General features: G+C 59.8%; 53 protein-coding genes (2 of these 53 only partly in view). 35 read left to right on the forward strand and 18 right to left on the reverse strand.

Going from position 1 to position 57,301, the window contains the following annotated elements:
- Window positions 1-37: the 3' portion of a tRNA cyclic N6-threonylcarbamoyladenosine(37) synthase TcdA gene (gene tcdA, locus ACA046_RS06220; RefSeq protein ID WP_497676109.1), read on the forward strand. 788 nt of this gene lie to the left of the window's left edge; the window shows 37 of its 825 coding nt (coding positions 789-825); its start codon lies off the left edge, out of view; its stop codon occupies window positions 35-37.
- A 102-nt stretch (window positions 38-139) separates the two neighbouring features.
- On the opposite strand, the gene ACA046_RS06225 is transcribed toward tcdA, so the two are convergent.
- The 4 genes from ACA046_RS06225 to ACA046_RS06240 all read right to left on the reverse strand — a co-directional run bounded on the left by ACA046_RS06225 (window position 140) and on the right by ACA046_RS06240 (window position 3,255).
- Window positions 140-553 (reverse strand): SufE family protein, encoded by a 414-nt coding sequence (locus ACA046_RS06225; RefSeq protein ID WP_169387221.1) that lies wholly within the window; start codon window positions 551-553, stop codon window positions 140-142.
- Window positions 550-1,755 carry an aminotransferase class V-fold PLP-dependent enzyme gene (locus ACA046_RS06230; RefSeq protein WP_497676110.1) on the reverse strand — a complete coding sequence of 402 codons (1,206 nt, stop codon included), beginning with the start codon at window positions 1,753-1,755 and terminating at the stop codon, window positions 550-552. Before ACA046_RS06230 ends, ACA046_RS06225 begins: the two co-directional genes overlap by 4 nt.
- Before the next feature lie 69 nt (window positions 1,756-1,824).
- Entirely contained in the window at window positions 1,825-2,859 is a 1,035-nt protein-coding gene (gene dapD / locus ACA046_RS06235; protein ID WP_167665524.1) for a 2,3,4,5-tetrahydropyridine-2,6-dicarboxylate N-succinyltransferase, read from the reverse strand.
- Between the two features lie 33 nt (window positions 2,860-2,892).
- On the reverse strand, window positions 2,893-3,255 hold the full coding sequence (locus ACA046_RS06240; RefSeq protein WP_330208626.1) for an ArsC family reductase: 363 nt from the start codon (window positions 3,253-3,255) through the stop codon (window positions 2,893-2,895).
- Between the two features lie 213 nt (window positions 3,256-3,468).
- Here ACA046_RS06240 and ACA046_RS06245 point away from each other — a divergent pair, with 213 nt between their 5' ends.
- Entirely contained in the window at window positions 3,469-5,112 is a 1,644-nt protein-coding gene (locus ACA046_RS06245) for a Na+/H+ antiporter (RefSeq protein WP_497676111.1), read from the forward strand.
- Window positions 5,113-5,270: 158 nt separating this feature from the next.
- Here the strand turns inward: ACA046_RS06245 and dapC are convergent, their stop codons facing one another.
- The 3 genes from dapC to map all read right to left on the reverse strand — a co-directional run bounded on the left by dapC (window position 5,271) and on the right by map (window position 10,062).
- Window positions 5,271-6,470: a succinyldiaminopimelate transaminase gene (gene dapC / locus ACA046_RS06250; protein WP_497676112.1), complete on the reverse strand. Its 1,200-nt coding sequence runs from the start codon at window positions 6,468-6,470 to the stop codon at window positions 5,271-5,273.
- 45 nt (window positions 6,471-6,515) lie between these two features.
- Window positions 6,516-9,218 (reverse strand): [protein-PII] uridylyltransferase, encoded by a 2,703-nt coding sequence (locus tag ACA046_RS06255; RefSeq protein ID WP_497676113.1) that lies wholly within the window; start codon window positions 9,216-9,218, stop codon window positions 6,516-6,518.
- A 61-nt stretch (window positions 9,219-9,279) separates the two neighbouring features.
- Entirely contained in the window at window positions 9,280-10,062 is a 783-nt protein-coding gene (map, locus tag ACA046_RS06260; protein WP_076015789.1) for a type I methionyl aminopeptidase, read from the reverse strand.
- Between the two features lie 385 nt (window positions 10,063-10,447).
- Here map and rpsB point away from each other — a divergent pair, with 385 nt between their 5' ends.
- The 23 genes from rpsB to ispD all read left to right on the forward strand — a co-directional run bounded on the left by rpsB (window position 10,448) and on the right by ispD (window position 36,608).
- On the forward strand, window positions 10,448-11,185 hold the full coding sequence (rpsB, locus tag ACA046_RS06265; RefSeq protein WP_003219330.1) for a 30S ribosomal protein S2: 738 nt from the start codon (window positions 10,448-10,450) through the stop codon (window positions 11,183-11,185).
- 192 nt (window positions 11,186-11,377) lie between these two features.
- Complete coding sequence (gene tsf, locus ACA046_RS06270) at window positions 11,378-12,241, forward strand: translation elongation factor Ts (protein WP_088423000.1); 864 nt, start codon at window positions 11,378-11,380, stop codon at window positions 12,239-12,241.
- A gap of 211 nt (window positions 12,242-12,452) precedes the next feature.
- Entirely contained in the window at window positions 12,453-13,196 is a 744-nt protein-coding gene (gene pyrH, locus ACA046_RS06275) for a UMP kinase (protein ID WP_003219327.1), read from the forward strand.
- Entirely contained in the window at window positions 13,193-13,750 is a 558-nt protein-coding gene (gene frr, locus ACA046_RS06280; RefSeq protein WP_010176756.1) for a ribosome recycling factor, read from the forward strand. Before pyrH ends, frr begins: the two co-directional genes overlap by 4 nt.
- Before the next feature lie 17 nt (window positions 13,751-13,767).
- Window positions 13,768-14,523: a polyprenyl diphosphate synthase gene (uppS, locus tag ACA046_RS06285; RefSeq protein WP_003219323.1), complete on the forward strand. Its 756-nt coding sequence runs from the start codon at window positions 13,768-13,770 to the stop codon at window positions 14,521-14,523.
- Window positions 14,523-15,329, forward strand: a complete 807-nt coding sequence (locus ACA046_RS06290; RefSeq protein WP_076015787.1) for a phosphatidate cytidylyltransferase — start codon at window positions 14,523-14,525, stop codon at window positions 15,327-15,329. The genes uppS and ACA046_RS06290 overlap by 1 nt, the downstream gene beginning before the upstream one ends.
- Complete coding sequence (ispC, locus tag ACA046_RS06295; RefSeq protein ID WP_459026476.1) at window positions 15,326-16,516, forward strand: 1-deoxy-D-xylulose-5-phosphate reductoisomerase; 1,191 nt, start codon at window positions 15,326-15,328, stop codon at window positions 16,514-16,516. Before ACA046_RS06290 ends, ispC begins: the two co-directional genes overlap by 4 nt.
- A 53-nt stretch (window positions 16,517-16,569) precedes the next feature.
- Window positions 16,570-17,922 carry a sigma E protease regulator RseP gene (gene rseP, locus ACA046_RS06300; protein WP_459026478.1) on the forward strand — a complete coding sequence of 451 codons (1,353 nt, stop codon included), beginning with the start codon at window positions 16,570-16,572 and terminating at the stop codon, window positions 17,920-17,922.
- A 74-nt stretch (window positions 17,923-17,996) separates the two neighbouring features.
- The gene (bamA, locus tag ACA046_RS06305) at window positions 17,997-20,384 is read left to right on the forward strand and encodes an outer membrane protein assembly factor BamA (protein WP_445572833.1); all 2,388 of its coding nucleotides are present in this window, start codon (window positions 17,997-17,999) and stop codon (window positions 20,382-20,384) included.
- Between the two features lie 44 nt (window positions 20,385-20,428).
- Window positions 20,429-20,932, forward strand: coding sequence for an OmpH/Skp family outer membrane protein (locus tag ACA046_RS06310; protein ID WP_033902788.1), 504 nt, complete (start codon window positions 20,429-20,431; stop codon window positions 20,930-20,932).
- Between the two features lie 3 nt (window positions 20,933-20,935).
- A complete protein-coding gene (gene lpxD / locus ACA046_RS06315) occupies window positions 20,936-21,991 on the forward strand; it encodes a UDP-3-O-(3-hydroxymyristoyl)glucosamine N-acyltransferase (protein ID WP_076015783.1) in 1,056 nt (351 codons plus the stop codon).
- Window positions 21,992-22,101: 110 nt separating this feature from the next.
- Window positions 22,102-22,542, forward strand: coding sequence for a 3-hydroxyacyl-ACP dehydratase FabZ (fabZ, locus tag ACA046_RS06320; protein ID WP_003219309.1), 441 nt, complete (start codon window positions 22,102-22,104; stop codon window positions 22,540-22,542).
- Window positions 22,539-23,315, forward strand: coding sequence for an acyl-ACP--UDP-N-acetylglucosamine O-acyltransferase (gene lpxA, locus ACA046_RS06325; protein ID WP_076015782.1), 777 nt, complete (start codon window positions 22,539-22,541; stop codon window positions 23,313-23,315). The genes fabZ and lpxA overlap by 4 nt, the downstream gene beginning before the upstream one ends.
- A 2-nt stretch (window positions 23,316-23,317) precedes the next feature.
- Complete coding sequence (gene lpxB / locus ACA046_RS06330; RefSeq protein ID WP_497676114.1) at window positions 23,318-24,457, forward strand: lipid-A-disaccharide synthase; 1,140 nt, start codon at window positions 23,318-23,320, stop codon at window positions 24,455-24,457.
- Entirely contained in the window at window positions 24,454-25,086 is a 633-nt protein-coding gene (gene rnhB, locus ACA046_RS06335; protein WP_088423009.1) for a ribonuclease HII, read from the forward strand. Before lpxB ends, rnhB begins: the two co-directional genes overlap by 4 nt.
- 76 nt (window positions 25,087-25,162) lie before the next feature.
- Window positions 25,163-28,684 (forward strand): DNA polymerase III subunit alpha, encoded by a 3,522-nt coding sequence (dnaE, locus tag ACA046_RS06340; RefSeq protein WP_459026484.1) that lies wholly within the window; start codon window positions 25,163-25,165, stop codon window positions 28,682-28,684.
- 139 nt (window positions 28,685-28,823) lie between these two features.
- The gene (locus tag ACA046_RS06345; protein WP_010176746.1) at window positions 28,824-29,771 is read left to right on the forward strand and encodes an acetyl-CoA carboxylase carboxyltransferase subunit alpha; all 948 of its coding nucleotides are present in this window, start codon (window positions 28,824-28,826) and stop codon (window positions 29,769-29,771) included.
- Between the two features lie 159 nt (window positions 29,772-29,930).
- Complete coding sequence (gene tilS / locus ACA046_RS06350) at window positions 29,931-31,250, forward strand: tRNA lysidine(34) synthetase TilS (RefSeq protein ID WP_497676115.1); 1,320 nt, start codon at window positions 29,931-29,933, stop codon at window positions 31,248-31,250.
- Between the two features lie 273 nt (window positions 31,251-31,523).
- The gene (gene pyrG, locus ACA046_RS06355) at window positions 31,524-33,155 is read left to right on the forward strand and encodes a CTP synthase (RefSeq protein ID WP_076015820.1); all 1,632 of its coding nucleotides are present in this window, start codon (window positions 31,524-31,526) and stop codon (window positions 33,153-33,155) included.
- 5 nt (window positions 33,156-33,160) lie between these two features.
- On the forward strand, window positions 33,161-34,006 hold the full coding sequence (gene kdsA / locus ACA046_RS06360) for a 3-deoxy-8-phosphooctulonate synthase (RefSeq protein ID WP_003219295.1): 846 nt from the start codon (window positions 33,161-33,163) through the stop codon (window positions 34,004-34,006).
- A 157-nt stretch (window positions 34,007-34,163) separates the two neighbouring features.
- Window positions 34,164-35,453: a phosphopyruvate hydratase gene (gene eno / locus ACA046_RS06365; protein ID WP_177042039.1), complete on the forward strand. Its 1,290-nt coding sequence runs from the start codon at window positions 34,164-34,166 to the stop codon at window positions 35,451-35,453.
- 172 nt (window positions 35,454-35,625) lie between these two features.
- Entirely contained in the window at window positions 35,626-35,904 is a 279-nt protein-coding gene (ftsB, locus tag ACA046_RS06370) for a cell division protein FtsB (RefSeq protein WP_003219292.1), read from the forward strand.
- Window positions 35,901-36,608, forward strand: a complete 708-nt coding sequence (gene ispD / locus ACA046_RS06375) for a 2-C-methyl-D-erythritol 4-phosphate cytidylyltransferase (protein WP_459026491.1) — start codon at window positions 35,901-35,903, stop codon at window positions 36,606-36,608. The genes ftsB and ispD overlap by 4 nt, the downstream gene beginning before the upstream one ends.
- Window positions 36,609-36,614: 6 nt before the next feature.
- Here ispD and ACA046_RS06380 read toward each other — a convergent pair whose 3' ends face one another.
- The 3 genes from ACA046_RS06380 to ACA046_RS06390 form a co-directional block, all read right to left on the reverse strand.
- Window positions 36,615-39,413, reverse strand: a complete 2,799-nt coding sequence (locus tag ACA046_RS06380) for a dermonecrotic toxin domain-containing protein (protein ID WP_497676116.1) — start codon at window positions 39,411-39,413, stop codon at window positions 36,615-36,617.
- Window positions 39,307-39,660, reverse strand: a complete 354-nt coding sequence (locus ACA046_RS06385) for a dermonecrotic toxin domain-containing protein (RefSeq protein ID WP_497676117.1) — start codon at window positions 39,658-39,660, stop codon at window positions 39,307-39,309. Before ACA046_RS06385 ends, ACA046_RS06380 begins: the two co-directional genes overlap by 107 nt.
- 69 nt (window positions 39,661-39,729) lie before the next feature.
- Complete coding sequence (locus ACA046_RS06390; RefSeq protein WP_459026495.1) at window positions 39,730-40,626, reverse strand: LysR substrate-binding domain-containing protein; 897 nt, start codon at window positions 40,624-40,626, stop codon at window positions 39,730-39,732.
- A 109-nt stretch (window positions 40,627-40,735) separates the two neighbouring features.
- Between ACA046_RS06390 and ACA046_RS06395 the strand changes: the two genes are divergently transcribed.
- The 8 genes from ACA046_RS06395 (at window position 40,736) to rpoS (ending at window position 47,857) form a co-directional block, all read left to right on the forward strand.
- Window positions 40,736-41,848 (forward strand): S-(hydroxymethyl)glutathione dehydrogenase/class III alcohol dehydrogenase, encoded by a 1,113-nt coding sequence (locus ACA046_RS06395; RefSeq protein WP_076015815.1) that lies wholly within the window; start codon window positions 40,736-40,738, stop codon window positions 41,846-41,848.
- 8 nt (window positions 41,849-41,856) lie between these two features.
- Entirely contained in the window at window positions 41,857-42,702 is an 846-nt protein-coding gene (fghA, locus tag ACA046_RS06400) for an S-formylglutathione hydrolase (protein WP_497676118.1), read from the forward strand.
- A 54-nt stretch (window positions 42,703-42,756) separates the two neighbouring features.
- Entirely contained in the window at window positions 42,757-43,230 is a 474-nt protein-coding gene (gene ispF / locus ACA046_RS06405; protein ID WP_010176739.1) for a 2-C-methyl-D-erythritol 2,4-cyclodiphosphate synthase, read from the forward strand.
- Window positions 43,227-44,285, forward strand: coding sequence for a tRNA pseudouridine(13) synthase TruD (gene truD / locus ACA046_RS06410; protein ID WP_497676119.1), 1,059 nt, complete (start codon window positions 43,227-43,229; stop codon window positions 44,283-44,285). Before ispF ends, truD begins: the two co-directional genes overlap by 4 nt.
- Window positions 44,273-45,022 (forward strand): 5'/3'-nucleotidase SurE, encoded by a 750-nt coding sequence (gene surE / locus ACA046_RS06415; RefSeq protein WP_459026501.1) that lies wholly within the window; start codon window positions 44,273-44,275, stop codon window positions 45,020-45,022. Before truD ends, surE begins: the two co-directional genes overlap by 13 nt.
- Window positions 45,023-45,063: 41 nt before the next feature.
- Window positions 45,064-45,699, forward strand: a complete 636-nt coding sequence (locus tag ACA046_RS06420; protein ID WP_010176736.1) for a protein-L-isoaspartate(D-aspartate) O-methyltransferase — start codon at window positions 45,064-45,066, stop codon at window positions 45,697-45,699.
- 210 nt (window positions 45,700-45,909) lie between these two features.
- The gene (locus ACA046_RS06425) at window positions 45,910-46,746 is read left to right on the forward strand and encodes a peptidoglycan DD-metalloendopeptidase family protein (protein WP_076015811.1); all 837 of its coding nucleotides are present in this window, start codon (window positions 45,910-45,912) and stop codon (window positions 46,744-46,746) included.
- Window positions 46,747-46,852: 106 nt separating this feature from the next.
- Window positions 46,853-47,857, forward strand: coding sequence for an RNA polymerase sigma factor RpoS (rpoS, locus tag ACA046_RS06430; protein WP_063032880.1), 1,005 nt, complete (start codon window positions 46,853-46,855; stop codon window positions 47,855-47,857).
- 205 nt (window positions 47,858-48,062) lie between these two features.
- On the opposite strand, the gene ACA046_RS06435 is transcribed toward rpoS, so the two are convergent.
- On the reverse strand, window positions 48,063-48,272 hold the full coding sequence (locus tag ACA046_RS06435) for a cold-shock protein (RefSeq protein ID WP_002554837.1): 210 nt from the start codon (window positions 48,270-48,272) through the stop codon (window positions 48,063-48,065).
- A gap of 378 nt (window positions 48,273-48,650) precedes the next feature.
- Here ACA046_RS06435 and dcd point away from each other — a divergent pair, with 378 nt between their 5' ends.
- Both dcd and ACA046_RS06445 read left to right on the forward strand, forming a co-directional pair.
- Window positions 48,651-49,217: a dCTP deaminase gene (gene dcd / locus ACA046_RS06440; RefSeq protein WP_003219273.1), complete on the forward strand. Its 567-nt coding sequence runs from the start codon at window positions 48,651-48,653 to the stop codon at window positions 49,215-49,217.
- A 107-nt stretch (window positions 49,218-49,324) separates the two neighbouring features.
- A complete protein-coding gene (locus ACA046_RS06445) occupies window positions 49,325-49,528 on the forward strand; it encodes a hypothetical protein (protein ID WP_003219272.1) in 204 nt (67 codons plus the stop codon).
- Window positions 49,529-49,559: 31 nt separating this feature from the next.
- On the opposite strand, the gene pdeM is transcribed toward ACA046_RS06445, so the two are convergent.
- From pdeM to ACA046_RS06480, 7 genes are all read right to left on the reverse strand, one after another.
- A complete protein-coding gene (gene pdeM / locus ACA046_RS06450) occupies window positions 49,560-50,216 on the reverse strand; it encodes a ligase-associated DNA damage response endonuclease PdeM (protein ID WP_497676120.1) in 657 nt (218 codons plus the stop codon).
- Window positions 50,216-52,693 (reverse strand): ligase-associated DNA damage response DEXH box helicase, encoded by a 2,478-nt coding sequence (locus tag ACA046_RS06455; RefSeq protein ID WP_497676121.1) that lies wholly within the window; start codon window positions 52,691-52,693, stop codon window positions 50,216-50,218. The genes pdeM and ACA046_RS06455 overlap by 1 nt, the downstream gene beginning before the upstream one ends.
- 951 nt (window positions 52,694-53,644) lie before the next feature.
- Window positions 53,645-54,409 (reverse strand): ABC transporter ATP-binding protein, encoded by a 765-nt coding sequence (locus ACA046_RS06460; RefSeq protein WP_063032874.1) that lies wholly within the window; start codon window positions 54,407-54,409, stop codon window positions 53,645-53,647.
- 13 nt (window positions 54,410-54,422) lie between these two features.
- A complete protein-coding gene (locus ACA046_RS06465; protein ID WP_497676122.1) occupies window positions 54,423-55,541 on the reverse strand; it encodes a succinylglutamate desuccinylase/aspartoacylase family protein in 1,119 nt (372 codons plus the stop codon).
- A gap of 9 nt (window positions 55,542-55,550) precedes the next feature.
- The gene (locus tag ACA046_RS06470) at window positions 55,551-56,261 is read right to left on the reverse strand and encodes an ABC transporter permease (RefSeq protein ID WP_003209532.1); all 711 of its coding nucleotides are present in this window, start codon (window positions 56,259-56,261) and stop codon (window positions 55,551-55,553) included.
- The gene (locus ACA046_RS06475) at window positions 56,258-56,986 is read right to left on the reverse strand and encodes an ABC transporter permease (RefSeq protein ID WP_459026511.1); all 729 of its coding nucleotides are present in this window, start codon (window positions 56,984-56,986) and stop codon (window positions 56,258-56,260) included. The genes ACA046_RS06470 and ACA046_RS06475 overlap by 4 nt, the downstream gene beginning before the upstream one ends.
- 57 nt (window positions 56,987-57,043) lie before the next feature.
- Window positions 57,044-57,301, reverse strand: the 3' portion of a protein-coding gene (locus tag ACA046_RS06480) for a transporter substrate-binding domain-containing protein (RefSeq protein WP_076016569.1). Its footprint extends 522 nt past the window's final position; 258 of the gene's 780 nt are visible here — the last part of the coding sequence; the start codon falls outside the window, past its right edge; its stop codon occupies window positions 57,044-57,046.

Raw genomic sequence — 57,301 nt, forward strand, 5'->3', positions numbered from 1 at the left:
TGACAGAGTTCCGGCAACACCGATCTCTGCACCCTGAAAAGATCAAAATGTGGGAGCGGGCTTGCTCGCGAAAGCGGTGTATCAGTCGACCTATCTGGTGACTGACACTCCGCCTTCGCGAGCAAGCCCGCTCCCACATTTAGTTTTGTGTGAGGCTCAACTTCCGCATGCGCTGAAGCACTGCATTCAGACCATTGCTGCGTGACGGTGATAGCTGCCGCGACAGACCCAGTTGATTGAACCAGTCGGGCAAGTCGACCGCCTGCAACTCAGCGGCAGACAAACCGTTAACCCGTGCCAGCAACAACGCCACCAGCCCGCGTATCAGCCGCGCATCGCTGCTGGCGGCAAACTGCCAGTGGCCATCCTGCAAGCGCCCCACCAGCCACACCAAGCTTTCACAGCCCTGCACCAGGTTGGCGTCGACCTTGTCTTCATCCGGCAACGCGGGAAGACGCTCGCCCCATTGCATGAGCAGGCGGGCGCGTTGCTCCCAACTCCCGACCACCTGAAACGCCTGCAGCGCCACAACGGCCTCCGCCGGCAAGCTCATCGCAACATATCCAGGGCTTGATCCAGCGCTTCAAAAAAGCGTTCCAGGTCATCGGAATCGTTGTACAGCGCCAGCGACACCCGAATCGCCCCCGACAATCCCATCTGCTTGAGCAGCGGCATCGCACAATGATGGCCGGCGCGTACGGCAATCCCTTGTTCAGTCAGCAAGTGGGCGAGGTCGGCATTGTGCACGCCTTCCACCACAAAACTGGCCAGGGCTACTTGCGGCGAACCCAGCAGGCGCACGCCGTTGCGGGCTTGCAGGCCGCGCAACAGGTAGTCGTGCAAAGCGGCTTCGTGGGCCGTCACCGCGTGTTGATCCAGGGAACTCAGGTAATCCAGGGTTGCGCCCAGGCCGATCACGCTGGCGATCGGCGGTGTTCCGGCCTCGAAACCAAGGGGCGCGGGGCGAAAGCTGGCGCTTTGATAGTCGGCCAGTTGCACCATCTCGCCTCCAAACTGCCAATGGCGCAGGTGATGCAGGGCTTCGGTGCGACCGTAAAGCACGCCGACGCCATCCGGACCGTAGAGCTTGTGGCTGGAAAACACGTAGAAGTCGCAGCCCAGGGCCTGCATGTCATGGCGACCATGGACGATGCCCTGGGCGCCATCGACCACCGTCAGTGCGTTGTGGGCCTTGGCCAGGGCCAGCAATTGCGGCAACGGCTGCCAGGCGCCAAGCACATTGGACAGTTGGCTCACCGCCAGCAGGCGGGTGCGCGGGCCGATCATTCTGGCGGCGGCTCGCAGGTCGATCAAGCCGTCATCGTTAAGCGGCAGTACCACCAACTCCAGCCCGCGACGTTTGGCCAGTTGTTGCCACGGCAGCAGGTTGGCGTGGTGCTCCAGGGCGCTGATGACAATCTCGTCGCCCGGGTTGAATAGGTGCTCAAGGCCGTAGGCCAGGAGGTTCAGCGCCGACGTCGCGCCATGGGTGAAGATGATTTGCCCGTTGTCACCGACGTTCAGCCACTGCGCCACTTTACTGCGACTGTCCTCGAACGCCTGGGTCGCATGGGCGCCCGGCAAATGCTGGGCACGGTGCACATTGGCTGCGCCATTGGCGTAGTAATGGCTGATGGCGTCCAACAAGGCTTGAGGCTTTTGCGTGGTGGCAGCGCTGTCCAGATAGGTCTGGTCTTGCCGTAGCAGGGTGGCGACGGCCGGGAAATCGGCGCGCCAGGGAGAGGGCACAAGCATGGTGATCAAGGCTCGTATAAACGGCCCGCACCGGTCAGGTGTGGGCCGTCAGTGGCATCGAGTCGCTGCTTAGTTGTGAGCGTGCAGCGCTGCGTTCAGTTCGATGGCCGATTTGTGGGTTTTGCACTCCACGGCACCGGTCTCGGAGTTGCGGCGGAACAACAGGTCCGGCTGGCCGGCCAGCTCACGGGCCTTGACCACTTTGACCAGTTGGTTTGCTTCATCCAGCAGTGCAACCTTGGTACCGGCGGTGACGTACAGGCCCGATTCCACGGTGTTGCGGTCGCCCAACGGGATACCGATACCGGCGTTGGCGCCGATCAGGCAGCCTTCGCCGACCTTGATCACAATGTTGCCGCCGCCCGACAGGGTGCCCATGGTGGAGCAACCGCCGCCCAGGTCCGAACCCTTGCCGACGAATACGCCAGCCGACACACGGCCTTCGATCATGCCCGGGCCTTCGGTACCGGCGTTGAAGTTGACGAAACCTTCGTGCATCACGGTAGTGCCTTCGCCCACGTAGGCGCCCAGGCGGATGCGCGCGGCATCAGCAATGCGCACGCCGCTCGGTACTACGTAGTCGGTCATTTTCGGGAACTTGTCCACCGAGAACACTTCCAGCAGGTCACCACGCAGGCGCGCTTCCAGTTGACGCTCGGCCAGCTCGGCGATGTCGATCGCGCCCTGGCTGGTCCAGGCCACGTTCGGCAGTTGCGGGAACACACCGGCCAGGCTCAGGCCGTGTGGCTTGACCAAGCGATGGGACAGCAGGTGCAGCTTGAGGTAAGCCTCAGGGGTGGACGTCAGTGCGGCGTCTTCGGCCAGCAGCGTGGCGACCAGTGGCGTGTGGCTTTCAGCCAGGCGGCTCAACAGAGCGGCTTGGGCAGCGTCGACGCCTTTGAGCGCGTCAGCCAGTTGCAGGGCCTGGGTGACGGTGAAGGTGATCGCCTGGTTGCCTTCGGTATAACCGAGGATCGGCGCGATGGCAGCGATGATTTCAGCCGATGGATTGAGCAGCGGTTGTGCGTAAAACACTTCCAGCCAAGCACCTTGGCGGTTCTGAGTGCCGACGCCGAAGCCCAGGCTGAACAGGGAATTGGACATGCTGTTACCTCTACAAAAATGGAGTGGGCAGGCCTACTTGAGGGCCGCCGAATAGCTATCTGGCTTGAAGCCAATCAGGGTTTTGTCACCGAGATCAAGCACAGGTCGCTTGATCATCGAGGGTTGCGCGAGCATCAATTCAATGGCTTTCGCTTGGTCGAGATCGGCTTTGCGTTCGTCTTCGAGTTTGCGAAAGGTGGTGCCCGCACGGTTCAAAACCACCTGCCAACCGTGCTCATTGCACCATTGGGTCAAGTGTTCGCGGTCGATACCGGCCGTTTTGTAGTCATGAAACTCATACTGGATAGCGTGTTCATCGAGCCAGGTGCGCGCCTTTTTCATGGTGTCGCAGGCTTTGATGCCGAAAAGGTGCAACGTTTTGCTTGAATCGGTCAAGGAATTGCCCCCCTTTGGGCTGACGCAAATGAAAGGTCACGGATTATGCCATGGCCAGCGGCTTTCGGCGCCGCTCGTCAAAATTACGTTTTGCTCGCGTGCGACTTTTGTGCAAAGGCCATCGCGCAGCATAGGCGGCTAATATGGCACTTCAACGGCGAGTTGTTGCCTGATGTGTGTTGTTGCAAGTTGATTGTCTGGGAATCCCGCGTTATGCAAACCGCCTACACCGTACTTATCCTGCTGATGCTGGTCAGCGTTTCGCGCCTTGTCGGGCGTATCATCCCACTGCCGTTGCCACTGGTGCAGATCGCCGCCGGTGCCTTGCTGGCCTGGCCGACCCTCGGGCTGCACGTGGCCCTGGACCCTGAGTTGTTTCTGTTCCTGTTTCTGCCGCCGCTGCTGTTCTCCGATGGCTGGCGCATGCCCAAGCGAGAATTGTGGCGCCTGCGCGGGCCGATCCTGACGCTGGCGGTGGGCCTGGTGCTGTTCACCGTGGTCGGTGCCGGGTACTTCATTCATTGGTTGTTGCCGAGTATCCCACTGCCGGTGGCCTTCGCCCTGGCGGCCGTGCTGTCGCCGACGGATGCCGTGGCGGTGTCAGCCATTTCCCAGAACCGCTTGCCGACGCCTTTGATGCATATGCTTCAGGGCGAGGCGCTGATGAATGACGCGTCGGGCCTGGTGACCTTCAAGTTTGCCCTGGTGGCGGCGGTGACCGGGGTGTTCTCCCTGGCCAATGCCAGCCTGACATTTGTGCTGGTAGCCGTCGGTGGCCTGGCCATTGGCGTGGCGTTGAGCTGGCTGGTGGGCCGCCTGCGGTCCTGGATGATTGCCCGGGGTTGGGACGACCCGGCGACGCACGTGGTGTTCATGTTGCTGCTGCCGTTCGCTGCCTACGTGCTGGCCGAACGCCTTGGCGCCTCGGGGATCTTGTCGGCGGTGGCCGCGGGGATGATGCAAAGCTGGCTCGACCTGCTGCCGCGCCAGACCAGCACCCGGTTGCTCAACCGCAGTGTCTGGTCGCTGCTGGAGTTTGCCTTCAACGGTCTGATCTTCCTGCTGCTGGGCCTGCAATTGCCGGACATCATCAAGGCGGTGGTCAGCCATGAACCTACCCTATGGCCGACGTTGCTGTATCGCTGCCTGGACGTTATCGCGATTTTCCTGGTGCTGGTGGTGTTGCGGTTTATCTGGGTGCAAAGCATCTGGCGCCTGTCGGGATTGCTGCGCTGCCTGCGTGGGAAAAGTGAGCTGACGCTGGTACCAACGGCCCGTTCCTGCTGGCTGTTGACCGTGGGTGGGGTGCGTGGTGCGGTGACCCTGGCGGGTGTGATGTCGGTGCCGTTGCTGCTGGCTCCCGGTGAAGCGTTTCCGGAGCGCGACCTGCTGATCTTCATCGCCGCCGGTGTGATCCTGCTGTCGCTCGTCGCGGCCTGCATCGCTTTGCCGCTGCTGTTGCGCGGCATCGAGAAGAGCCCGGATGAGAAACGCCACAATGAAGTGCGCGAGGCCTGGAAGAAGACCGCCGTGGCGGCTATCCATGCGCTCGAAACCGAAGAGCCCGCTGAAGCTGCACCTCTGGATGCCGCCCAGGCAGCCTTGGCCACCGAGCTCAAGGCGCGGTTGATGTCGGAGTATCGTCATCAATTGGAGGTGTTCAATGATTCGGCCGAAGCCCAGGCGCTGGCGTTTCAGATGGACCAACTGGAGCGCAAGTTGCGGCTCAACGCCCTGCGGGCGCAGCGTCTGGAGCTGTATAGCCTGAGCCGTCACCACCAGATTGGTGATGACGTGCTACGGGAGGTGTTGGCGGATCTGGATATGAGCGAGGAGAATCTGGGTCACGTCAAATAACACCGCGGTGCTTACTTGTGGCGAGGGAGCTTGCTCCCGCTGGGTGACGAAGTCGCCCCAACGCTGGCGACTTCATTCATGCAGGGCAACAGCGTCAGCCGGTTTACGGCTGCTGCGCAGCCGAGCGGGAGCAAGCTCCCTCGCCACATTCAGAGCAATTATTTATTGCGAGTGATGAAGTCGCGAATCCGCGTCGCTGCTTCCACACACTCGGCCAACGGCGCAACCAGCGCCAGGCGCACACGCCCGGCGCCCGGGTTGACCCCGTCCACTTCCCGCGACAGGTACGAGCCCGGTACCACGGTCACGTGTTCTTCCACGAACAAGTCCCGGCAGAACGCCGCATCGTCGCCACTCACGTTCGGCCACAGGTAGAACCCGCCGTCCGGGTTTTGCACGTCCAGCACCGGCTTCAGGATCGCCAGCACGGCATCGAACTTCTCCCGGTACAGATCACGGTTGGCCTGCACGTGGGCTTCGTCCTGCCAGGCGGCGATGCTCGCCAGTTGGGTTTGCACCGGCATCGCGCAACCGTGGTAGGTGCGGTACAGCAGGAAACCCTTGAGGATTTCGGCATCGCCGGCCACAAAGCCCGAACGCAGGCCCGGCAGGTTGGAGCGCTTGGACAGGCTGTGGAACACCACGCAACGCTTGAAGTCCTGGCGACCCAGTTCAACGCAGGCACTGAGCAGGCCCGGCGGCGGGGTTTGTTCGTCGAAGTACAACTCGCTGTAGCACTCGTCGGCGGCGATCACGAAGTCGTATTCGTCGGCCAGGGCGATCAGTTTTTTCAGGGTGTCGACGGGAATCAGTGCGCCGGTCGGGTTGCCTGGCGAGCACAGGAACAGGATCTGGCAGCGTTTCCAGATGTCCGGCGACACGGCGTCGAAATCCGGGTTGAAGCCGTTTTCATCCAGGCACGGCAGGTAATGCGGCTTGGCCCCGGCGAGGAACGCCGCGCCTTCGTAGATCTGATAGAACGGGTTCGGGCTGACCACCAGCGCGTCGTCGCCACGGTTGACCACGGTCTGGGTGAAGGCGAACAGCGCTTCACGGGTGCCGTTCACCGGCAGGATGTTGCGCGCCGGATCCAGCCAGCCCTTGGGCACGCTGAAACGACGTTCGCACCAGGCGCCAATGGCTTCGCGCAGGGCGGGAATGCCCAGGGTGGTCGGGTACACCGCCATCTGGTCCAGGTTGTTGGCCAGCGCGTCGGCGACGAACTGCGGGGATGTATGCTTCGGCTCGCCGATGGAGAGGGCGATCGGACGCTTGTCCGGGTTCGGCGTGACGCTGCCCAGCAGGACGCGCAATTTCTCGAACGGGTAGGGCTGCAACTGGTTCAGGGCATTGTTCATCGATAAATCTCGTTCAATTCATTGGAAGCTGAAAATGGCGGTCGGTCAGATGCTCAAGCGTGACATCTCGACGCCGCTCTCCTGATTGACGCTCAACTGCTGGACGATGGCTTCCTGCAAGCGTCGGCACAGTTCAGGGTCGGAAAGCGGCTGGTTGTCGGCATCGGTAATAAAGAACACGTCTTCCACCCGTTCGCCCAGGGTCGCAATCTTGGCGTTCTGCAACGACAGGTCGAACTCCAGGAAGATCGTGCCGATCCGCGCCAACAGGCCCGGGCGGTCCGGTGCGCTGAGTTCCAGCACCGTCACCGGGCGCTGGGCGTCGTTGTGGATGGTGACTTCGGGGGCAAACGCAAAGTGCTTGAGCTGGCGCGGTACCCGGCGTTGGATGATGGTCGGGTAGTCGTCAGGATTACGCAGCGCGTCGGTGAGGCCTTTGCGGATCTTTTTCACCCGCTCCGGGTTGTCGCCGATGGACTCGCCTTCCGTGTCGAGCACGATGTAGGTGTCGAGGGTGAACTGGCTGCTGGAGGTGATCACCCGGGCGTCGTGAATGTTCAGGTTGAGCTGGTCCATCGCGGCCACCGTCACGGCGAAGAAGTCGTGCTGGTCGGGGGCGTAGATGAAGATCTGCGTGCCGCCCTCGAACTCGCGCTGGGTGGTTTCCTTGATCAGCACCAGCGGCCCGCCATCGGCCGGCTGCTGCAGGATCGCGTCGCTGTGCCAGGCTACATCGCCGGCGGTGTGGCGCAGGAAGTAGTCGTCGCCCAGCTGCGACCAGAGTTGCTCGACGTCGTCCGGGTCGTTGCCGCCACGCACCAAAATATCCAGGGCCGCGCTTTGGGTGCGGCGGATCTGCTCTTCGCGGTCCACCGGGTTCTCCAGGCCGCGACGCAGCGCGCGCTTGGTCTCGGTGTAGAGCTGGCGCAACAGGCTGGCGCGCCAGGAATTCCACAGCGTCGGGTTGGTGGCATTGATGTCGGAGACGGTGAGCACGTAGAGGTAGTCGAGGCGGGTTTCGTCGCCGACGGCCAGGGCGAAGTCATGGATCACCTGCGGGTCGGACAAGTCCTTGCGCTGGGCGGTGGTGGACATCACCAGGTGGTTTTGCACCAGCCATACAATCAGGCGGCTGTCCCACAGCGGCAACTGGTGGAGCTGGCAGAACGCCTCGGCGTCCACGGCACCGATTTCCGAGTGGTCGCCGTGACGGCCCTTGCCGATGTCGTGGTACAGGCCCGCGAGGTAGATCAATTCAGGCTTCGGCAGCCGCGCCATGAGCTTGCTGGCCAGCGGGAATTTCTCTGACACCTGGGTGTACTGCAACTTACGCAGGTGCTTGATCAGGTTCAGGGTATGGGCGTCCACCGTATAGATGTGGAACAGGTCGTGCTGCATCTGCCCGACGATAAAGCCGAACTCCGGCAGGTAACGCCCGAGGATCCCGTAGCGGTTCATGCGCCGCAGGTTGCGGTGGATGCCGATCTTGCACTTGAACAGCTCGATAAACAGGCTGGTGTTGCGAATGTCGTTACGGAAGTCGTCGTCGATCAGGTGACGGTTTTCCCGCAGCAAGCGAATGGTGTCGGCGCGTACGCCTTTGATTTCCGGCTGCTGGGCCATCAATACGAAGATTTCCAGCATGGCGAACGGCGTGCGTTTGAACACGTTGTCGTTGCGAGCCTCGATGTAGCCATCGTGGAGCTGGAAGCGCGAGTTGATCTGCTGCGGCGGTGCTTCGTCTTCCGGGGCCAGGATCACTTCTTCGAAATGCTGGATGATCAGGTCGCTGAGCTGGGCAATGCTCATCACCACCCGGTAGTACTGCTGCATGAAGCTTTCGATGCTGGTCTTTGCGTCTTCGCCTTCAAACCCCAGCAAGGTGGCGATGGAGCGCTGGTGATCGAACAGCAGGCGGTCTTCGGAGCGGCCGGCCAGCATGTGCAACGCGTAGCGCACTTTCCACAGGAATTCCTGGGAGGAGGCCAGCAGGGCGTTTTCGCTCTCTACCAGGAAGCCTTCCCCGGCCAGGGCGCGCAGGTTCAGGGTGCCGTATTGACGGCGGGCGACCCACAAAATCGTCTGGATATCCCGCAGTCCACCGGGGGAGCCTTTGACGTTGGGCTCCAGGTTGTATTCGGTGTCGTTGTATTTGTGGTGCCGGGCTTTCTGTTCGGCACGCTTGGCTAGGAAGAAATCCTTGCTCGGCCACATGCGCGCGGTGCTGGTGACTTCCAGCATGCGCTGGCGCAGGCGCTCGGGGCCGGCGATGGTGCGGCTTTCCATCAGGTTGGTGATCACCGTCAGGTCGGCGCGGGCTTCCTGGGCGCATTCGTCCACTGAACGTACGCTTTGGCCGACCTCGAGGCCGATGTCCCACAACAGGGTCAGAAAACGCTCGATGGAATCGCGAAAAATCTCGTGATCGGCGCTGTCCAGCAAAATCAGCAGGTCGATATCGGAGTAGGGGTGCAGTTCGCCACGGCCGTAGCCGCCGACCGCCACCAGGGCGATATCGGCGTCTTCACTCCAGTTGAACTGTTCCCAGGCCTTTTGCAGGATATTGTCGACGAACCAGGCGCGGTCCTCGATCAACCGCCGGATGTCCCGGCCCGTGCGGAAGCGCTCGTCGAGCACCTCGCGGGCCTGACGAATGGCCTTCTTGAAGGCGGCGATGGGGCTGGCCTTCAGCGCCAGTTCCGCCTGGAACTGGCCACGGTCGAAGAGTTCGGGATCCACCTGGGGCATCGATCGGTTTTCCTTTCTATCTATGGGTCACAGCGTTGCTATTAGAAAACCGGTGCAAACATTACGCCGAAACGCGAGGAATCGTGTCGTCGGCACGCAGGGTGAAAATCTCGTAGCCGGTGTCGGTCACCAGCAGGGTGTGTTCCCATTGGGCCGAGAGCTTGCGGTCCTTGGTGATGGCGGTCCAGCCGTCGCCCAGTACCTTGGTGTCGGCCTTGCCCTGATTGATCATCGGCTCGATGGTGAAGGTCATGCCTGCCTTCAGTTCCATGCCGGTGCCGGCACGGCCGTAGTGCAGGATCTGCGGCTCTTCGTGGAACACTTTGCCGATGCCGTGGCCGCAGAATTCACGCACCACCGAGAAGCCGTTCTTTTCAGCGTGCTTCTGGATGATTTCACCGATGTCGCCCAGGCGGCAGCCAGGCTTGACGATCTCGATGGCCTTGTACATGCATTCCTGGGTCACTTGCGACAGGCGCTCGGCCCAGACCGGCACGGAGCCGACGTGGAACATGCGGCTGGTGTCGCCGTGGTAGCCGTCCTTGATGACGGTGACGTCGATGTTCAGGGTGTCACCGTCTTTCAGCGGCTTGTCGCCGGGAATCCCGTGGCACACCACGTGGTTGATCGAGGTGCAGATCGACTTGGGGAAACCCTTGTAGTTCAGCGGCGCAGGGATGGCCTTTTGCACGTCGACGATATAGTCGTGGCAAATGCGGTCCAGCGCTTCGGTGGTGACGCCGGGCTTGACGTGTTCGGCGATCATTTCCAGCACGTCGGCAGCCAGTTTGCCGGCAACGCGCATGCCAGCGATGTCTTCGGCGGTTTTGAGGGTTACGGTCATACAGGCTCTCTCTAGCGCGACGCGCTGAAATCAATACGGTTTACGGGTGTGCGACAAAAGGTTGCAGAATTCGCACAAGCCCAAAAAACGCGATTCTAGCAGACGCAGGGGTGAAACCATGCGCGTCTGGCGATCGCTTCTGTCTATAAGGATGGGGGCATTCTTGCTCTATTCAAAGGCTTAGGCAAAAGCGACTGACGGCAAATGTGATTGCGGGTTTCGTTTTTGCAAGCTCTATGGTATAAAATGCGCCGCTTTCCGGGGATACCCCGCAAAGCTTAAATCCACACACGTGTCGACACGATGACCTGGGTGCCGGAGGCGAATGCCGCTGGTTGGTCATTGGGATACGTGGAGGCCAAACCCGACTTATTAAGGAACTATCATGTCCCAAGTCAACATGCGCGATATGCTGAAGGCCGGTGTGCACTTCGGTCACCAGACCCGTTACTGGAACCCGAAAATGGGTAAGTACATTTTCGGCGCGCGTAACAAGATCCACATCATCAACCTTGAAAAAACCCTGCCAATGTTCAACGAAGCTCTGACTTTCGTAGAGCGCCTGGCCCAGGGCAAAAACAAGATTCTGTTCGTCGGCACCAAGCGTTCCGCTGGCAAGATCGTTGCTGAAGAAGCAGCACGTTGCGGTTCGCCGTACGTCGATCATCGCTGGTTGGGCGGCATGCTGACCAACTTCAAAACCATCCGTGCTTCCATCAAGCGTCTGCGTGACCTTGAAGTGCAAGCCGAAGACGGTACTTTCGCCAAGCTGACCAAGAAAGAGGCGCTGATGCGCACTCGCGATCTGGAAAAGCTCGATCGTTCCCTGGGTGGTATCAAGGACATGGGCGGTCTGCCTGACGCACTGTTCGTTATCGACGTTGATCACGAGCGCATCGCGATCACCGAAGCCAACAAGCTGGGCATCCCGGTTATCGGCGTAGTCGATACCAACAGCAGCCCGGAAGGCGTTGACTACATCATCCCAGGCAACGATGACGCAATCCGCGCTATCCAGCTGTACATGGGTTCGATGGCTGACGCTGTAATCCGTGGCCGCAACCACGTTGCTGGCGGCACCGAGCAGTTCGTTGAAGAAGCTCCGGTAGCAGCAGCTGAGTAACTGACGCCTTGGCGTTGACTCAGTAAGCAAAAAGGGGGCTTGGCCCCCTTTTTGCCACCTCGAAAACCATTTGTCGGCAGCGCAGCTACAACATCTGTAACGTGCAGCGGCCTACAAGGGTGATTCGGGAAGAATTGATCGCCCGTTCAATCGGGTGGAATGGTTGAAAACCTATCCAAGAGGATTTTGAAAATGGCAGAGATTACTGCAGCGTTGGTTAAAGAACTGCGTGAGCGTACCGGCGAAGGCATGATGGATTGCAAAAAGGCCTTGACCAAGGCCGGCGGCGACATCGAAAAAGCCATTGATGACATGCGTGCTTCGGGCGCCATCAAGGCTGCCAAGAAAGCAGGCAACGTAGCTGCTGAAGGCGCTATCGCTCTTAAAGAAGACGGTAAAACCGCCGTTCTGCTGGAAGTGAACTCGCAGACCGACTTCCTGGCTCTGCAGGACGACTTCAAGGCATTTGTTGCTGCAAGCGTTGAAAAAGCGTTCGCTGACAAGCTGACTGACGTCGCTCCGTTGATCGAAGCTCAAGAAGCTGCTCGCCTGGTACTGGTCGGCAAAGTTGGCGAAAACGTCAACATCCGTCGCCTGGCTCGCGTTGAAGGTGATGTTGTCGGTGGTTACCTGCACGGTAACAAGATCGGCGTTGTGGTTGCCCTTAAAGGCGGCAACGTTGAACTGGCCAAAGACATCGCTATGCACGTAGCGGCCAGCAACCCTGAATTCCTGCTGCCATCGGAAGTGTCCGCTGAAGCAATCGAACGCGAAAAAGCCGTGTTCCTGAGCCTCAACGCTGACAAAATCGCCGGCAAGCCGGAAAACATCGTTGAAAACATGATCAAAGGCCGCATCAGCAAGTTCCTGGCTGAGGCTTCCCTGGTTGAGCAGGCGTTCGTCAAGAACCCTGAAATCAAGGTTGGCGAACTGGCCAAGAAAGCCGGTGCTGAAATCGTTTCCTTCACTTACTACAAAGTAGGCGACGGTATCGAGAAGCCGGTCGACAACTTCGCTGAAGAAGTTGCTGCCCAGCTGGCTGCCGCCAAGCAGTAAGACAGTTTTCAACTGTCGCCCAAAAGAGGCTGCCCGCTCACGCGCGCAGCCTCTTTTCAAATGGGGTGATCGATTTTTATTGGTTTCCCTTTGGAACTGGCTTACAAAGCCGTGTTCCGATGGCGCTGTGACAGCGTCAAGCTAGAGTGAACGCAGGCCGTAAACGGCTTGCCAAGAATTTTCAAAAAATACGCCGCAGGAGAGATTCGCAATGGCTCAGCAGGGCAGTGGTCATCAGGCTCGCTATAAACGCATTCTACTCAAGCTTAGCGGCGAGGCCCTGATGGGCTCGGAAGAGTTTGGGATCGATCCCAAAGTGCTCGATCGCATGGCGCTGGAAGTCGGCCAACTGGTCGGTATCGGTGTTCAGGTCGGTCTGGTGATCGGCGGCGGCAACCTGTTCCGCGGTGCGGCACTGAGCGCTGCTGGCATGGATCGGGTGACAGGCGACCACATGGGCATGCTGGCCACTGTGATGAACGCCCTGGCGATGCGTGACGCCCTCGAGCGCGCCAACATCACCGCCATCGTCATGTCGGCTATTTCCATGGTTGGCGTAACGGATCACTATGATCGTCGCAAAGCCATGCGTCACCTGGATGCCAAAGAGGTAGTGATTTTTGCTGCCGGTACCGGCAACCCGTTCTTTACCACCGATTCGGCAGCTTGCCTGCGTGGTATCGAGATCAACGCGGACGTGGTGCTCAAAGCCACCAAGGTTGACGGTGTTTACACTGCAGACCCATTCAAAGACCCGCATGCCGAGAAGTTCGATCATCTGACTTATGATGAAGTGCTGGATCGCAAGCTGGGCGTGATGGACCTGACGGCAATCTGCTTGTGCCGCGACCACAAGATGCCGCTGCGCGTATTTAACATGAACAAGCCCGGCGCCCTGCTGAACATCGTACACGGCGGCGCGGAAGGGACTCTGATCGAGGAAATCGAACAATGATCAACGAAATCAAAAAAGACGCTCAAGAGCGCATGCAGAAATCCCTGGACTCTCTGAACCATGCATTTGGCCAGATTCGTACCGGCAAGGCTCACCCAAGCATTCTGGGCAGCGTGATGGTGCCGTACTACGGCGCTGATACCTCCATCACCCAAGTGGCCAACATCACTGTTAAAGATTCGCGCACCCTGCAAGTCGTAGCCTTTGAGCGCAACATGCTCGGCGCCGTCGACAAGGCCATCCAGAGCGCCGGCCTGAACCTCAATCCGACCAACCTGGGCGAATTGCTGCTGATCTCCATGCCGGCCCTGACCGAGGAAACCCGCAAGGGCTTCACCAAGCAGGCGCGCAGCGCAGCTGAAGATGCACGTGTTGCCGTGCGCAACATTCGTCGTGATGCCTTGGGTGACCTGAAGAAGCTGGTCAAGGACAAGGAAATCAGTGAAGACGAAGAGCGCCGTGCCGTCGCCGATATCGATAAGCTGACTAAAGATGCCGAGGCCCAGATCACCAAGGCCACGGAAGATAAAGAAAAGGACCTGATGGCCGTATAAGGGGTCAGGACGCCTTCATGGAAAAGACCAAGCAGACTGTGCCCTCCGTGGTGCCGCGCCATGTCGCGATCATCATGGACGGGAATAATCGCTGGGCGAAGAAGCGCTTTATGCCTGGCGTTGCCGGGCATAAGGCGGGTGTCGATGCGGTGCGTGCCGTGATCGAGGTGTGCGCCGAGGCCAAGGTCGAAGTATTGACCTTGTTCGCGTTCTCCAGTGAAAACTGGCAGCGCCCGGCCGAGGAAGTCAGTGCCTTGATGGACCTGTTCTTCAAGGCCCTGCGTCGTGAGGCCAAGCGCCTGAACGAGAACAACATCAGCCTGCGCATCATCGGTGACCGTTCGCGGTTCCATCCGGAGCTGCAAGCAGCGATGCGCGAAGCCGAGGCGATCACTGCCGGCAGCAACCGTTTTGTGCTGCAGATCGCAGCCAATTACGGCGGCCAGTGGGATATTGCCCAGGCAGCGCAGCGTCTTGCGCGGGAAGTGCAAGCCGGTCATTTGCGCCCCGAAGACATCACCCCCGAACTGTTGCAAACCTGTCTGGTAACCGGCGACCTGCCGCTGCCGGACCTGTGCATTCGTACCGGTGGCGACCATCGCATCAGCAACTTCCTGTTGTGGCAGTTGGCCTATACCGAACTGTACTTCTCCGACCTGTTCTGGCCGGACTTCAAACACGATGCCATGCGCAATGCGCTGGCCGATTTCGCTTCCCGTCAGCGTCGCTTCGGTAAAACGAGCGAGCAGATCGAAGCTGGAGCCCGGGTTTAATGCTTAAACAACGAATCATCACGGCGCTGATCCTGCTGCCTATTGCCCTGTGCGGGTTTTTCCTGCTTGAAGGTGCAAATTTCGCGCTGTTCATTGGCCTGGTGGTGACACTGGGTGCCTGGGAATGGGCGCGGCTCGCTGGTTTCGCTGCGCAGTTGCCGCGTGTGGTGTATGCCGCTGTCGTGGCGCTGTTGATGTTCCTGATGTACATCCTGCCGGACGTGGCGCCTTGGGTGCTGGGTGCGGCGGTGCTGTGGTGGGCGTTGGCGACCTATCTGGTGCTGACTTATCCAGGCACCAGCAGCCATTGGTCGAGTGTCGCCTGCAAGCTGGTAATCGGTCTTTTGATCCTGCTGCCGGCTTGGCAAGGGCTGGTCTATATCAAGCACATGCAGTTGGGTAACTGGCTGATCATGGCGGTGATGGTGCTGGTGTGGGGTGCTGATATCGGCGCCTACTTCTCCGGTCGTGCCTTCGGCAAGCGCAAGCTGGCACCGGCTGTCAGCCCGGGTAAAAGCTGGGAAGGCGTGTATGGCGGCCTGGCCCTGACCCTGGTGATTACCCTGGTGGTCGGTGTAGTGCGTGGCTGGACCGTCAAGGAAATGCTTCTGTCCCTGGTGGGGGCGGCCGTGGTCGTGTTCATCTCGGTGGTCGGTGACCTGACTGAAAGCATGTTCAAGCGCCAGGCCGGGATCAAGGACAGCAGTAACCTGCTGCCGGGTCACGGTGGCGTGCTGGACCGCATCGACAGCCTGACGGCCGCGATCCCGATCTTTGCCGTACTGCTGTGGATGGCTGCGTCGTGAGCCGCCTGCAACAGGTGACCGTGCTGGGCGCTACCGGCTCGGTGGGGCTAAGCACTTTGGATGTGATTGCCCGTCATCCCGAGCGTTATCAAGTATTCGCATTGACCGGCTTCAGCCGCCTGAGCGAACTGCTGGCGCTGTGTGTGCGACACGCGCCGCAATACGCCGTCGTACCCGAAGCGGCAGCCGCACGTGGCTTGCAGGATGACCTGCGCGCTGCGGGCCTGGCGACTCAGGTATTGGTGGGGGAGGAGGGGTTGTGCCAGGTTTCGGCTGACCCCGATGTCGATACCGTCGTCGCGGCGATTGTCGGTGCTGCCGGCTTGCGTCCGACCTTGGCGGCCGTTGATGCAGGCAAGAAGATTCTGCTGGCCAATAAAGAAGCCCTGGTGATGTCCGGTGCGCTCTTTATGCAGGCGGTGCGCAAAAGCGGCGCCGTGCTGTTGCCGCTGGACAGCGAACACAACGCGATTTTCCAGTGCATGCCCGGTGATTTCGCCCGCGGGTTGAGCCAGGTTGGTGTGCGCCGGATTCTGCTGACGGCCTCTGGCGGCCCGTTCCGACAGACGCCGCTGGCCGATCTGGAGCATGTTTCTCCTGATCAGGCGTGTGCTCATCCGAACTGGTCCATGGGTCGCAAGATCTCGGTGGACTCAGCGAGCATGATGAACAAAGGCCTGGAGCTTATCGAGGCCTGCTGGCTGTTCGATGCCCGGCCGGATCAGGTCGAGGTGGTGATCCACCCGCAAAGTGTGATTCATTCCCTGGTGGATTACGTGGATGGCTCGGTATTGGCCCAGTTGGGCAATCCGGACATGCGCACGCCGATCGCCAATGCCCTGGCGTGGCCGGAGCGGATTGATTCGGGTGTTGCGCCGTTGGATCTGTTTGCCATTGCCCGTCTGGACTTCGAAGCGCCCGACGAGCAACGCTTCCCTTGCCTGCGTCTTGCGCGGCAAGCTGCCGAGGCAGGTAACAGTGCCCCGGCGATGCTGAATGCGGCCAATGAAGTGGCTGTGGCGGCGTTTCTTGACCGACGCATCCGCTTTCCGCAGATCGCGAGTATCATCGAGGACGTTTTAAACCTTGAGCCCGTCGTCGCCGTGAATGACCTGGGTGCAGTGTTCGAGGCAGATACCAAGGCTCGGACCTTGACCGAGCAGTGGTTGAACCGCAATACGCGTTAGTCTTTGGGCGTTTTCGAGCCTTCAGGCACTGGATTGAAATGCGGAGAAATTAGATGAGTGCGCTTTACATGATTGTCGGCACCCTGGTTGCTCTGGGTGTGCTGGTTACCTTCCACGAGTTCGGCCATTTCTGGGTCGCGCGTCGTTGCGGCGTCAAGGTACTGCGCTTTTCCGTAGGCTTCGGCATGCCCTTGGTGCGTTGGCATGATCGTCGCGGCACCGAGTTTGTGATTGCGGCCATTCCGTTGGGCGGCTACGTCAAGATGCTCGATGAGCGCGAAGGCGAAGTGCCAGCTGATCAATTGGACCAATCCTTTAATCGCAAGACCGTTCGTCAGCGTATCGCCATTGTTGCAGCAGGCCCGATCGCCAACTTTTTATTGGCCATGGTGTTCTTCTGGGTCCTGGCGATGCTGGGCAGCCAGCAGGTACGGCCGGTCATTGGTGCGGTCGAGGCGGACAGCATGGCAGCCAAGGCTGGCCTGACCGCCGGGCAAGAAATTGTTGCAGTTGATGGCGAACCAACCACCGGCTGGGGTGCGGTCAATCTGCAGTTGGTGCGTCGCCTGGGTGAAAGCGGCATCGTGAAGTTGGTGGTGCGCGAGCAGGACTCCACCACGGAAACGCCGCGGGAGCTGACCCTGGACCACTGGCTGAAGGGCTCCGATGAGCCTGATCCGATCAAGTCCCTGGGTATCCGTCCGTGGCGTCCGGCCTTGCCGCCGGTGCTGGCAGAGCTGGATCCGAAAGGGCCGGCCCAGGCCGCAGGTCTGAAAACCGGCGATCGCCTGTTGGCCCTTGATGGCCAGGCGCTGGGTGACTGGCAGCAAGTGGTGGATCTGGTGCGTGTTCGGCCTGATACCAAAATTGTGCTGAAAGTTGAGCGCGATGGTGCTCAAATCGACGTCCCTGTAACCCTGGCGGTTCGCGGGGAAGCCAAGGCGGCCGGGGGTTACCTGGGTGCCGGTGTTAAAGGTGTCGAGTGGCCACCGTCGATGGTGCGAGAGGTCAGTTTCGGGCCGTTGGCGGCAATTGGCGAGGGTGCGAGACGCACCTGGACCATGAGTGTGCTGACCCTCGATTCCCTCAAGAAAATGTTGTTCGGCGAGCTCTCGGTAAAAAACTTGAGTGGACCGATAACCATTGCTAAAGTGGCGGGCGCTTCTGCCCAGTCGGGCGTTGTAGATTTCCTGAATTTCCTGGCTTATCTGAGTATTAGCCTTGGGGTTCTGAATTTGTTGCCCATTCCAGTATTGGATGGGGGGCATCTGTTGTTTTATCTGGTCGAGTGGGCGCGTGGTCGCCCCTTGTCGGATCGGGTGCAGGGTTGGGGGATACAGATCGGTATCAGTTTGGTGGTCGGGGTGATGTTGTTAGCTCTGGTCAACGATCTGGGACGTCTGTAACGCTTCGCTGAATTGCGAATCTGCCGCATTTTGCGGCAGTTTGTTTATTGCCAGTTGGAATAAGAAAGGACTTCATGAAACGTCTGCTGCTAACTGCGGTTCTCACCGTATTGATGATCGCCGAAGTTCACGCCGAGTCCTTCACCATCTCCGATATTCGCGTCAACGGCCTCCAGCGGGTTTCCGCGGGTAGCGTCTTTGGTGCCTTGCCGTTGAACGTCGGGGAACAGGCTGATGACCGTCGCCTGGTGGAATCCACTCGTGCGCTGTTCAAAACCGGGTTCTTTCAAGATATCCAACTGGGTCGCGAAGGTAACGTCCTCGTCATCACCGTCGTCGAGCGGCCTTCTGTCGCCAGTATCGAGATCGAAGGCAACAAGGCGATCTCCACTGAAGACCTGATGAAAGGCCTTAAGCAATCTGGCCTTGCCGAAGGCGAGATCTTCCAGCGTGCCACCCTCGAAGGCGTGCGTAACGAGCTGCAACGCCAGTACGTTGCCCAGGGCCGTTACTCGGCTACCGTCGAGACTGAAGTGGTGCCGCAGCCGCGTAACCGCGTCGGCCTGAAGGTCAACATCAACGAAGGCACCGTGGCGGCGATCCAGCACATCAACGTGGTGGGTAACACCAAGTTCTCTGATGACGACCTGGTCGACCTGTTCGAACTCAAGACCACCAACTGGCTGTCGTTCTTCAAGAACGATGACAAGTACGCTCGCGAAAAACTGTCCGGTGACCTGGAGCGCCTGCGTTCCTACTACCTGGACCGTGGCTATATCAACATGGATATCGCTTCGACCCAGGTGTCCATCACCCCGGACAAAAAGCACGTCTATATCACGGTCAACGTCAACGAAGGCGAGAAGTACAAGGTTCGTGACGTCAAGCTCAGCGGTGACTTGAAAGTGCCTGAAGACCAGGTCAAGTCCCTGTTGCTGGTGCAGAAAGACCAGGTGTTCTCGCGCAAGCTGATGACCACCACGTCCGAACTGATCACCCGTCGCCTGGGTAACGAAGGCTATACCTTCGCCAACGTCAACGGCGTACCGACCCCGCACGACGAAGACCACACGGTAGACATCACCTTCGTTGTAGACCCGGGCAAGCGTGCCTACGTGAATCGCATCAACTTCCGTGGCAACACCAAGTCTGCTGACGAAGTACTGCGTCGCGAAATGCGTCAGATGGAAGGTGGCTGGGCGTCGACTTACCTGATCGACCAGTCCAAGGTTCGCCTTGAGCGCCTGGGCTTCTTTAAAGAAGTCAACGTTGAAACCCCGGCTGTACCGGGTGTGGATGACCAGGTTGACGTGAACTACGCCGTAGAAGAACAAGCCTCCGGTTCGATTACCGCCAGTGTCGGTTTCGCCCAGAGTGCCGGTCTGATCCTCGGTGGTTCGATTACCCAGAACAACTTCCTCGGTACCGGTAACAAGGTTTCCATCGGCCTGACCCGAAGCGAATACCAGAGCCGCTATAACTTCGGTTATGTCGACCCCTACTGGACTGCTGACGGTGTGAGCCTGGGCTACAACGCCTTCTACCGCACAACCGACTACAAAGACCTCGACGTTGACGTTGCAAGCTATGCAATCGACAGCCTGGGTGTTGGCGCCAACATTGGTTACCCGATCAGTGAGACCTCGCGTCTGACCTTCGGCCTGACCGCGCAACAGGACAAGATCAAGACCGGTGTGTACACCGTGGATGAGATCTTCAACTTCGTGCGTAAAGAAGGCGACCAGTTCCTGAACTTCAAGGCTTCGGCCGGCTGGTCGGAATCGACCCTGAACAAAGGCGTACTGGCGACCCGTGGCCATTCCCAGAGCCTGACTCTGGAAGCAACCACGCCGGGCAGCGACCTGTCGTTCTTCAAGCTTGATTACCGTGGCCAGTTGTTCCAGCCATTGAGCGAAAACTACACCATGCGCCTGCACACCGAACTGGGTTATGGCGATGGTTACGGTTCGACCAGCGGCTTGCCGTTCTATGAGAACTACTATGCGGGTGGTTTCAACTCGGTACGTGGTTTCAAAGACAGCACCTTGGGCCCTCGTGGTACCCCAAGCCGTGGCGTGGGTGTGACCGGTAACCAGGGGACTGTGGCTGACTCGGACAACGACCCGCTGCCATTCGGTGGTAACGTGCTGATCCAGGGTGGTGCGGAAATCCTGTTCCCGCTGCCATTCGTGAAAGATCAACGTTCCCTGCGTACTTCGGTCTTCTGGGATGTGGGTAACGTGTTCGACTCCAAGTGCGAACAGGTCACCAACCCGAATGGCTCGAAGTCCAACACGCAGTGCAACGACGTCAGTCTGAGCAACCTGGCAAGCTCTGTCGGTGTGGGCGTGACCTGGGTGACGGCGCTGGGCCCATTGAGCTTTGCTCTGGCCATGCCGATCAAGAAACCGGATAACGCTGAAACCCAGATTTTCCAATTCTCCCTCGGCCAGACGTTCTAAGCGTCTGACCCAAGATAACGACAACGGATTTGTAGGAGTGCATCGTGCGTAAGTTGACTCAATTGGTTCTCCTGGCGACTGTCCTGGTAGCGACCCCGGCCTTTGCCGAAATGAAGATTGCTGTTCTGAACTATCAGATGGCCCTGCTGGAATCCGACGCGGCCAAGAGATACGCCGTGGATGCAGAGAAGAAATTCGGTCCGCAACTGACCAAGCTGAAGACGCTGGAAAGCAGCGCCAAGGGTATCCAGGATCGTCTGGTAGCCGGTGGCGACAAGATGCAGCAAGGCGAGCGCGAGCGTCTGGAGCTTGAATTCAAGCAAAAGGCCCGTGACTACCAGTTCCAGTCCAAGGAGCTGAACGAAGCCAAGGCTGTTGCCGACCGCGAAATGCTCAAGCAACTCAAGCCGAAACTCGACAGCGCTGTGGAAGAAGTCATCAAGAAAGGTGCCTTTGACCTGGTATTCGAACGCGGTGCAGTCATCGACGTTAAACCTCAGTACGACATCACCCGCCAGGTGATCGAGCGCATGAATCAGCTGAAGTAAGCCATGACTGCGACTATCAAACTCGGCCAATTGGCCGAGTTCCTGGGGGCCACCTTACGTGGCTCTCCGGAGAAGGAAATTACTGGGCTAGCCACCTTGCAGGAGGCTGGCCCAGCTCAGTTGAGCTTCCTGGCAAACCCCCAATACCGTAAATACCTGGGCGAAAGCCGTGCCGCAGCCGTGTTGCTGAAGGCCGCTGACGCCGAAGAGTTTGCCGGGGATGCGCTGGTTGTCGCCGACCCGTACCTGGCGTATGCCCGGGCATCGCACCTGTTCGATCCAAAACCCAAGGCTGCCGCAGGTATCCATCCTTCGGCGGTAATCGCGGATGACGCGCAGGTTGACCCTGCCGCGAGCATCGGTGCTTTTGTGGTGATCGAAAGCGGCGCACGTATCGGCGCGGGTGTGACGATAGGCGCCCAGTGCTTTATCGGCGCCCGCAGTGAGATTGGTGCCGGTGGCTGGCTGGCTCCTCGCGTGACCCTGTACCACGACGTGCGTATCGGTGAGCGTGTAGTGATTCAGTCAGGTGCCGTGATCGGCGGCGAGGGCTTCGGCTTCGCCAACGCGAAAGGTATTTGGCACAAGATTGCCCAAGTCGGCGGCGTATTGATCGGCGATGACGTGGAAATTGGCGTCAATACTGCTGTTGATCGCGGCGCCTTGGCCGATACCGTCATTGGTAACGGCGTGAAACTGGATAACCAGATTCAGATTGCCCACAACGTGCAGATTGGCGATCACACCGCCATGGCGGCGTGCGTGGGGATTTCCGGCAGCACCAAGATTGGCAAGCATTGCATGCTCGCCGGCGGTGTAGGCCTGGTGGGCCATATCGAAGTGTGCGACAACGTATTCATCACCGGCATGACCATGGTGACCCATTCGATTACCGAACCTGGGTCCTATTCATCCGGTACGGCCATGCAGCCTGCGGCCGAATGGCGCAAGAGCGCGGCGCGTCTGAGGCAGCTCGACGATATCGCTCGGCGCCTGAAACATCTGGAAAAGCGTGTTGGGGACGTGACCCCTGGCGGTAATGCTTCATCAGATGGCTGATACCATTTCCATATCAAGTGTGCACAGCCGCTAGACTGCCTCCTTGATTTGCTAGAGGGGCGTGCCTTAGTCCGCACGCTCCCAATCTTTATTACAGGCTTCCCCCCGAAATGATGGACATCAACGAGATTCGCGAATACCTGCCTCACCGTTACCCGTTCCTGCTGGTGGACCGAGTAACGGACCTCAATGTTGAGGAAAAGCGCATTCGTGCCTACAAGAATGTCAGCATCAACGAACCGTTCTTCAATGGTCACTTCCCTGCGCATCCCATCATGCCAGGCGTTTTGATCATCGAAGCGATGGCCCAGGCTGCCGGTATCCTTGGTTTCAAAATGCTCGACCTGAAGCCTGCCGATGGCACGCTCTACTATTTCGTAGGCTCCGACAAACTGCGCTTCCGCAACCCGGTGACCCCGGGTGACCAGTTGATCCTGGAAGCCAAGTTCATCAGCTGCAAGCGCCAGATCTGGAAGTTCGAATGCCAGGCGTCGGTCGACGGCAAACCGGTGTGCTCGGCTGAAATCATCTGTGCGGAACGCAAACTATGAGTTTGATTGACCCTCGCGCAATCATCGATCCGACGGCCGTACTGGCCGCCGACGTTGAGGTCGGCCCTTGGTCGATCGTCGGCGCAGGTGTGGAAATCGGCGAGGGGACAGTCATCGGGCCGCATGTAATCCTCAAAGGCCCGACGCGGATTGGCAAACACAATCGCATCTATCAGTTTTCATCGATAGGCGAAGACACTCCGGACATGAAGTACAAGGGTGAAGAGACGCGCCTGGTAATCGGTGATCACAACATCATCCGTGAAGGCGTGACCATTCACCGCGGTACCGTTCAGGACCGCGCAGAGACCACCCTGGGTGATCACAACCTGGTGATGGCCTACGCGCACATCGGCCATGACAGCGTCATCGGCAACCACTGCATCCTGGTCAACAACACAGCGTTGGCCGGCCACGTGCATGTGGACGATTGGGCGATCCTGTCCGGCTTCACCCTGGTGCATCAGTACTGCCATATCGGCGCCCACAGCTTTTCCGGCATGGGTACCGCCATCGGCAAGGACGTTCCGGCGTTCGTCACGGTATTCGGCAACCCGGCCGAAGCCCGCAGCATGAACTTCGAAGGCATGCGTCGTCGGGGTTTCAGCGAAGACGCGATCCATGCCCTGCGCCGCGCCTACAAGGTGGTTTACCGCCAGGGACTGACGGTCGACCAGGCTTTGACCGAACTGACGGAACCCGCAACATTGTTTCCGGAAGTCGCAATATTCCGTGACTCGATCCAGTCGTCGACTCGCGGCATCACTCGCTGATCATGGCCAAGCTGCGCATAGCGTTGGTGGCCGGAGAAGCTTCCGGCGATATTCTCGGTGCAGGCCTGATGCGGGCCCTCAAGGTCCAGCATCCGGCGGTTGAATTCATCGGTGTCGGCGGTCCGCTGATGCAGGCTGAAGGCCTCACGTCCTACTTTCCCATGGAGCGCTTGTCCGTCATGGGGCTGGTGGAAGTGCTGGGTCGGTTGCGTGAGCTGCTGGCTCGCCGCAAAAAGCTGATCCAGACCCTGATCGAAGAAAAGCCCGACGTCTTTATCGGAATCGACGCTCCGGACTTCACCCTCAATATCGAACTCAAGTTGCGTCAGGCCGGGATCAAGACCGTGCATTACGTCAGCCCGTCCGTGTGGGCGTGGCGGCAAAAGCGCGTGCTGAAGATTCGCGAAGGCTGCGACCTGATGCTCACCCTGCTGCCGTTCGAGGCCAGACTCTACGAAGAGAAGGGCGTGCCTGTGCGGTTTGTTGGCCACACCCTGGCCGATACCATCCCGCTCCAGGCGGATCGTGCTGCGGCGCGTGCCGAACTGGGCTTGCCCGACGGACCGTTGGTCGCCTTGATGCCGGGTAGCCGTGGTGGCGAAGTCGGTCGTCTCGGCGCACTGTTTTTTGATGCTGCCGAACGTCTGCAAGCGCTGAAGCCGGGCGTGCGCTTCGTATTGCCGTGCGCCAGCCCTCAGCGTCGCGCGCAAGTTGAAGAATTGCTGGTAGGCCGCAACTTGCCGTTGACCCTGCTTGACGGTGGCTCGCATCTGGCGCTGGCTGCATGCGATGCGGTGCTGATCGCCTCCGGCACCGCGACCCTGGAGGCCTTGCTCTACAAGCGCCCTATGGTCGTGGCCTATCGCCTGGCGCCGCTGACCTACTGGATTCTCAAACGTATGGTCAAAAGCCCTTACATCTCCCTGCCCAATTTGCTGGCCCAGCGTTTGTTGGTGCCCGAATTGCTGCAGGACGACGCGACGCCTGAAGCCTTGGCGCACACCATGCTCCCGTTGATCGACGGTGGCGAAGAACAAACCCGTGGTTTCGACGAAATCCATCGTACCTTGCGCCGTGATGCCTCGAACCAGGCGGCAGATGCCGTGCTGACCTTGATCGGCCATAAACAGGAAGCCCTATGAAGACGCAAATGGGCCTGGATTTCAGCTTGGTCGCCGATGCTCTTGATCTGGTGGCCGGCGTCGACGAAGTCGGTCGTGGCCCGCTGTGCGGCGCAGTCGTCACCGCCGCGGTGATTCTCGACCCGAACCGTCCGATCCTTGGCCTCAACGATTCGAAGAAACTCACCGAAGCCCGTCGTGAAAAACTCTATGACGAGATCTGTGAGAAAGCCCTGAGCTGGCACATCGCCCGGGCTGAAGTCGAGGAAATCGACGAACTGAATATCCTGCACGCCACCATGCTGGCCATGCAGCGCGCCATCGAAGGCCTGCACATCACGCCAAAAATGGCGATGATCGACGGCAACCGCTGCCCGAAGCTGACAATGCCGGCGGAAGCAGTGGTCAAGGGCGACAGCAAGGTGCCGGCGATTGCCGCTGCCTCGATCCTGGCCAAGGTTAGTCGTGACCGTGAAATGGCGGCTTTCGAATTGATCTACCCCGGCTACGGGATCGGTGGACACAAAGGTTATCCAACGCCCGTTCATCTGGAAGCTTTGGCGCGCCTGGGCCCGACCCCGATCCACCGCCGCTCGTTCGCCCCGGTTCGCCAGGCTTACGAGGCTCGGGAGAGTCTCAGCGAGGTTTAGTCGCGAGGCTGATGTTTTGCTCAAGGCCCGGTACAATCCGGGCCTTGTTGTCTCCACGTTTTTAGACAGGATCACTATGCCGGCTTCATTCGTTCACCTGCGCCTGCACACTGAATACTCCCTGGTCGACGGCCTGGTACGGATCAAACCCCTGGTCAAAACCCTGGTGGGCATGAACATGCCTGCCGTGGCGGTGACCGACCAGAACAACATGTGTTCCCTGGTCAAGTTCTACAAGGCCGCCATGGGCGCCGGCATCAAGCCGATCTGCGGCGCCGACCTGTGGCTGTCTAACAAAGACCCGGATAACCCACTGAGCCGCATCAGCCTGCTGGCGATGAACGGCGTGGGTTATCGCAACCTCACCGAACTGATTTCCCGTGGTTTTATCGACGGCCAGCGCAACGGCTCGATCATCATCGAGCGCGAGTGGGTGGCCGAGGCCAGCGAAGGGCTGATCATGCTCTCGGCGGCCAAAGAGGGTGAAATCGGTATCGCGTTGTTGGGCGGCAATCCTCAGGAGGCGGAAGTGCTCGCCCGTGAGTGGATGGACGTGTTCCCCAACCGTTTCTACCTGGAAATCCAGCGCACCAACCGCCCCAACGATGAAGAGCAGTTGCACGCCGCCGTGGCCCTGGCTGAAAAGCTCGGTGCGCCGCTGGTCGCGACCAACGATGTGCGCTTTATCAAGAAAGAAGACTTCGAGGCCCACGAAACCCGCGTATGCATCGGTGAAGGCCGGGCGCTGGACGATCCGCGCCGCTCGAAAAACTACAGCGAAGAGCAGTACCTCAAAAGCGCCGATGAAATGGCCGAGCTATTCAGCGACCTGCCCGAGGCCCTGGAAAACTCCGTAGAAATCGCCAAGCGCTGCAACATTGAAGTGAAGCTGGGCAAGCACTTCCTGCCCAACTTCCCGATTCCCGATGGCATGACCATCGATGAATATTTCCGCAAGGTGTCGTTCGACGGCCTGGAAGATCGTTTGAGTGTCCTGCTGCCCAAGGACACCACTGAAGATTACGAAGCCAAGCGCCAGGTCTACGTCGATCGGCTGAATTTCGAGCTGGATATCATTATCCAGATGGGGTTCCCCGGTTACTTCCTGATCGTAATGGACTTTATCCAGTGGGCAAAAAGCAACGGCGTGCCGGTAGGCCCTGGCCGTGGATCGGGTGCCGGGTCCCTGGTGGCCTATGTGCAGAAGATCACCGACCTCGACCCGCTGGAATATGACCTGCTGTTCGAACGGTTCCTTAACCCGGAACGGGTATCGATGCCCGACTTTGACGTCGACTTCTGCATGGATGGTCGCGACCGGGTTATCGAATACGTGGCCGAGAAATACGGCCGCAATGCGGTAAGCCAGATCATCACCTTCGGTTCCATGGCGGCGAAAGCGGTAATCCGCGACGTGGCCCGGGTGCAAGGCAAGTCCTACGGCTTGGCGGACCGCCTGTCGAAGATGATTCCGTTTGAAGTCGGCATGACCCTGGAAAAAGCCTACGAGCAGGAAGAAATCCTGCGGGACTTCATCAAGGTCGATGAAGAAGCGGCCGAAATCTGGGACATGGCGCGCAAGCTCGAAGGTGTAGTGCGTAACGTCGGTAAACACGCCGGTGGTGTAGTTATCGCGCCCACCAAGCTGACCGACTTTTCGCCGATCTATTGCGACGAAGAAGGCGACGGCCTGGTAACCCAGTTCGACAAGGATGACGTGGAGGCGGCCGGCCTGGTGAAGTTCGACTTCCTCGGCCTGCGTACCCTGACGATCATCGACTGGGCGCTGAAGACCATCAACCGCGAGCGGGCGAAGATCGACGAGCCGCCGCTGGACATCGCCTTTATCCCGCTGGACGACAAACCGACGTACCAGTTGCTGCAAAAAGCCGAAACCACGGCGGTCTTCCAGCTTGAATCCCGCGGCATGAAAGAGCTGATCAAAAAGCTCAAGCCCGACTGCCTGGAAGACTTGATCGCACTGGTGGCCCTGTTCCGTCCGGGCCCGCTGCAATCGGGCATGGTGGACGACTTCATCAACCGTAAGCACGGGCGTGCCGAACTGGCTTACCCGCACTCCGACTACCAGTACGAAGGCCTCAAGCCGGTACTGGCACCGACTTACGGCATCATCCTGTATCAAGAACAGGTGATGCAGATTGCCCAGGTCATGGCCGGCTACACCCTCGGCGGTGCGGACATGCTGCGTCGAGCCATGGGTAAGAAAAAGCCCGAGGAAATGGCCAAGCAGCGTGGCGGTTTCATTGAAGGTTGCGCCACTAACAACATCGACGCCGACCTGGCCGGTAACATTTTCGACCTGGTAGAGAAGTTCGCCGGTTACGGCTTCAACAAATCCCACTCCGCCGCCTATGGACTGGTGTCGTACCAGACTGCCTGGCTGAAAGCTCACTACCCGGCGCCGTTCATGGCCGCGGTACTGTCTGCGGATATGCACAACACCGACAAGGTCGTGACCTTGATCGAAGAAGTGCGCACCATGAAGCTGCGCCTCGACGCGCCGGACGTGAACACTTCCGAGTTCAAGTTCACGGTGAACGACGAAGGCCGCATCATCTATGGTCTTGGCGCGATCAAGGGCGTGGGCGAAGGCCCGGTGGAGGCGATTACCGAAGCGCGCCAGGACGGGCCGTTCAAGGACCTGTTCGACTTCTGCGCCCGGGTCGACCTCAAGCGCATCAACAAACGTACCCTTGACGGCTTGATCCGCAGCGGCGCCCTGGATCGCCTGGGCCCGTACTTTCATGATGAGCCGAAGGCTTACCAGGCCAACATTGATCGCAACCGTGCAGTGTTGCTGACCGCCATGGAAGAAGCGATCAAGGCCGCCGAGCAGACCGCGCGCACCCACGACAGCGGCCACGCCGACCTGTTTGGCGGGCTGTTCGTCGAAGCAGACGCCGACGTCTACGCCAACCACCGCAAAGCCAAGGACCTGACCCTCAAGGAACGCCTCAAGGGTGAGAAAGACACCCTGGGCCTGTACCTCACCGGTCACCCGATTGACGAATACGAAGGTGAAATCCGGCGTTTCGCCCGTCAGCGCATCATCGACCTGAAGCCGGCGCGGGATACCCAGACCGTTGCGGGCATGATCATCGCCCTGCGGGTGATGAAGAACAAAAAGGGCGACAAGATGGGCTTTATCACCCTCGACGACCGCTCGGGCCGGATTGAAGCGTCGCTGTTTGCCGATGCCTTCCATTCCGCCCAGTCACTGTTGCAGACTGACGCGATGGTGGTGGTGGAAGGGGAGGTCAGCAACGACGACTTCTCCGGTGGCCTGCGCCTGCGGATCAAGCGCGTGATGAGCATGGAAGATGCCCGCACCAACCTGGCCGAAAGCCTGCGCCTGAAAGTGCGCACCGAGGCGCTTAAAGGTGATCAGCTACGCTGGTTGGGTGACCTGCTCAAGCGGCATCGCGGCGCGTGCCCGGTGACCATGGAATACACCGGCAACGATGCCAAGGCCATGCTGCAGTTCGGCGAGACCTGGAGAATCGACCCGGCGGACGGCTTGATTCAAGCATTGCGTGACCAGTTCGGGCGTGACAACGTCTTCCTCCAATACCGTTGACGGTCCGGCCTTACAAAGAACGCCTGATCTCGACCGAACATTTAATCTCGACCTAACCGCGCCTCTCCCTTAAGGTAGGGCGCGAATAGACAACCGGCTGGCCAGGCACTCCTTGGCCGTCGACCCAAGACGGACGCTTATGAACCCGAATTTTCTTGATTTTGAACAGCCGATCGCTGACCTGCAAGCCAAGATCGAAGAGCTGCGCCTGGTCGGCAATGACAATTCGCTGAATATCGGCGATGAAATCGCTCGCCTGCAAGACAAGAGCAGCACGCTTACCGAAGACATCTTCGGCAAGCTGACCAGCTGGCAGATCGCGCGCCTGGCCCGCCACCCGCGCCGTCCGTACACCCTGGACTACATCGAGCACATCTTTACCGAGTTCGACGAACTGCACGGCGACCGTCACTTCTCCGACGACGCAGCCATCGTGGGCGGTATCGCTCGCCTGGACGACCAGCCAGTGATGGTGATCGGTCACCAGAAAGGCCGTGAAGTTCGCGAGAAAGTCCGTCGCAACTTCGGCATGCCGCGTCCGGAAGGCTACCGCAAGGCTTGCCGCCTGATGGAAATGGCCGAGCGCTTCAAGATGCCGATCCTGACCTTCATCGACACCCCGGGCGCCTACCCGGGTATCGACGCTGAAGAGCGCAACCAGAGCGAAGCAATTGCCTGGAACCTGCGGGTGATGGCTCGCCTGAAGACCCCAATCATCGCTACCGTGATCGGCGAAGGCGGTTCCGGCGGTGCACTGGCCATTGGCGTCTGCGACCAACTGAACATGCTGCAATATTCGACCTACGCAGTGATCTCGCCGGAAGGTTGCGCCTCGATCCTGTGGAAAACCGCCGAGAAAGCGCCGGATGCCGCTGAAGCCATGGGGATCACGGCTGATCGCCTGAAAGGCCTGGGTATCGTGGACAAAGTGATCGCCGAGCCATTGGGCGGCGCCCACCGTGACCCGGCTGCCGCTGCCGCGACCATTCGTGCTGAACTCAGCTCGCAACTGGCGATGCTTAAGAAGTTCGATAACGAGGCGCTGCTGGCCCGTCGTTACGAGCGTCTGATGAGCTACGGTCTCTAAGCCGACGCGTTACTCAATGTGGGAGCGGGCTTGCTCGCGAAAGCGTTATATCAGTCAACATCTCGCTGACTGACACCACGCTTTCGCGAGCAAGCCCGCTCCCACATTTGCTTTGTGTATGCTGGGTTATCGCATTCCAGATTGATGGCGTACTTTGCTATGAAGCCCACCTTCACCGCCAAACTTCTGCAAACCCTCGCCCCCTGGCGCAATGCCCCGGCCTGGCACATCGCCTTTTCTGGCGGCCTCGACTCCACCGTCCTGCTGCACCTCCTGGCCACTCTGGCCAAAACCGAAAAGCTTCCGCCACTCAGTGCGCTTCATGTTCATCATGGGCTGCAGGCTGCAGCTGACGTGTGGCCGGCGCATTGCCAGGCCGTGTGCGACGCCCTGGGCGTTCCCCTGCAAGTGATCCGCGTGCAGGTGCAACCTGGTGCAAGTCTGGAGCGCGCGGCCCGTGAGGCGCGGTATCAGGCGTTTGCCGAGGTCAACGGGGCAGGGGAGTTGGTCCTCACGGGCCAGCACCGCGACGATCAGGCTGAAACCTTGCTGTTTCGCTTGTTGCGTGGGGCCGGCGTGCGTGGGCTGGCGGCGATGCCTGTGCAGCGTTCATTGGCGGGTGGCTACCTGGTGCGGCCCTTGCTGGATGTATCCCGCGCCGATCTGGAAGCCTACGCCCGCGAGCATCAATTGGACTGGATCGAAGACCCGTCCAACGCTGACCCGCGTTTCTCCCGCAATTACCTGCGCCACCATGTTTTCCCGCGCCTGACCGAACGTTGGCCCCAAGCCGTCAGCACCATGGCCCGCAGCGCCGAACATTTGGGCGAAGCCCAGGGCTTGCTCGACGAACTGGCGCAAATGGACCTGCTGGCCGCCAGTCAGCCTCCGGCATTTCCCTGGCTGGCATTGCCGTCGCTGACTCTTGAGCCGCTTGCCGCGCTCTCCGAGGCCCGCCAGCGCAACGCACTCATGCACTGGCTGACACCGCTGACACGCTTGCCCGACAGCGAGCACTGGGCCGGCTGGGCGACCTTACGCGACGCCAAACACGATGCACAGCCGCTGTGGCGTCTGGCCGACGGTGAATTGCACCGTTGCGGTGGGCATCTCTGGTGGTTGCCCGCCAGTTGGTCGGAATTTTCTGACGCATCGGTGAGCTGGCCACAGCCGCAAAACCCACTACAGTTACCCGGTAACGGCCAACTGTATTTCAGTGGCAGCGCGCCCGAAGGCCCCCTGAGCATCCGTTATCGCCAAGGCGGCGAAATCATGGAATTGCCAGGCCGGGGCCGGCGCGACCTGAAGCGGTTGCTTAATGAAAGTGCGGTGCCAGGCTTCATCCGTGGCAGATTGCCGCTGCTGTATCAGGGCCAACAATTGCTGGCTGCGGCCAACCTGCCGGGCCTTGCGGCAGGTGACGGTACCGGCTGGCAATTACATTGGATGCCACCAACCTGCGATCAAGGTTTGAGCTGATAGAGCCTTTCCGGTAGACTACGCTCCCTTCTTGATACAACTTCTGTGGATTCGCCTGAATCGCAGCAGTTGCCGATTACCAAGCAGTCTTTGCTGGGCGATTCCAAAAAATGTGTAGCGATCAACGTACCGGTGTTTCATTGCTGGTCTGTCACAACGCGGCGGTTTTTTTGAAAGGTGCACTGTGATTAATGCAGGTGATCGGGGGCTTCGGCCTTCCTTCGCTTTCCCCGGCGGCTCGGACCGCTTTAACGCAGACTTCTAGGGTTTTTCATGACGCGCTACATATTCGTCACGGGCGGTGTTGTTTCTTCATTGGGGAAAGGCATTGCCTCCGCTTCATTGGCGGCCATCCTGGAGGCGCGGGGACTTAAGGTCACCATGCTCAAGCTGGACCCGTACATCAACGTTGACCCGGGCACCATGAGCCCGTTCCAGCACGGTGAAGTGTTCGTCACTCACGACGGCGCCGAGACCGACCTGGACCTGGGACACTACGAGCGGTTCATCCGCACGACCATGACCCAGAACAACAACTTCACCACTGGCCGTGTCTACGAGCACGTGCTGCGCAAGGAGCGCCGTGGTGACTACCTGGGTGCAACCATCCAGGTGATCCCGCACATCACCGACGAAATCAAGCGCCGCATCATCAAGGGTGCAGGCGATGCCGACGTGGCGATGGTCGAGATCGGTGGCACCGTAGGTGACATCGAGTCCCAACCGTTCCTCGAAGCCATCCGCCAGTTGCGTTTCGAAGTCGGCGCCAAGCGCGCGATGCTGATGCACCTGACACTGGTGCCCTACATCGCCACCGCTGGCGAAACCAAAACCAAGCCTACCCAGCACTCGGTCAAGGAACTGCGTTCCATCGGCCTGCAGCCGGACGTGCTGGTGTGCCGCTCCGACCACGCGATCGACATCGCGTCCCGTCGCAAGATCGCCCAGTTCACCAACGTTGAAGAACGTGCGGTGATTGCCCTGGAAGACGCCGACACCATCTACAAGATCCCGGGCATCCTGCATTCCCAGGGCCTGGATGATTTTGTCGTCGAGCGTTTCGGCCTGCAGTGTGGCGGCGCCGATCTGTCCGAGTGGGAAGCCGTGGTCGACGCCAAGCTCAACCCTGAGCATGAAGTCACCATCGCCATGGTCGGCAAGTACATGGAACTGCTGGACGCCTACAAGTCGCTGATCGAAGCGATGAGCCACGCGGGCATCAGCAACCGTACCAAGGTTAACCTGCGCTACATCGACTCCGAAGACATCGAGAACCAGGGCACTGCGCTGCTGGAAGGCGTTGACGCCATCCTGGTTCCGGGCGGCTTCGGTCTGCGTGGCGTGGAAGGCAAGATCACTGCCGTCCAGTACGCTCGTGAGAACAAGGTGCCGTACCTGGGTATCTGCCTGGGCATGCAAGTGGCGGTCATCGAGTTCGCCCGTAACGTGATGGGCTGGAAAGACGCCAACTCCACCGAGTTCGATCGCACCAGCGGCCACCCGGTCGTGGGCCTGATCACCGAGTGGGAAGATGCCACCGGCGCCGTCGAAACCCGTACCGAAACCTCCGACCTGGGCGGCACCATGCGCCTCGGCGCGCAGGATTGCCTGCTGGAGCCGGGGTCCTTGGTTCACGATTGCTACGGCAAGGACGTGATCGTCGAGCGTCACCGTCACCGCTACGAAGTGAACAACAACCTGCTGCCGAAAATCATGGAAGCCGGCCTGAAGATCTCCGGTCGTTCCGGTGATGGCGCACTGGTTGAAGTGGTTGAAGCACCGGATCATCCATGGTTCGTGGCTTGCCAGTTCCACCCGGAGTTCACATCGACCCCGCGCGACGGTCACCCGTTGTTCAGCGGCTTCGTTAAAGCAGCACTGACGCAACATCAGAAGAAGGCGTAAACCTGATGGCCCAGAAGATCATTCGCGTAGGCGACATCGAGATTGCCAACGACAAGCCCATGGTGCTGTTCGGCGGCATGAACGTGCTGGAAAGCCGCGATATGGCGATGCAGGTCTGTGAAGAGTACGTGAAGGTGACCGAGAAACTCGGTATCCCTTACGTGTTCAAGGCCAGCTTCGACAAGGCCAACCGTTCGTCCGTGACCTCCTATCGCGGCCCGGGCCTTGAAGAAGGCATGCGGATCTTCCAGGACATCAAGCAAGCCTTCGGCGTGCCGATCATCACCGACGTCCACGAGCCGGAACAGGCTGCCGTGGTCGCCGAGGTGTGCGACATCATCCAGTTGCCGGCCTTCCTGTCGCGCCAGACCGACCTCGTGGTCGCCATGGCCAAGACCGGCGCTGTGATCAATATCAAGAAAGCCCAGTTCCTCGCACCCCAGGAAATGAAACACATCCTGAACAAGTGCGTGGAAGCGGGTAACGACCAGTTGATCCTCTGCGAGCGTGGTTCTAGCTTCGGCTACAACAACCTCGTGGTGGACATGCTCGGTTTTGGCATCATGAAGCAGTTCGAATACCCGGTGTTCTTCGACGTGACCCACGCGCTGCAAATGCCCGGTGGTCGCGCCGATTCCGCTGGCGGGCGCCGTGCCCAGGTATTGGACCTGGCCAAGGCCGGCATCAGCCAGTCCCTGGCAGGCCTGTTTCTGGAAGCTCACCCAGACCCGGATAACGCCAAGTGCGACGGTCCATGCGCCCTGCGCCTGGACAAGCTGGAGCCATTCCTGGCCCAGTTGAAGCAGTTGGATGACCTGGTCAAGAGTTTTCCGACGGTAGAGACCGCGTAAGCGTCGTTTCTCCGGTAGACTTTCCCTCGTTTTACGCTCAGGCCTGCGGGCCTGAGCCTTGTCGCCTGCAAGCCTGCCCTGTTGTTCCACCCTTGCGGTCGGTCAAAAGATTTCCTTCAGCTGCGTCGTTTTCGTCAACTTTGGAGTGTTTACAACAATGGCAAAAATCGTCGACATCAAAGGTCGTGAAGTTCTCGACTCCCGTGGCAACCCTACCGTCGAAGCCGACGTGCTTCTCGATAACGGCATCATCGGTAGCGCCTGCGCGCCGTCCGGTGCTTCCACAGGTTCCCGCGAAGCACTGGAACTGCGTGATGGCGACAAGAGCCGTTACCTGGGCAAGGGCGTACTCAAGGCAGTCGCCAACATCAATGGCCCGATCCGCGACCTGCTGCTGGGCAAGGATCCGCTGGACCAGAAAGCCCTCGATCACGCAATGATCAAGCTCGACGGTACCGAAAACAAAGGCAGCCTCGGCGCCAACGCCATCCTCGCTGTGTCCCTGGCTGCTGCCAAAGCCGCTGCACAGGACCAGGACCTGCCGCTGTACGCCCACATCGCCAACCTGAACGGCACCCCGGGTGTTTACTCGATGCCGGTTCCGATGATGAACATCATCAACGGTGGCGAGCACGCTGATAACAACGTCGACATCCAGGAATTCATGGTGCAGCCGGTTGGCGCCAAGACCTTCTCCGAAGGCCTGCGCATGGGCACCGAGATTTTCCACCACCTCAAGGCTGTACTGAAGGCCCGTGGCCTGAGCACTGCCGTGGGTGACGAAGGCGGTTTCGCACCGAACCTGGCGTCCAACGAAGATGCACTGAAAGTGATCTCCGAAGCCGTGGCCAACGCTGGCTACAAGCTGGGCACCGACGTGACCCTGGCCCTGGACTGCGCGGCCAGCGAATTCTACGAAGACGGCAAGTACAACCTGTCCGGTGAAGGCCACGTATTCACCTCCGAAGGTTTCGCCGACTACCTTAAAGGCCTGACCGAACGCTACCCGATCATCTCCGTTGAAGATGGCCTGGACGAGTCCGATTGGGCTGGCTGGAAAATCCTCACCGACAAGATCGGCGAGAAGATCCAACTGGTAGGCGACGACCTGTTCGTGACCAACACCAAGATCCTGAAAGAAGGCATCGACAAGAAGATCGCCAACTCGATCCTGATCAAGTTCAACCAGATCGGCACCCTGACCGAAACCCTGGAAGCCATCCAGATGGCCAAGGCTGCGGGCTACACCGCTGTGATCTCCCACCGCTCCGGCGAAACCGAAGACTCGACCATTGCCGACCTGGCCGTGGGCACTTCGGCAGGGCAGATCAAGACCGGTTCCCTGTGCCGTTCCGACCGCGTTTCCAAGTACAACCAATTGCTGCGTATCGAAGAGCAACTGGGCGGTAAAGCCAAGTACAACGGTCGTAGCGAGTTTCGCGGCTGATTGTTAAATGGTAAAAGGTCAGCGGATTACGTCGGAAAAATCACGGCAGCGTGAATTTCGGCGCTAATCTCATGGCTATCAAGCACAAGCCTGGTTATTCCAGGCTTCGTGCTATCAGTTGCTTCAAAAGTTTTTGCATGGCTGTCTTTTTTCACTGGATACCCGATATTCGATGCGCAGTCCCAATTGGTTGTTCCTCGTCTTGCTCTTGCTGCTGGCTGGCCTGCAGTACCGCCTATGGGTGGGGAATGGCAGCTTGGCGCAGGTCACCGAACTGACCCAGCAAATTGCCGCACAGCACGCCGAAAACGAGGTGTTGCTGGAGCGCAATCGCGTGCTCGATGCCGAAGTGCTTGAACTGAAAAAAGGCATGGAGACCGTTGAAGAGCGGGCTCGCCATGAATTGGGCATGGTCAAGGAGGGCGAGACCCTCTACCAGTTGGCCCAATGAGCCTTTCGTCACCGGCCTTCTGGGCCGTGATTCCTGCCGCGGGCGTGGGTGCCCGTATGGCCGCGGACCGTCCCAAGCAATACTTGCAGCTGGGCGGGCGCACTATTCTCGAACACAGCCTTGGCTGTTTCCTTGATCATCCGGGCCTCAAGGGGCTGGTGGTCAGTCTTGCTGTCGATGACCCTTACTGGCCGAACCTGGCTTGCGCCACCGACCCACGCATTGCGCGGGTGGACGGCGGCGAAGAGCGCTCGGGCTCGGTACTCAATGCCTTGCTTTACCTGCACAGCCAAGGCGCCAGCGATGGCGACTGGGTGTTGGTGCACGACGCCGCCCGGCCCAACCTCAGTCGCGACGACCTGGACAAGTTGCTGTTTGAACTGGCCGACGACTCCGTGGGCGGGTTGCTGGCAGTGCCGGCGCGGGACACCCTCAAGCGTGCCGACAAGCACGGGCGCGTGCTGGAAACGGTCGATCGCACGCCGATCTGGCAGGCCTACACCCCGCAGATGTTCCACCTGGGCGCGCTGCACCGGGCCTTGGCCGACAGCCTGGTCTCGGACGTGGTCATCACCGACGAAGCCTCGGCCATGGAGTGGGCCGGGCATGCTCCCCGCCTGATCGAAGGCCGCAGCGACAACCTCAAGGTCACCCGCCCGGAAGACCTTGAATGGCTGCGCCAGCGCAGGGCTTTTCAAGCTTAGTGACGTTCAGCCAGTCACCTGTTCAAGCCCGATCGGGGCTTTGAACTCATCCACCAGCGCCTGAATGCTGTCGAACGGTTTACCGTCCACGGCCCAGCCGGGCGCGCTGATGGAGTACCGGCTGCCCTGCTGATCGATCCTGAAATGGCGTACGTCTCCTCTGCGTGAACGGTAGTGAAGGTGTGTCTGAGTTGTGGCGGTGGCCGAGGTGAGCATGAATTGGCCCGGCTTGGTCAACTGCGTCTGCGGCGTTTTGGCCTGGGGCTGGACGGGGGCGGGCACCGGATGCGACGAGTGCTGCAAGGTGGCGCGGTCAACACGCAGTACCAGATTGGCCTTGACCGTTCCCTCGCCTTTGCCAATGCCCAGGCTCGCGGTACGCCCGGTGTCCACTTCGATGCCCAGGTGCCCGCCAGCGGCTGCGTCTTCGATGCGCAGGCCGATGCTGCCGGTGAGTTCGGCAATGCCGGGAATGCCTTTGTAGGCATTGGTGTGGCTGTCACCCACCAACGCGACCCATTTGCCTGGGCGCGGTTCGGTGGTTTGCACCCATTGAATCACCTCGGTGGCATAGTAGTTCAACATCCGCTGGCGCAAGTTGTCGGCGGTGTCCGGCAGGTCGCGGAGCATGTAGCTGACGGTGCAGTCGATGGGCTGGATCTTGATCCCGGCGTCACGGGCCTTGGTGACGATATTGACGAAAGAGTAATGCCGGTGGCGCAAGGACGGGTAAATGTTGTTGAGAAAACCTTTGAGCTCCTCGGGCATCAACGCACTTCGGGAGCGGTAGAACGCCTTGAGCAAGGGTATGTGTACATCCGTCAGCAGATGCTCGAAATAAATACGTTTGACGCCTTGGCTGGCCAGCAACTGCATGTTGTCGATCAGGAATGCCTTGCTTGACAGCGCTCCGTGGTTTTCGCCGATCACCAGGCCATCGCTGGCGTGCAGCAGCTTTTGAATAATGCTCGGCTGCGACTCGTTAAGGCTAAGCCGTGGAAGCATCGGTTGCATGGGTGAAAACGGCATGTTGGCAAAGAACACCTTGGCGTCTTCGGACAGCTTGGTTCTTTTCTCGAAAAACACCTTGCGGGTGTCTTTCATCGGCTGGGCGCCATGGCCCATCGGCTCAAGGTTTTCCGAAAACGAACTGGTATCGCTGAGCATCTCCGAAACGGTCTCGCGCGCCGGCGCCGGCATTTCGTAGGCACTGTATAACGTCGAGCGTTCCGGGCCGCCGAACAGTTTGTAGACGCGTTGCCAGGCATTGCGAAACGCGCCTCCGCCTGCCAGCCCCGCGTGGCGCCATTTCAAGTCAGCACTCTGAATGGCATACAGGCCGGTGGATTGCAGGGTGGCCGGTGCGTTGGGGGCTGCCAAGAACAGCTCGAAGAAGCCTGACTGATTGGGCGCCGTGTAGGTCAGGAACGGGTCTCCGTGAATCCTGATGGTCTGCAACCCGCCGGGAGTCGTCCGAGGGTTCAGGATGCGGCTCTCGGTGGTGCCTGAAGCAGATGTCTGGTTGACGGCGGTGACGCTGATCCGACCCTTATCCTGACGGGCTGCCAAGCCCAGCTTGGGGCGCAGGCTTTCGAGGCTCTTGAGGTCTTTGGCAGCGCCATGAATGACCACCGGCAACGCGTTGAGTGCGCCAAAGACAATGCGCTCCACCGCGTGAGGCTTGCCGCGGAGCAGGTCGTCGGCACCCACCACCATTTCAGTCGCGCCGGAGGTCAAAAAGCAAAACTCCGCCAGCAGCACGTTGCCCATTGCCAGTGACACGGGAATCGCCAGGATGCAGGCTTTTTCCAGGGTGTCCAGGGTGTCGGTCTTGAGCGTATCGAGGGGCGAAGTAATGCTTCGCGCCGCCATCTTTGCGAGACGCACCCTGATTTGCCGGGCGATAAACTCAAACGGGTTACTGCCCAGCGCCGGGTACATCGGGTTATTGATGTACTGTTCGGGATCCCAATAGCCATTGACGAGCAGGCTGTTGAAAAAGCCCGGGGAGATTGCCGGCTTTGGAAACATCACCATGCCCACCAAGGCTTCTTCCACGCCGCTGTAGATCAGGCCCGAGTCGACGACGTCCTCGTCGAAGTGGTTGGTCAGCGCCTTGCGTTGCGTTGCATCCTTTGCCGTTTCCACCAGCCACTTGCACATGTCTGCCGGGTTGTTGAAACCATGGAAGGGCGAGGAGTTGCCCGGTATATAGAGCAGGGTCACCTGGCTTCGGGTATCAGTGATGCTCAGGATGTCGGTGGCTTCGCTGTTGTGGATGCGCAATAACCGCAGGGACAGGTTTGGATCGGGCCGGTAGGGCGACTGGAAGTCCTCCAGAGTCAGGTTGTCATGGTCCTTGTTGATGCCGATCCCCGCCGCCCGTGCCGCCAGTTGTCTCTCTGTCACGGTCAGGGTGAATTCCTGGAACTGTTCCAGATAGGCTTTAGTGAACGCGATGCGCATCAGCGTGTTGTAATTTTCCCGATGGCTATTCCAGAACTGCGTGATCGCCTCGTCGTAGACCTGTTCGAAATCGCTTGCGTGAACGATCTGCCGAAAGGCTTTCGGTGGGATCTCCAGTTGTGTGCTGGGGCTGTAAACCTGAGGCTGGCTTTGCACGTACAGCGCCTCATAGCGCTTGGGCGGAATCCAGCCCGAGACGATGAACTCTTCGTTGAACATTGCCGGAATCCGGTTATCCATCAGGCGCGGCAGCTCGCTGACTATATTGAAATAGGGCGCCGTGGTGGAAAAATCGGTGGTATTGACCATGCCGCCAGGGGGCAGGGGGCAGGGGCGCATTGCAGATCATGGCTTCGGTCAGCGACATGGACTGGACCACAACGGCGGTGAAGGCCGTGTTGGGGTTGTCGGTGTTGTATTCGAGTGTGGCCAGGAGGGTGGTGTCCGGGTCGAACTCTACCTGGCTGAGGGGTTGTACATGCTTACGGATCAATTGGGCGGCGATTTGCGAAGGTAACGGAAAATCCGCCAGGACCTTGCGAACGAAGTGATTGATACGCTGAAGTTGCGGTCCGTTGGTTGTCATGGGCGTGCCTGGTTACTCAGTGAAAGCGGCTATTTACCGGCATCCAGGCGCTGCACGGGCGGTAGCTGTCTATCGCAGATAGACGGGATGGTTACCCAGGCCCTCCTTGAGAAAGTCCACCAGCTTTCGCACTTTTGGCGAAAGGTGGCGTTGTTGCGGGTATAGCGCCCAGACCGCGGTGTTGGGCGGTTGATGGGTTTCGAGTAACGACACCAGTGCGCCGCTGTGCAAATGCTCCAGCACGTAATAGTCCGGCAATTGGCAAAGGCCGACACCTTGCAGGGCGGCATCCAGTACTGCTTGCCCACTGTTGCAGCGCCAGTTTCCCTGCACACGCTGGGAAAATTCGCGCCCATCCTGGGCCAGTTGCCAAATATCCGAGCTGCCGATCAGGCAGTTATGCCGACTTAATTCCGACAAGCTATGTGGCCGGCCGTACCTGGCCAGGTAGGACGGTGACGCGCACAGGTACATCCGCCGTGGCGCGAGGCGGCTGGCAACCATGCGCGAATCCGATAGGCGCCCGAGGCGAATCGCCAGGTCCAGGCCTTCGTGGACGAGGTCCAATGGACGATTCGTGAGTTCGACATCCACGCGCAATTGCGGATAAACCCCCATGAAGCGCGTGACCAGCGGCACGATAAACCGCTCGCCATAAGCCACCGCGCACGTCATGCGCAACATCCCCTTGGGCTCGCTGGCCAGGTCGCCCACGGCGCGCAAGGCTTCTTCGCGACCGTCCTGCAAACGCTGGCAATGTTGCAGGAAGGTCTGGCCGGCTTCGGTCAGCGTCACCTTGCGCGTGCTGCGATACAGCAACCGCGTTTGCAGCCGCTCTTCCAGCCGCGCCACCTGACGGCTGATATGGGACGACGACACGCCCAGGCGTTCGGCGGCCGCGGTGAATTGGCTGCACTCGGCCACGGCGACGAACTCGTCGATGCCTTCCCAACGGTTTTCCAGCATGCTGATTATCCCTGTACGGCAATAATGTTTTGCTTTTGTCTGGATTATTCATCAGATGAGCATGTTTTACACTGTCGGTCTTACGTTTTTAACCCGATGGAGAAACCGGATGATCAAGTCCCGCGCGGCCGTAGCCTTCGAAGCCAAGAAACCCCTCGAGATCGTTGAAGTGGATGTGGCCATGCCCAAGGCCGGCGAGGTGCTGTTGCGGGTGGTTGCTTCCGGCGTGTGCCATACCGATGCCTATACCCTGTCGGGTGCGGACCCGGAAGGCATCTTCCCGTCGATCCTCGGCCACGAAGGCGGCGCTGTGGTTGAAGCCATCGGCGAAGGCGTGACCTCGGTGGCGGTGGGCGACCACGTGATCCCGCTGTACACCCCGGAGTGCGGCAAGTGCAAATTCTGCCTGTCGGGCAAGACCAATCTCTGCCAGGCGATTCGCGCCACCCAGGGCAAAGGCCTGATGCCCGACGGTACTTCGCGCTTTTCCTACAAGGGCCAGCCGATTTTCCACTACATGGGTACCTCCACCTTCTCCGAATACACCGTGCTGCCGGAAATCTCCGTAGCGAAGATTCCTAAAGAAGCGCCGCTGGAAAAAGTCTGCCTGCTGGGCTGTGGCGTCACCACCGGTATCGGTGCAGTGATCAACACCGCCAAGGTCAAGCCGGGCGACACCGTGGCCATCTTCGGCCTGGGCGGCATCGGCCTGTCGGCGGTGATTGGTGCGGTGAAAGCCAAGGCCGGTCGCATCATTGCCGTCGACATCAACCCGGCCAAGTTTGAAATCGCCAAGCAACTGGGCGCTACCGACTGCATCAACCCGAAAGACTACGACCGCCCGATTCAGGACGTGATCGTCGATTTGACCGATGGCGGCGTCGACTTTTCCTTCGAGTGCATTGGCAATGTCCAACTGATGCGTGCGGCCCTTGAGTGCTGCCACAAAGGTTGGGGCGAGTCGGTGATCATCGGCGTGGCCGGTGCCGGCCAGGAAATTGCTACCCGTCCGTTCCAACTGGTCACCGGCCGCGTCTGGCGCGGTTCGGCATTTGGTGGGGTGCGGGGTCGCAGCGAATTGCCAAGCTACGTGGAAATGGCCCAGACCGGCGAAATCCCGCTGGATACCTTCATCACCCACACCATGGGCCTGGAAGATATCAACAAGGCGTTTGACCTGATGCATGAAGGCAAGAGCATCCGCACCGTCATTCACTTCTGAGGTCGGCCATGAGTCTGGAAAACCTGTCGTGCCAGAAAAGCTTCGGCGGCTGGCATAAACGCTACAAGCATCATTCCGACGTGCTGGGTTGCGACATGACCTTCGCCGTGTACCTGCCGCCGCAAGCGGAGCTGGGCGGCAAGTTGCCGGTGCTTTACTGGCTGTCGGGGCTGACCTGTACCGATGAGAACTTCATGCAGAAGGCCGGCGCCCAGCGCATGGCGGCCGAGCTGGGGTTGATCATCGTTGCGCCGGACACCAGCCCACGCGGCCCCGGTGTGCCGGGTGACCCGGACAACGCCTGGGACTTTGGCCTGGGCGCCGGCTTCTACCTGAACGCTACGCAGGAACCCTGGGCCCAGCACTATCGGATGCATGACTACGTGGTGCAGGAATTGCCGGCATTGGTCGAGGCGCATTTCCCGGCGTCGGCCAAGCGCGGGATCAGCGGCCACTCCATGGGTGGTCACGGCGCACTGGTGTGTGCCTTGCGCAACCCGGGGCGTTATCATTCGGTGTCGGCGTTCTCGCCGATCAACAATCCGATGGATTGCCCTTGGGGCCAGAAGGCGTTCTCCCGCTACCTCGGGGAAGAACGCTCGAAGTGGCGCGAATGGGATGCCTGCGTGTTGATCAGCGAAGCCTCGGAAAAGCTGCCGCTGCTGGTGGACCAGGGCGATCGCGATGATTTCCTGGCCGTGCAGCTCAAGCCTGAAGCCTTGCAGCAAGCGGCCAAGGCGGCCAACCATCCGCTGGAGCTGCGCCTGCAACCGGGCTATGACCACAGCTACTTCTTTATCGCCAGCTTCATCGAAGACCATTTACGCCATCACGCGAGCGCTTTGCTCGGTTAATGTGAAGCAAAAGTAGGTAGAATCACGCCCTGAATTAAATCGGGGCGTTTTTTTATGCGTATTGGCCACGGCTATGATGTGCACCGTTTCGCCGAAGGCGATTTCATCACCCTGGGCGGCGTGCGGATCGCGCACCACCATGGGTTGCTGGCTCACTCTGACGGCGACGTTGTGCTGCATGCCTTGAGCGATGCCTTGCTCGGCGCCGCGGCATTGGGCGACATCGGCAAGCACTTTCCGGACACCGACCCTACCTTCAAGGGCGCGGACAGCCGCGTGCTGTTGCGTCACGTGGTCGGTTTGATCCACGCCAAGGGCTGGAAGGTCGGCAACGTCGACAACACCATCGTCGCCCAGGCGCCAAAGATGGCCCCGCATATCGAATCGATGCGCGCGCTGATTGCCGCGGATCTTCAAGTTGAGTTGGATCAAGTGAACGTAAAAGCCACCACCACCGAAAAGCTCGGGTTTACCGGTCGCGAAGAGGGCATTGCGGTGCACTCCGTTGCCTTGTTGCTGCGCGCATGAATGATCTGCAACTGCTGGGTCCGCGTGCCTATGGAGAAGCCTTGGGCAGCGCTGTTCTGAAGGCCACCGCTGAAGATTTCCAGGTGGATGAAGTGCTGGATATCCCGCTGACCGGCGAGGGTGAACACCTGTGGTTGTGGGTGGAAAAGCGCGGTCTGAATACCGAAGAAGCGGCACGCCGGATTGCCAAGGCGGCGGGCGTACCGTTGCGCACCGTCAGCTACGCCGGGCTCAAGGACCGCCAGGCGCTGACGCGCCAGTGGTTCAGCGTGCAGTTGCCGGGCAAGGCTGATCCGGACCTCAGCGGGGCGGAAAACGAAACCCTGAAGATCCTCAAGGTCGGCCGCCACAAGCGCAAGCTGCAGCGCGGCGCGCATTCGGCCAACGGCTTTACCTTGCGCCTGACCCAGTTTGCCGGCGATGCGGCGGCCATCGACGCGCGCCTGCAACTGATCGCCAAGCAAGGCATCCCCAACTATTTCGGCGCCCAGCGTTTCGGTCATAACGGCGGCAACGTCGTCGATGCCCGCGACTGGGCCGCGCGCAAGGCCTTGCCGGAGCAACGCAACGTGCGTTCGCGGCTGCTCTCCACGGCGCGTAGCTTCTTGTTCAATAAAGTGCTGGCGGCGCGGGTGGCCGACGGTTCCTGGCAGCGCGCCCAGGTCGGCGATTTGTTGGCGTTTACCGACAGTCGCAGTTTTTTTCCGGCGGGGGAGGCTGAATGCAGCGACCCACGCCTGGCGATTCTCGACTTGCATCCCACCGGCCCACAGTGGGGCGAAGGTGATTCGCCGGCGTCTGGGGCAACCTTCGCTCTGGAACAGGCGATCGCCGAGGGTGAACCCGACCTGCGGGATTGGCTGGTGAATGCCGGCATGAGCCAGGAACGTCGCATTCTTCGACTGCCCATTGGCGGGTTGACGTGGCATTATCCCGAACCTGACATTCTGCAATTGGAATTCGTCCTGCCGGCTGGATGCTTCGCCACTGTCTTGGTGCGCGAGCTTGTAGATCTGGTGCCGGTGGGGCAGACGGACAGCCCATGCGTATTCTGATATCTAACGACGACGGGGTCACCGCACCCGGCCTTGCCGCGCTTCATGCTGCGCTGGCAGATTACGCCGAGTGCGTGGTGGTTGCCCCGGACCAGGACAAAAGCGGCGCCAGCAGTTCGCTGACGCTCGACCGTCCGTTGCACACACAGACGTTGCCCAACGGCTTTATCAGCGTGAACGGCACGCCGACCGACTGCGTGCACCTGGCGATCAACAGCTTGCTTGTCGAGGAGCCGGACCTGGTGGTTTCCGGGATCAACCTGGGGGCCAACCTGGGCGATGACGTGTTGTATTCCGGTACCGTGGCGGCGGCCCTTGAGGGGCGCTTCCTGGGCCGGACCTCGTTCGCGTTTTCGCTGGCGTCGCGTCAGTTGGACAACCTGGAGACAGCGGCCTTTTTCGCCCGCAAGCTGGTGGAGGCCCATCACAGCCTGGATTTGCCGCCGCGTACGGTGCTGAACGTCAATTTCCCGAACCTGCCTTTTGAGCATATTCGCGGCTTCAAGCTGACCCGCCTGGGCCATCGCTCGCGCGCCGCGTCACCGCTGAAGGTAGTGGACCCGCGTGGCAAGGAAGGTTACTGGATTGCCGCTGCCGGCGATGCCGAAGACGGCGGCGAAGGCACGGACTTTCATGCGGTGATGCAAGGTTATATTTCGATTACTCCGTTGCAGCTTGATCGCACCTTCAGTGATGCCTTCAGTAGTCTCGATGGCTGGCTGGAGGGTGTGCTCTGATGGCGCGCGAACAAGACGACCTGCTGCGCCGGGGCATCGGGATGACCTCCCAGCGCACCCGCGAGCGATTGATCCAGCGGCTGTATGAAGAAGGGCTGTCCAACGCCCAGGTCCTGGAAGTCATCCGGCGTACCCCGCGGCATCTGTTTGTCGATGAAGCCTTGGCGCACCGTGCCTATGAAGACACGGCGCTGCCCATCGGTCACAACCAGACCATCTCCCAGCCTTATATGGTGGCGCGGATGAGTGAGTTGCTGTTGGCGGCGGGCCCGTTGGACAAGGTGCTGGAAATCGGCACCGGCTCCGGCTACCAGACGGCCGTGTTGTCGCAGCTGGTTGAACGGGTGTTTTCCGTCGAGCGCATCAAGGTGTTGCAAGACCGGGCCAAGGAACGCCTGGTGGAGTTGAATCTGCGCAACGTGGTGTTCCGTTGGGGCGATGGTTGGGAAGGTTGGCCGGCGCTGGCGCCGTACAACGGCATTATCGTCACTGCGGTGGCGACCGACGTGCCCCAGGCGTTGCTTGACCAACTGGCTCCGGGCGGGCGCCTGGTGATCCCGGTGGGCTCCGGCGAAGTGCAACAATTGATGTTGATCATTCGCGAGGAAGAAGGCTTTTCCCGGCATGTGCTCGGCGCCGTGCGTTTTGTCCCGTTGCTTAACGGCCCGCTGGCCTGATCAATTATTCCTGGGTACTGAATTCTATTGCCGGGTATGTGTCTTACAGCGGGGTCTATTGAGTCAACGTGATCCGCCGTGGGAATTAAACATGATGAAAATTTCTTTAGAATCGTGTTTCCAGTAAAAACCCAACGGCCAGTTATACTTGCGTCATATTTCAAGCCTGATACAGGCGTTCATAGTCAGCCACCACAAAGGGAGCGGCGGGTGAGTCTCACGGTCATTGCACAGCGTATGAGTCAAACAAGCTTTCAGCGACTGGTGATTGGCCTTGTCTTGAGTTCCTTGCTGGCGGCTTGTTCAAGCACGCCATCCGGTGGTGCACGGGTGGTCGACCGCAATAATGCGGTGCCGCAAAAACCTACCGTTACTACCGGGCAATATGTCGTTCGCAAGGGCGATACGATGTTCTCGATCGCTTTCCGTTATGGATGGGATTACAAGGCGCTTGCAGCCCGTAACAATATTCCTGTGCCCTATACGATACATCCAGGTCAGACCATTCGTTTCGATGGGCGTACCGGTTCAACACCGACCGCTGTCGTCACAAACACGGCTTCTTCGCCATCGTCGTCGAGCAGAACCACAATCATCACCCGGCCTGCAGGCACCGCCGCGCCTGGCGTTGCGAGCAAGCCGGCCCCTGCGCCGATGCCGCCTGCAGGGCCTGCGCCTACCGGTTGGGGATGGCCGTCAAATGGCATTCTTATTGGAAAATTCTCTTCAAACGGTAGTTTGAATAAAGGCATTGATATCGCCGGAGATTTGGGACAGCCTGTTTTAGCTGCGTCTGATGGGACAGTGGTGTACGCCGGGAGTGGTTTACGGGGCTACGGCGAGCTGGTCATCATCAAACACAGCGATACCTACGTCAGTGCTTACGGTCACAACCGCAGGCTGTTGGTTCGGGAGGGGCAGCAGGTCAAGGTCGGACAGACAATTGCCGAGATGGGGTCAACTGGTACAGACCGGGTGAAACTGCACTTTGAGATTCGCCGCCAAGGGAAGCCTGTTGATCCGCTGCAATTCCTTCCCCGTCGTTGATGTGTTGCACAGCCTGTTCCCTCGCGTAGAAGGAACAGGCTCCAGCGTTGCCAAGGATAAAGGCGTCGCTTGAGCTTGAGGTCGAACTCACCAAAGGACTATAACAATGGCTCTCAGTAAAGAAGCGCCGGAGTTTGACATCGACGATGAGGTTCTCCTTATGGAGACCGGCATTGCTACGGAATCGATGTCGAATGAGGGACCTGCTGTACCTTCAGTTCGCACCAAATCCAAGAACTCCACCGCGTTAAAGCAACACAAGTACATTGATTACACACGGGCGCTCGACGCGACCCAGCTGTACCTCAATGAAATCGGCTTTTCCCCTCTGCTCACTCCCGAAGAAGAAGTCTTTTTTGCGCGCTTGTCGCAAAAGGGCGATCCGGCTGGGCGCAAGCGCATGATTGAAAGCAACCTGCGGCTGGTGGTGAAAATCGCCCGACGCTACGTCAATCGCGGGCTGTCCCTGTTGGACTTGATCGAGGAAGGCAATCTCGGCTTGATCCGGGCGGTGGAGAAGTTTGACCCTGAGCGGGGTTTTCGCTTTTCAACCTACGCCACCTGGTGGATTCGTCAGACCATCGAACGGGCGATCATGAATCAAACCCGCACGATCCGGTTGCCGATCCATGTGGTCAAAGAGCTCAACGTCTACCTTCGGGCAGCGCGTGAGCTGACACAAAAACTCGATCATGAACCTTCGCCTGAAGAAATCGCCAACCTGCTGGAGAAACCGGTGGGAGAGGTCAAGCGCATGCTCGGTCTCAATGAGCGGGTGTCTTCAGTCGATGTCTCGCTGGGTCCGGATTCGGATAAAACCCTGCTGGACACCCTGACTGATGATCGTCCTACGGACCCTTGTGAGCTGCTGCAGGACGACGATCTGTCGCAAAGCATCGACCAGTGGCTTTCGGAGCTGACGGACAAACAGCGTGAGGTGGTAATTCGCCGCTTCGGGCTGCGCGGCCACGAAAGCAGCACCCTGGAGGATGTTGGCCTGGAGATCGGCTTGACCCGTGAGCGGGTGCGGCAGATCCAGGTAGAGGGTCTCAAGCGCTTGCGCGAGATCCTGGAGAAGAATGGCTTGTCGAGTGAGTCGTTGTTCCAGTAAACGACGCAGGACGAAATGTGGGAGCGGGCTTGCTCGCGAATATGGTGTTTCAGTCAGCTTATCTGGCGACTGATTCACCGCTTTCGCGAGCAAGCCCGCTCCCACATTTTTTTGTGCATGGAGTTACATCGTGTGATTGGCAAATCCCGGGCACAAAAAAAGCCCCGCTTTTAAGGGCGGGGCTTTTCGACTAAATCAGTACAAGTTAGATAACTTGAACTTCTTCAGCTTGCATGCCTTTCTGACCGCGGGTAGCGATGAAAGAGACCTGTTGGCCTTCTTTCAGGCTTTTGAAGCCGTCGGATTGGATAGCTTTGAAGTGAACGAACAGGTCGTCACCGGATTGTGGAGTGATGAAGCCGAAGCCTTTTTCATCGTTGAACCACTTAACGGTACCAGTTTGGCGATTAGACATGGTGTATCTCCTTGGACAAAGTTAACTGCGACTCAGGAAAAGCCCTGGCCGAGACTGAGTGCAAAGAGCAGGAAAAATTCTTGGAGATGGTTGGATCGAAATTCAACATATCGTGTAGAGATTCTCAGTGACACAAGCAGCACAGTGGCGCCACCTTAACCCTTTTTCAGGAACGTGCCAATGGTATTTCCGAAGGTTTCTCTATTTTCGTGACTGGCGGCAGCCGGATACCGCACCAATACCCCGCAATTGAAGGTGCGTCCCGCCCAGCAGGGACGGCGCGGCAGCAAGAAAAACAGCCGGCCCTTTGAACCACGGAGCCAGCCCCGGTAAGATGCCCAACAGAATTTTTTCACCTCGCTATTCAGGACACCCGCCATGAGCATCAAATCGGACAAGTGGATTCGCCGCATGGCGCAAGAGCACGGCATGATCGAGCCCTTCGTGGAGCGCCAGATGCGCGGCGAAGGCGCTGAGCGGCTGATTTCGTTCGGGGTTTCCAGCTACGGCTACGACGTACGCTGCGCCGATGAGTTCAAGGTGTTCACCAACATCAACTCTGCGACCGTCGATCCAAAAAACTTCGACGAAAAAAGCTTCGTCGACGTCAAGAGCGACGTTTGCATCATCCCGCCAAACTCCTTTGCTCTGGCGCGCACTGTCGAGTTCTTCCGTATCCCGCGTAACGTCCTGACTATCTGCCTGGGCAAAAGCACCTACGCGCGCTGCGGCATCATCGTCAACGTGACGCCGCTGGAGCCGGAATGGGAAGGGCACGTGACCCTGGAGTTCTCCAACACCACCACGCTGCCGGCAAAAATCTACGCCAACGAAGGTGTGGCACAGATGCTGTTCTTTGAATCCGACGAAGAGTGCGAAGTGTCCTATAAGGACCGTGGCGGCAAGTATCAGGGCCAGCGCGGCGTCACTCTCCCACGCACCTGATCGAATCGTCTTACAGGCTAAGGGAATTTGTCAGCGGGCATGCACTCTATTGAGTGTACTGCCCCGACGCGTGCACAACGCGCCGGACCACGCTTGAGGAGTCCCCTATGAAGCTCGATCCGCGAATCAGCGCCGAACTCGCCCGGCTTGAACCCAACCAGATTGGTGTCATGGCCTGGTCTTTGATGGCCGATCCCGCCGCAGGCGGCATTCCAGGCCAGCCCGGCCCGGATGATCCCTGGCCCAACCAGCCTGAAGAGCCTGGTGAACCCACTCTCCCTGACGAACCGCCTCCCGCCCCTGTGGCCTGATTTCCCGCACTTGTCGCCAATGGTCAGTTGCTCAACGCACTGGCCATACTTCATGGTCTCCGATCACAAAGATCCGGCTCTCTTCATCCTGCGTCACTGGATACCCACCGGTAAACGCGCCGAAGGCCGGTAACAGGCTGACTTGAGTGCCGAGCCGAAAGCACGGCAGGCGCAAGCTTTGCCGGCCTTTGCCCCGCAGGCGATACACCGGATGCACGTGCCCCGCTAAAACATGGTGGCTGGCATGGGCGTCGGGCTCGTGCTGTAACGCAAACGGGCCCATCAGCAGGGGTTCGGTCACCACCTCAATGTTCAGATCAACCGGTGGGTCGCCAGCGCGCTTGTCGTGGTTGCCGCGAATCAGTGTGAGCGCTAGAGCTGGATGGCGCTCGCGCCAGGCTCTCAGAGCGTTCAGGGTGCCGCTGGCGTGGGAGCCGGGCCCGTGGAGAAAGTCGCCGAGAAAGATCACCTGCGAGCATGGGAAAGCCGCCAGCAGCCGGTCCAGGCGCTGAAGGTTGTCCGTCGTCGTGCCCTGGGGCACCGGCTGGCCCAGGCTGCGATAGGCCGACGCCTTGCCAAAATGCGCATCGGCGATCAGCAGGCAGCGCTTGACTGGCCAGTACACGGCCTTGTCCGCCATCAACCACAGCTCCTCCTCTGCCAGATGTATCGGATAATGAGCGGGCATCAGGGCTTCCCGTTATCGGCGACTTTTTCCAGATCCTTGACGATCCGCGCAATCCGCTCCGAGAGTTTTTCCGAGCTCAGGCTTTCCCGAAAGCGCTCCACCAGCAGCGGAAAGGCCAGTGGCGTAGGTCGTTTGATTCGATGCAGGTCCAGTTTCAACTCTGACAAGTGACGCAATGTCTCTTCCAATCGACGAATATCCAACTCTTCCCGCAGGACTTCTTCGCCGGCCTGGGTCAGTAGCAGGTTCTGCGGGTCATATTGCTTGAACACTTCAAAGAACAAACCGCTGGAAGCCTGAACCTGACGCGTACTTTTCGGCGCACCGGGATAGCCGGCAAACACCAGCCCGGCTATCCGCGCGATCTCGCGAAAGCGCCGCAGGGCCAGCTCACCGGCGTTCAGGCTCGCTATCACGTCATCCAGCAGATGATCCGCACTCAGCAACTCCTCGCTTAATAACTCAGGCCAATCCACCTCGGTCGCGCTCAGCAGTTCCAGCCCGTAGTCATTCACCGCAATCGAGAATGTCACCGCCTGCTGCCGGCTAACCCGCCAGGCCAGTAGGCTCGCTAGCCCCAGATGCACTTGGCGCCCGGCGAACGGATACAGAAACAGGTGCCAGCCTTCCCGTGACTTGAGGGCCTCGGCCAGCAAATGCTCGCGGGTCGGCAGCCCGGACCAGCGCAACTGGGTGTTCAGCAACGGTTGCACTGCCTGCATCTCCGGCCCGAGGAATTGACCGTGGGCGGCGGCATCAAAGCGCTCGACCACCGCTTGGGCCAGCTCGTTGGAAAGCGGCATGCGCCCGCCGTTCCAGCGCGGTACGGCAGCCTTTTTCGCGGTACTGCGCCGAACATAAGCGGTCATGTTTTCCACCCGCACCAACTCCAGCAGGCGCCCGGCGAACAGAAAACCATCCCCCGGTTTGAGCCGTGCAATAAAGCCTTCCTCGACACTGCCGAGAGTCTTGCCACCGCCGCCCTTGCTCCAGAATTTCAGCTGGATGCTGGCGTCGCTGACGATCGTCCCCACGCTCATGCGATGGCGCCGCGCCAGCCGTGCATCGGGCACGCGCCAGACGCCATGCTCGTCCGGCTCGACCCGGCGGTAATCCGGGTAGGCCGTCAGCGACAGACCGCCATGGCGCACAAAACCCAGGGCCCAGGCCCAATCTGCGTCGCTCAGGTCACGGTAGGCCCAGGCGCTACGAACTTCCTCCAGCAACTCATCTGGCACAAAGCCGCCGCCCAGCGCCATGCTCACCAGATGCTGCACCAGCACATCCAATGGCTTGTGGGGCGACTGCCGGGCCTCGATACGCCGTTCAGCGATGGCGTCTTGTGCGGCAGCGGCTTCCACCAGCTCCAGGCTGTGGGTCGGCACCAGCGTGACCCGCGACGGCCTGCCCGGCGCATGGCCGGAACGCCCGGCGCGCTGCATCAGACGCGCCACGCCCTTGGCCGAGCCAATTTGCAGCACCCTTTCCACCGGCAGGAAGTCCACCCCCAGGTCCAGGCTCGAAGTACACACCACGGCCTTCAGTTGCCCCTCCTTCAGGGCGCGTTCCACCCAATCCCGGGTTTCGCGGGACAGCGAGCCGTGGTGCAAGGCAATCAACCCGGCCCAGTCGGGACGAGCATCGAGCAAGGCTTGGTACCAGATTTCCGATTGTGCCCGCGTATTGGTAAACACCAGGCAACTGCTGCTGGCTTCCACCTCGGCCACCACCTGCGGGAGCATTTTCAGGCCGATATGGCCGGCCCATGGGAAACGCTCGATAACCGGGGGCAACAGGGTGTCCACCAGTAATTTCTTGGTCGTTTGACCCTGCACGTTGATCCCGCCACCCTGTGGGATCAACACCTCCAGCGCGTGGGCCTGATTACCCAGGGTTGCGGAAATGCCCCACACAATCAGCTCTGGATGCCATTGTCGCAGGCGGGCGAGGGCCAGTTGCAGTTGTACGCCGCGTTTGTTGCCGATCAGTTCGTGCCATTCATCCACGACCACCATGCGCAGCTTTGACAGGCTGGTTTGGCTGTCGGCACGGGCCAGCATCAGCGTGAGGCTTTCCGGGGTGGTGATCAGGGTGGTGGGCAGGCGACGGCTCTGGCGGGCGCGCTCGCTGCTGCTGGTGTCACCGGTGCGCAGGCCGACGGTCCAGGGGATGTTCAGGGATTCCAGCGGGGCTTCAAGGGCGCGGGCGGTGTCTGCGGCCAGGGCACGCATTGGAGTGATCCACAGGACTGTCAGCGGTTCGGCTGGGGCTTTGCGTTTGCGGGGAGTGTCTTCGGTGATGGCGAAGCGGTGGAGGGCGGCGAACCACAGTGCGTAGGTTTTCCCAGCGCCGGTGCTGGCGTGGAGCAGTCCTGATTGGCCTTCCTTGACGGCCTTCCATACCTGTTTCTGGAAGGCGAATGGGTTCCAGTTTTTGGCGGTGAACCAGTCTTTGGCGAAATTGCGGGATCTGGCCATGCTTGGGGCTCTGGGGGGGTACTTCAGAGACCTGTGGGGTGGGGGAAAGGTTTAACTGCGATTGCTGGGGGGGTGGGGTGTATATCCGTTATTTAGGTAACGGCCGCCTAGGGTTCCGCTCTTACAGCGGGTCACTTTTGGCAAACGCCCGGAATGCCGGCCCAGCCAAAAGTAACCAAAAGGTCTTTGCCCCACCACTCGGTGCCTCGCTTAGGCTCGGCATGCCCGCACTCCGGCCCGATTCCGCGGGCCGCCGCGACGGGCCATCCATGGCCCGGCGCGGCTAAATCGGCTTCCCTGCCGATTTACCCGCTCCACCGTGCCTACTTGCGGCCATCGTGGTTGACGGGGCCCGCAGATCAAGATCAAAAGCAGATCAAAAGCAGAGCACAGCGGCCTACAGGCCGGCTTGAGTGTGGTGAAGCAGAGGCAAGATCCAGAGCGAAAGCAGGGCTGCTTTTCTGTGGGAGCGGGCTTGCTCGCGAAAAACCTGAGACCGCCGCGTTCATCCAGAATGCCAGCGTCATCGTTAACGACCTTCGCGAGCAAGCCCGCTCCCACATTTGGACCGTGCCCGCTTTAGCTTCTGATCTTGCTGTTGCTGTTGCTGTTGCTTCACCACACTCAAGCCGGCCTGTAGGCCGCTGTGCTGTTGATCTGCTTTTGATCTTGATCTTAGGCGCCCCGTCAACCACGCTGGCCGAACGTAGGCAGTACGGAGCGGGTAAACCGGCAGGACGCCGGTTTAGCCGCGACGGGGCAGGGACGCCCCGTCGCGGCGGCCCGCTTCGTGCTGCCGGAGTGCGGGCACACCGAGCCTAGGCGAGGTGCCGAGTGGTGGGGCAAGAGCCTTTTGGTTACTTTTGGGCTCTTTTCAAAAGTGACCCGCTGTAAGAGCGGAACCATAAGTGGTCGTTACAAAAACAATGGATATGCCCCCACCCCGACCGGCTACTTCAAATTCCCACTCAAAAACTGCTGCAACCGTTCGCTCTTCGGATTACCCAGCACATCCTCCGGCGCACCCTGTTCCTCCACCAACCCCTTGTGCAAAAACAGCACCTGGCTCGACACCTTGCGGGCAAAGCTCATCTCATGGGTCACCATGATCATCGTCCGACCTTCCTCAGCCAAACCCTGGATCACCTTCAACACCTCACCCACCAACTCCGGATCCAGCGCCGAAGTCGGCTCGTCAAACAGCATCACCTCCGGCTCCATCGCCAACGCCCGGGCAATCGCCACCCGCTGTTGCTGGCCCCCCGACAAAAACGCCGGATACTGATCCGCCACCCGCGCCGGCAACCCAACCTTGTCCAGATACCGACGAGCACGGTCCTCGGCGTCCTTCTTGCTGCAACCCAACACCCGGCGCGGAGCCATGGTGATGTTCTCCAGCACACTCATATGGCTCCACAAGTTGAAATGCTGAAACACCATCGCCAACCGCGTACGCAGGCGCTGCAACTCAGCATCATCCGCCACACGCATCCCATGGCGGTCACTGACCATCCGAATCTGCTGACCATCCAGCGTCATCGCGCCATCATTGGGCTGTTCAAGAAAGTTGATGCAACGCAAAAAGGTGCTTTTGCCCGAGCCGCTGGCGCCGATCAAACTGATCACATCACCGGTCTTGGCCTTGAGCGAGACACCTTTGAGCACCTCATTGTCGCCATAGCTTTTATGCAGGCCTTCAACGGTCAATTTGTACATGGGGCGTGCATCCTCAAGGCGAAAGTAGGTAGCCGCTGCGATAGGCTTCAGTGCCTGCGACATGGGCGATGACCATCCCGGCAGTGGCCATGCGCCGCAGCGAACGGGCGTAAAGCAGGCCGGCATTGCGGCAATGCACTGGCGTTACGCGGTCAGAAATAGGGTCGATGATTTCGGCGATCAGCTGCCCGGCCTCCAGGTATTCCCCGGGCAGGGCGCCGAACACCAGCAAGCCTCCCACGGGCGTGGCCACCGGCTCGACGCCCGCCAGGGGGGTGGCGGGGTAGGGCAGCGCCGGCAACGGTGCGGGCTCGCCGCTGATCGCGCCAAAATGAATCAGATAATCGATGATCGCCTGGCAGTCGAGGCTGGCCAGTCCGTGGTTGACGTCGCCCTGGCCGCGCAACTCGACGGTGACGGAAAAGCTGCCCATCGGGATCGGGAAGCGCTCGCCAAAGCGTTGCTGCAATTGCCACCACACCAGCGTGAAACACTCATCGAACGACTGCCCACCGGAGTCGGTAGCCAACAGGCTGGCTTCCGAACCGATATAACGCGCCAACGGCTCCACCCGGTGCCACGCTTCGGGGGTGGTGTACAGGTGCGCCACGGCTTCGAAGTCGCAGTGCAAGTCCAGCACCATGTCGGCATCGCAGGCCAGGCGTTGCAGCACCAGGCGCTGGGATTCCAGTTGCGTGACGGGTGTTTGCGCCGCCAGGGCCAGGGTCAGGGCGTCGCGAATCAGTTCGACGTTGTGCTGTGGATCATCCCCCAGCAGTTCTTCGACCTGATTGCCGACGTCGTCGCTCAGGTCGACAAACAGGCGATTGAAGTTCTGCCCGCTTTCCAGCTCGTAGCGGCCCAGGGGGATGTCCATCAACACCTGTTCCAGGCCGGTCGGGTTGGCGATGGGCACCAGCACGATCTCGCTGCGCACGCGGCCGGCCGCTGCCAGCTCCGCCAGGCGCACTTTCAAGTGCCAGGCCACCAGCATGCCCGGCAACTCGTCAGCGTGCAGCGACGACTGGATGTAGACCTTGCCTTCAGCCTGCTCCGGCCCGAAGTGGAAGCTGTGGATCTGCCGCGCCGTGCCCGGCACCGGCGCCACGAGTGGGTGAATCTGATGACGCATGAAGGCTCCTTAGTGGCTGGGGCCGAGAAAGGCCAGCCAGCGACGCTCCGCCAGACGAAACAGACCGACCAGGGCAAAGGTCACGGTCAGGTAGATCAGCGCAGCGATACCGAATGATTGAAAGGTCATGTAGGTGGCCGAGTTGGCGTCCCGGGCGACTTTCAGGATATCCGGGATCGTCGCGGTGAAGGCCACCGTCGTCGAGTGCAGCATCAGGATCACTTCATTACTGTAGTACGGCAGCGAGCGGCGCAGGGCCGACGGCATGATCACGTAGGCATATAGTTTCCAGCCGCTCAGGCCGTAGGCTTTTGCCGCTTCGACTTCGCCGTGGGCCATGCTGCGGATCGCCCCGGCAAAAATCTCCGTGGTGTAGGCGCAGGTGTTGAGGGCGAAGGCGAGGATGGTGCAGTTCATCGCATCGCGAAAAAATGCGTCCAGTACCGGTTGTGCACGAACCGCCGCGATGCTGTAGATCCCGGTGTAGCAAATCAGCAATTGGATATACAGCGGCGTGCCGCGAAACAGGTAGGTGTAGAACTGCACCGGCCAGCGCACCCAGCGATTGCGCGACACCCGGGCGATGGACAGCGGGATCGACACCAGGAAGCCGATGAAGATCGAGGCACTGAGCAGCCACATGGTCATGGCCAGGCCGGTGATGTGCTGGCCGTCGCTATAAAGGAAGGGGCGCCAGTATTGTTGAATAAGTTCGATCATCGCACTGCCTCCCGGGAGCCTGCGGAGTAGCGCCGTTCCAGGTAGCGCAGGACGAAGTTGGACGCGCTGGTGATCAACAGGTAGATCAGCGCGGCGATCACCAGGAAGTAGAACAGTTGATAGGTGCTCTTGCCGGCATCCTGAGCCGCCTTGACCAGGTCCGCCAGGCCGATGATCGACACCAGGGCCGTGGCCTTGAGCATCACCATCCAGTTATTGCCGATGCCCGGCAGGGCGAAGCGCATCATTTGCGGGAAGGTCACGAAGCGAAACCGCTGCCCGCGCGTGAGCCCGTAGGCCGTGGCGGCCTCCAATTGGCCGCGGGGCACGGCGAGGATCGCGCCGCGAAAGGTCTCGGTGAAATACGCACCGTAGATAAAGCCCAGGGTGATAACCCCGGCGCTGAATGGGTCGATCTCGATGTAGTCCCATTCCATAAAGTCGGTAAAGCCGGTCAGCCACATTTGCAGGCTGTAGAAAATCAGCAGCATCAGCACCAGGTCGGGCACGCCGCGAATCAAGGTGGTGTAGATCTGTGCGGGAACCCGCACGAACGCCAGGCTGGACAGTTTGGCAGTGGCGCCGAGCAAGCCCAGCAACACGCTGACGGCCAGGGAAAACACCGACAACTTGACGGTCATCCAGGTGCCTTGCAGCAACAGCGGGCCGAAACCCTTCAAGCTAAAGGCACTGAGCCCCAGGGTTTGCAAAAGATCTTCGAACATAAATCAGGACCTATGGCGATAAAAAAGCGCCCCTCCAGAGGAAGGGCGCCCCAGGCATTATTTGCCGCTGTACAGGTTCAGATCGCCAAAGTGTTTCTTCTGGATGGTGGCGTAGGTGCCATCATCGTGTAACGCTTTGATACCTTTATCCAACAAGGCCTTGAGGTCTTTGTTACCTTTTTTGATACCGACCGCAGTTTTGGACGGCAGCAGTGGATCGTCGATGGCCTTGCTGACTTCATAACCAGCGCCGGCTGGCGACTTCAAAAAGCCCAGTTCGGCTTGCAGCATGTCCTGTACGGAAGCGTCCAGACG

The organism is Pseudomonas sp. LBUM1641 (genome assembly GCF_059716235.1).

Bases quoted from the DNA above. Each gene is read 5' to 3' on its own strand.
- ispD (WP_459026491.1), top strand. From the start codon at position 35,901: ATGAGCCTTTCGTCACCGGCCTTCTGGGCCGTGATTCCTGCCGCGGGC.
- ACA046_RS06470 (WP_003209532.1), bottom strand. From the start codon at position 56,261: ATGATCGAACTTATTCAACAATACTGGCGCCCCTTCCTTTATAGCGAC.
- ACA046_RS06460 (WP_063032874.1), bottom strand. From the start codon at position 54,409: ATGTACAAATTGACCGTTGAAGGCCTGCATAAAAGCTATGGCGACAAT.
- ACA046_RS06435 (WP_002554837.1), bottom strand. From the start codon at position 48,272: ATGTCTAATCGCCAAACTGGTACCGTTAAGTGGTTCAACGATGAAAAA.
- ACA046_RS06465 (WP_497676122.1), bottom strand. From the start codon at position 55,541: ATGCGTCATCAGATTCACCCACTCGTGGCGCCGGTGCCGGGCACGGCG.
- ACA046_RS06420 (WP_010176736.1), top strand. From the start codon at position 45,064: ATGACCTCCCAGCGCACCCGCGAGCGATTGATCCAGCGGCTGTATGAA.
- fabZ (WP_003219309.1), top strand. From the start codon at position 22,102: ATGATGGACATCAACGAGATTCGCGAATACCTGCCTCACCGTTACCCG.
- ACA046_RS06380 (WP_497676116.1), bottom strand. From the start codon at position 39,413: ATGCGCCCCTGCCCCCTGCCCCCTGGCGGCATGGTCAATACCACCGAT.
- tsf (WP_088423000.1), top strand. From the start codon at position 11,378: ATGGCAGAGATTACTGCAGCGTTGGTTAAAGAACTGCGTGAGCGTACC.
- uppS (WP_003219323.1), top strand. From the start codon at position 13,768: ATGGAAAAGACCAAGCAGACTGTGCCCTCCGTGGTGCCGCGCCATGTC.
- ACA046_RS06345 (WP_010176746.1), top strand. From the start codon at position 28,824: ATGAACCCGAATTTTCTTGATTTTGAACAGCCGATCGCTGACCTGCAA.
- bamA (WP_445572833.1), top strand. From the start codon at position 17,997: ATGAAACGTCTGCTGCTAACTGCGGTTCTCACCGTATTGATGATCGCC.
- ftsB (WP_003219292.1), top strand. From the start codon at position 35,626: ATGCGCAGTCCCAATTGGTTGTTCCTCGTCTTGCTCTTGCTGCTGGCT.
- dnaE (WP_459026484.1), top strand. From the start codon at position 25,163: ATGCCGGCTTCATTCGTTCACCTGCGCCTGCACACTGAATACTCCCTG.
- eno (WP_177042039.1), top strand. From the start codon at position 34,164: ATGGCAAAAATCGTCGACATCAAAGGTCGTGAAGTTCTCGACTCCCGT.
- dapD (WP_167665524.1), bottom strand. From the start codon at position 2,859: ATGTCCAATTCCCTGTTCAGCCTGGGCTTCGGCGTCGGCACTCAGAAC.
- rseP (WP_459026478.1), top strand. From the start codon at position 16,570: ATGAGTGCGCTTTACATGATTGTCGGCACCCTGGTTGCTCTGGGTGTG.
- ACA046_RS06230 (WP_497676110.1), bottom strand. From the start codon at position 1,755: ATGCTTGTGCCCTCTCCCTGGCGCGCCGATTTCCCGGCCGTCGCCACC.
- ACA046_RS06455 (WP_497676121.1), bottom strand. From the start codon at position 52,693: ATGGCCAGATCCCGCAATTTCGCCAAAGACTGGTTCACCGCCAAAAAC.
- map (WP_076015789.1), bottom strand. From the start codon at position 10,062: ATGACCGTAACCCTCAAAACCGCCGAAGACATCGCTGGCATGCGCGTT.
- ACA046_RS06390 (WP_459026495.1), bottom strand. From the start codon at position 40,626: ATGCTGGAAAACCGTTGGGAAGGCATCGACGAGTTCGTCGCCGTGGCC.
- lpxA (WP_076015782.1), top strand. From the start codon at position 22,539: ATGAGTTTGATTGACCCTCGCGCAATCATCGATCCGACGGCCGTACTG.
- tilS (WP_497676115.1), top strand. From the start codon at position 29,931: ATGAAGCCCACCTTCACCGCCAAACTTCTGCAAACCCTCGCCCCCTGG.
- ACA046_RS06385 (WP_497676117.1), bottom strand. From the start codon at position 39,660: ATGACAACCAACGGACCGCAACTTCAGCGTATCAATCACTTCGTTCGC.
- rnhB (WP_088423009.1), top strand. From the start codon at position 24,454: ATGAAGACGCAAATGGGCCTGGATTTCAGCTTGGTCGCCGATGCTCTT.
- ACA046_RS06255 (WP_497676113.1), bottom strand. From the start codon at position 9,218: ATGCCCCAGGTGGATCCCGAACTCTTCGACCGTGGCCAGTTCCAGGCG.
- ACA046_RS06395 (WP_076015815.1), top strand. From the start codon at position 40,736: ATGATCAAGTCCCGCGCGGCCGTAGCCTTCGAAGCCAAGAAACCCCTC.
- lpxD (WP_076015783.1), top strand. From the start codon at position 20,936: ATGACTGCGACTATCAAACTCGGCCAATTGGCCGAGTTCCTGGGGGCC.
- surE (WP_459026501.1), top strand. From the start codon at position 44,273: ATGCGTATTCTGATATCTAACGACGACGGGGTCACCGCACCCGGCCTT.
- pdeM (WP_497676120.1), bottom strand. From the start codon at position 50,216: ATGCCCGCTCATTATCCGATACATCTGGCAGAGGAGGAGCTGTGGTTG.
- ACA046_RS06290 (WP_076015787.1), top strand. From the start codon at position 14,523: ATGCTTAAACAACGAATCATCACGGCGCTGATCCTGCTGCCTATTGCC.
- fghA (WP_497676118.1), top strand. From the start codon at position 41,857: ATGAGTCTGGAAAACCTGTCGTGCCAGAAAAGCTTCGGCGGCTGGCAT.
- pyrG (WP_076015820.1), top strand. From the start codon at position 31,524: ATGACGCGCTACATATTCGTCACGGGCGGTGTTGTTTCTTCATTGGGG.
- ispF (WP_010176739.1), top strand. From the start codon at position 42,757: ATGCGTATTGGCCACGGCTATGATGTGCACCGTTTCGCCGAAGGCGAT.
- ACA046_RS06445 (WP_003219272.1), top strand. From the start codon at position 49,325: ATGAAGCTCGATCCGCGAATCAGCGCCGAACTCGCCCGGCTTGAACCC.
- frr (WP_010176756.1), top strand. From the start codon at position 13,193: ATGATCAACGAAATCAAAAAAGACGCTCAAGAGCGCATGCAGAAATCC.
- dcd (WP_003219273.1), top strand. From the start codon at position 48,651: ATGAGCATCAAATCGGACAAGTGGATTCGCCGCATGGCGCAAGAGCAC.
- truD (WP_497676119.1), top strand. From the start codon at position 43,227: ATGAATGATCTGCAACTGCTGGGTCCGCGTGCCTATGGAGAAGCCTTG.
- kdsA (WP_003219295.1), top strand. From the start codon at position 33,161: ATGGCCCAGAAGATCATTCGCGTAGGCGACATCGAGATTGCCAACGAC.
- ACA046_RS06475 (WP_459026511.1), bottom strand. From the start codon at position 56,986: ATGTTCGAAGATCTTTTGCAAACCCTGGGGCTCAGTGCCTTTAGCTTG.
- rpoS (WP_063032880.1), top strand. From the start codon at position 46,853: ATGGCTCTCAGTAAAGAAGCGCCGGAGTTTGACATCGACGATGAGGTT.
- pyrH (WP_003219327.1), top strand. From the start codon at position 12,453: ATGGCTCAGCAGGGCAGTGGTCATCAGGCTCGCTATAAACGCATTCTA.
- ACA046_RS06225 (WP_169387221.1), bottom strand. From the start codon at position 553: ATGAGCTTGCCGGCGGAGGCCGTTGTGGCGCTGCAGGCGTTTCAGGTG.
- dapC (WP_497676112.1), bottom strand. From the start codon at position 6,470: ATGAACAATGCCCTGAACCAGTTGCAGCCCTACCCGTTCGAGAAATTG.
- ACA046_RS06245 (WP_497676111.1), top strand. From the start codon at position 3,469: ATGCAAACCGCCTACACCGTACTTATCCTGCTGATGCTGGTCAGCGTT.
- rpsB (WP_003219330.1), top strand. From the start codon at position 10,448: ATGTCCCAAGTCAACATGCGCGATATGCTGAAGGCCGGTGTGCACTTC.
- lpxB (WP_497676114.1), top strand. From the start codon at position 23,318: ATGGCCAAGCTGCGCATAGCGTTGGTGGCCGGAGAAGCTTCCGGCGAT.